The following is a 41628-nucleotide window of genomic DNA, read 5'->3' as shown; positions in this document are numbered from 1 at the left end:
GGTTACATTCCGAACCCGGAAGCTAAGCCTCACAGCGCCGATGGTACTGCAGGGGGGACCCTGTGGGAGAGTAGGACACCGCCGAACAATTCTTGAAGGGCTGGTCCCTGAACTTCGGTTCAGGGACCAGCCCTTTTTTGTTGTGTGTCACTTGAAGTTCACGTTCCGCACCCAGCATCCATGCCATGGGTACTGCTGCAATGCTCAGGGCCGCCGGCGTCGGAGTCGGTGACGAGGTCGTCGTGCCGGCCTTCGGGAACGTGGAGATCGCCGAGGCGGTGACCCTGGCCGGTGCGCTTCCGCTGTTCGCCGACATAGATCCGGCGACGTACTGCCTCGACGCCGAAGCTGTCGAGGCGGCCGTGACTCCGCGTACCGCGGCGATCGTTGTCGTCCATCGCTTCGGACGGCGGGCGGACATCGCCCGGTTGCACGCGGTCGGTCAGCGGCACGGGCTGCTGGTGCTGGAGCAGGGCGAGTCCGAGGCGCCGTACGACGAGGTCGCCCAGCGCCGGGAGCGGGCCGCCTACCTCGACGCCAAGCTCAGGGGCGTGCGTACGCCCGACGGTGGCGACGGGCACACCTACCAGCAGTACGTGGTGCGGGTGCCGGGCAACGGGCGGCCGGACCGCGACGCCTTCGCCCGGGCGATACGCGCCAGGGGAGTCCAGTGCCGGGTGCCCGTGAAGACACCGGTGCACCGGCTGCCGGAGTTCCGGCGCTGCGTGGCACTGCCGGAAACGGAGCGGGCCGCGGACGAGACGCTGGCGCTGCCCGTGGACGCGTCGTTGACGAGGCGGGAGATGCAGCGGATCGTGTCCGCGTGCAATGCCCTCGGAGGACTGCTCCAGCCCGCCTTCTGAACGGATGCTGATCGTGCCCTGAACGAGTTTGGGAACTCGGCTGCGCTCGGGGTATGATCTATTCCGTCGCCGCGAGGGAAACCTCGAAAGCGACAGGCCCCTATAGCTCAGTCGGCAGAGCGTCTCCATGGTAAGGAGAAGGTCAACGGTTCGATTCCGTTTGGGGGCTCCAGCAGTAAGACCCCAAAAGACCCCGCCCCCTCGGGCGGGGTCTTTTCGTGCCCTAATCCGGCTGGATACCCGGAACGCGCATCGCCAGGATCGCCATGTCGTCGGAGGGGGCGTCGGACGCGAAGCGTTCCACCGCGCGCATGACCCGGGCGGCCACGGCCCCCGCGGTGAGTCCCGTGCAGGTGGTGAGAACCTCGGCGAGGCCGTCGTCGCCCAGCATGCGGGTGCCCTCACGGCGTTCCGTGACGCCGTCCGTCACGCACAGCAGGACGTCGCCCGGGTCCAGGACGACCGTCTCCTCGTACAGTTCCAGGTCCTCGATGACTCCGAGGAGCGGCTGGGGCTCGGCCGCCGCCTCCACCGTGCCGTCCTGGCGCAGGCGCAGGGGGAGCGGGTGGCCGGCGCAGACCACCTTGAGCTCGGCGCTGCCGTCCTCACGAGGCCGCAACTCGCCGTACAGGAGCGTCAGGAAACGGCTGCGGGCGCCCTCGTCGAGGATGGCGGAGTTCAGGCGCTCGAGGACCGCGGGACCGCTCAGCCCCTCCCGTGCCAGCAGGCGCAGCGCGTGCCGGGCCAGGCCGGTGACGGCGGCGGCGTTCGGGCCCGTACCGCAGACGTCGCCGATCGCGAAGCCGTACGCGTCGTCGCTGATCGGGAAGACGTCGTAGAAGTCACCGCCGACCTCGTTGCCCTCGCCGGCCGCGCGGTAGATGACCTCGACCTCGACCCCCTCGATCTGCGGCTGCCCCGGCGGCAGCAGGCTGCGCTGGAGGGCCTGGCTGATGGCCGTCCGCTCCGAGTACAGACGGGCGTTGTCCAGGGCCAGGGCGGCCCGTCTGGACAAGTCCTCGGCCAGTTCCAGGATCTCCTGGCGGAAGTGCTCGTCGGTGGGCTTGCCCAGGGTCAGCATGCCGATGACGCGGTTGCGGGCCACCAGCGGCAGGACGACCGTCTCGCCGCCGACCGCGGAGGCCGTGGCGAGCGTGGGGCCGATGCCCGAGGACGTCTGGTAGGTGGGCCCGCCGGTCAGGCCGAGGCTGCGCATCGAAGAGCGCAGCGCCGCCTGGTGGGCCACCGCGCCCGGAGCGGACCAGACGCGGGCGCCCGGCGTCGGCACCGGGTCGGGCGGGGAGATCTTCGACAGCAGGGACTTGATGCCGTCGATGAGCTCCTCGTCCTCGTGCAGGACGTACGACAGGTACGGCTCGGAGGCCTGGTCGGCGATGGTGTAGACGGCACACCAGGTGGCCAGGGTCGGTACCGTCATCTGCGCCATCAGAGCCAGGGTCTGGTCCCGGTCGAGGGTGCCGGCGAGCAGGTCGGAGGCCTCGACGAGGAAGCTGAGCGAACCGCGGCGCAGGCGCTCCAGCTCGCCCAGGCGGGCCGATTCGACGGCCAGGGCGATCCGGTCGGCGGCGAACTGCAGGCGCAGGGCCTCCTCGTTGGAGTATCTGCCCGGCGCCTCCGCCGCCACGCCGAGGGAGCCGGTCAGGCGGCCCTCGACCTTCAGCGGCACGGTGACGACGGAACGCATGCCGGTGTCGTTGAGGAGGGGTACGGCGCCGGGGACCACGGCGAGGTCTTCGTGGACGGCGGGCATGCGGGCCGAGCCGTAGCGGCCGGGGCCGGCCTCGACGGGGACGCGGGCGAAGCGCTGGCGTGCGGAGGGCAGGCCGGTGGACGCGCGGACCTCCAGCTCCGTCTCGTCGTCGGTGGCGAGCAGCAGGAAGGCCGCGTCGCCGTCGAGCATGTCGCGGGCGCGTTCGACGGTGCGCTGCAGGAGGCCGTCGAGGTCGTCCGGTGCCGGCGAGCCGATGAACACCTCGAAGGGATCGGCGCTCTGGCCGTCGGCGGCCGGGGCCTGCTCGGAGGACGGCAGGCGCATCGGCGTCTGGAGGACGGCGCGTTCGTGGTCCCGTACCAGGAGACAGACCGTGGAGGGCTCGCCGCCGGTGTCGCGGACCCTGAGGTGGGAGGCGTACACGGAAGTCACCCGGCCGTCGGCGCAGCGGATGCCGTAGCTGCCCTCCCAGCGGGAGAGCTGGAGCGCCTCGGCGATGCCGGTGCCGGTGCCCGGGGTGTGCGGCCAGGCAGCGACGTCGGTCAGGGGCCTGCCGGTGACCTGGCCGGCGGTGTGGCCGAAGAGCTCCTCGGCGTCCTCGTTCCAGGCGGTGACGGAGCCCTTGCGGTCGATCTGGACGACCGCGACGCGGACCCGGCCGTCGGCCAGCGGGAGGAGATCCGCGGGCAGGGACGGTCCGGCGGCGCGAGTACCGACCGGGCGTTCGGGCAGATCGAGCTGGAACCAGACGTTCTTGTGGGTGGGCGTGTAGTCCACGCCCCAGCGGGCCGCCAGGGCGGCGCACAGCTGGAGTCCGCGGCCGCCCTCGCGGTCGGGGCTGCCCATGGTGGCGGCCGGGCCCTGGAGGGGCACCTCGCGCTCGGGGTAGCGGTCCGCCACCTCGATGCGTACGGCGTCGTCGGCGCGCAGGCACAGCACGTCGGCGGCGGTGCCCGCGTGGACGACCGCGTTGGTCACCAGTTCGCTGGTGAGCACCACCGCGTCGTCCACGATGTCGGCGAACCCCCAGCCCTGGAGGGTGTCACGGACGAAGGATCGGGCGGTCGCGACCGATCGTCCGACGGGCTCGAAGCTGGCGGCCGCGCGCGCGGTGATCACAGAACTCCTCGACCGGTTGTCGACGTGCAGGGATCCGGTGCCGTCCGGCCCGCGCCGCTGGTGCGGCATCGGCGTGCCCGTCGGCCGGGGGTCCGGGGGGTGTCCCCCCGGGATCAGTTCGGTGGTCATGGTCTGCGGCCGCCCCTCCGATGCCCGCTCGTTCTCGTGCCACCGCCCAGGCCGGACGGACCGGTGCGGCTGGACAGCCGCATGCAAGGTTACTTACCTTCGCGGTCCGTAAGGATGCCGGTCGGCGCTGATTACGCCCCCAGGGTGTGCGGGCGGTGTGCGAAGGTGCCGATCTGTCATGGCCTGGTTCGGCCGGGGTGAAACACTGGGCAAGCTTCTGGTGACGGTCCGGTCGGGCTGAGTGCGTTCCGTGCACGGAGGGCAGCAGTCCCTGGTGCGAGCGGATCTCGTCTGGCAGAAATACGCAGCAGTAACCGGAAGCCGAACAGAAGTACCCGAGCACAGCAGAAACGGTCGATCCCTGCGGGAGGGACACAGTGGAGTCTGGCGCAGCGACGCGGAGCACGAACACGCGCGCGAAGGGCGGACCGTCCCAGGGCAGGCGGCGGGGCGGCACGATCCAGGTGGACACCGCCGCCCTGGACCGGCTGCTGGTGGCTCTGGTGGCCATGCGGGACGGGAATTTCCGCAAGCGGCTCACGGTGTCCGGGGACGGCGTGATGTCGGAGATCGCGGCTGTGTTCAACGAGGTGGCCGACCGGAATCTGCACTTGACGGGTGAGCTGTCGCGGGTGCGGCGGGTGGTGGGGCGTGAGGGAAAGCTCACGGAACGGCTGGAGACGGGCGCCTGCGAGGGTTCCTGGGCCGCGGCCATCGACGCCTCGAACGCGCTCGTCGACGATCTCGTGCGACCGGTCTCCGAGGTCGGCCGGGTGCTGTCCGCGGTGGCGGAGGGCGACCTGTCGCCGCGCATGGAGCTCAGGACGCAGGCACCGGACGGGACCGGGCATCCGCTGCGCGGTGAGTTCCTGAAGGTCGGCCGGACCGTCAACAACCTGGTGGACCAGCTGTCGACGTTCACGGACGAGGTCACGCGGGTGGCCAGCGAGGTCGGTACCGAGGGCAAGCTGGGCGGACAGGCGCGGGTGCGCGGCATGTCCGGTTCGTGGAAGGACCTGACGGAGTCCGTCAACACGATGGCCAACCGGCTCACCGCGCAGGTGCGTGACATCGCGCTGGTGACCACGGCGGTCGCGCGGGGTGACCTGTCGCGCAAGGTCACCGTGCACGTGGCCGGCGAGATGCTGGAGCTGAAGAACACCGTCAACACGATGGTGGAGCAGCTGTCCTCGTTCTCCTCCGAGGTGACCCGAGTCGCCCGTGAGGTGGGTACGGAGGGCATCCTGGGCGGGCAGGCGCAGGTGCCGGGGGTCGCGGGGGTGTGGAAGGAGCTCACCGACTCCGTCAACACCATGGCGGGCAATCTCACCGCCCAGGTACGGGGGATCTCCCAGGTCACCACGGCCGTGGCCAGCGGTGACCTGTCGCAGAAGGTGACCGTCCCGGCGCGTGGCGAGGTCGCGCAGCTCGCCGAGACCATCAACCAGATGACGGAGACGCTGCGGATCTTCGCCGACGAGGTCACCCGGGTGGCCAACGAGGTCGGGGCCGAGGGACAGCTCGGCGGGCAGGCGAACGTACCGGGCGCGGCGGGTACCTGGAAGGACCTGACGGACTCCGTCAACACGGTGTTCCGGAACCTGACCACACAGGTGAGGGACATCGCCGCGGTGACGACGGCGGTGGCCAACGGTGACCTCTCGCAGAAGGTCACCGTCGACGTGGCCGGCGAGATGCTGGAGCTGAAGAACACCGTCAACACGATGGTCGACCAGCTGTCGTCGTTCGGTGCTGAGGTCACCCGCGTGGCGCGGGAGGTCGGTGTCGAGGGTGAGCTGGGCGGGCAGGCGCAGGTGCCGGGGGCGGCGGGTACCTGGAAGGACCTGACGGACTCCGTCAACACGGCGTTCCGCAACCTCACCGGCCAGGTGCGCAACATCGCCCAGGTGACGACGGCGGTGGCCAACGGCGACCTCTCGCAGAAGGTCACGGTGGACGTCTCCGGCGAGATGCTCCAGCTGAAGAACACCGTCAACACGATGGTGGACCAGCTGTCGAGCTTCGCCGACCAGGTGACGCGGATGGCACGGGACGTGGGCACGGAGGGCCGCCTGGGCGGTCAGGCGCGTGTGGACGGTGTGTCGGGTACGTGGAAGGAGCTCACCGACTCCGTCAACTCGATGGCCGGGAACCTGACCTCGCAGGTGCGCAACATCGCTCAGGTGACGACGGCCGTGGCCCGGGGTGACCTGTCGCAGAAGATCGACGTCGACGCGCGCGGGGAGATTCTCGAGCTGAAGAACACCATCAACACGATGGTCGACCAGCTCTCCGCCTTCGCCGACCAGGTCACCAAGGTGGCCCGCGAGGTGGGCACGGACGGCCGCCTCGGCGGTCAGGCGCAGGTGCCCGGCGTGGCCGGCGTGTGGCGCGACCTGACCGACTCGGTGAACGGCATGGCCGGCAATCTCACCGCCCAGGTGCGCAACATCGCCCAGGTCGCGACCGCGGTGGCCCGGGGTGACCTGTCGCAGAAGATCACCGTGGACGCGCGCGGGGAGATCCTGGAGCTGAAGAACACCCTGAACACGATGGTCGACCAGTTGTCGTCGTTCGCCCAGGAGGTCACGCGCGTCGCGCGTGAGGTGGGCACCGAGGGCATGCTCGGCGGTCAGGCGGAGGTCCAGGGGGTCGCGGGCACCTGGAAGGACCTCACGCAGTCCGTGAACTTCATGGCGAACAACCTGACCATCCAGGTCCGCAACATCGCCGAGGTCACCACGGCGGTCGCCAAGGGCGACCTGTCGAAGAAGATCACCGTCGACGCCAAGGGCGAGATCCTCGAGCTCGTCACGACGGTCAACACGATGGTCGACCAGTTGTCCAGCTTCGCCGAGCAGGTGACCCGGGTGGCCCGTGAGGTGGGTACGGAGGGCATTCTGGGCGGGCAGGCGCGGGTGCCGGGTGTCACGGGCATCTGGAAGGACCTCAGCGACAACGTCAACCTGATGGCCAACAACCTGACCATGCAGGTGCGCAACATCTCCCAGGTGTCGGCCGCGGTCGCCAACGGTGACCTGACCCGGCAGGTCACGATCGAGGCGAGCGGCGAGGTGGCGCAGCTCGCCGACACGATCAACACGATGGTCAAGACGCTGAGCTCGTTCGCCGACCAGGTCACCAAGGTGGCCCGTGAGGTGGGCACGGACGGCATCCTGGGCGGACAGGCGCGCGTGCCGGGCGTGGCAGGCACGTGGAAGGACCTCACCGAGTCGGTGAACCAGATGGCGTCCAACCTGACCGGCCAGGTGCGCAACATCGCCATGGTCACCACCGCCATCGCCAAGGGTGACCTGACCAAGAAGATCGACATCGACGCCCGCGGTGAGATCCTCGAGCTCAAGACGACGATCAATACCATGGTCGACCAGCTGTCCAGCTTCGCCGAGGAGGTCACCCGGGTGGCCCGCGAGGTGGGCACCGAGGGGCAGCTCGGCGGCCAGGCACGCGTGCGTGACGTCGACGGCACCTGGCGGGACCTGACGGAGTCCGTGAACGAGATGGCCGGGAACCTGACCCGGCAGGTGCGTGCCATCGCGCGCGTGGCGACCGCGGTGACCCGTGGCGACCTGAACCTGAAGATCGACGTCGACGCCTCCGGCGAGATCCAGGAGCTCCAGGACTACATCAACAAGATGATCGCCAACCTGCGCGACACCACGATCGCCAACAAGGAGCAGGACTGGCTCAAGGGCAACCTGGCCCGCATCTCCGCGCTGATGCAGGGCCGCCGCGACCTGGATGACGTGGCCTCGCTGATCATGAGCGAGCTGACGCCGGTGGTCTCCGCGCAGCACGGCGCGTTCTTCCTGGCGATGCCGCTGGTGGACGGCAAGGACCTGAACGCGGAGAGCGAGGAGGCGTACGAGCTGCGGATGCTCGGTTCGTACGGGTACTCGATGGGCTCCATGCCGACGTCGTTCCGGCCGGGTGAGGGGCTCATCGGCACGGCCGCCCAGGAGAAGCGCACGATCCTGGTGGAGAACGCGCCCAGCGGCTACCTGAAGATCTCCTCCGGGCTCGGCGAGGCGCCGCCCGCGCAGGTGATCGTGCTTCCGGTGCTCTTCGAGGGCAAGGTGCTCGGCATCATCGAGCTCGCGTCCTTCACGCCGTTCACGCAGATCCAGAAGGACTTCCTCAACCAGATCGCCGAGATGATCGCGACCAGCGTCAACACCATCTCCGTCAACACCAAGACGGAGGTGCTGCTGAAGCAGTCGCAGGAGCTGACCGAGCAACTCCGGCTCCGGTCGGAGGAACTGGAACAGCGGCAGAAGGCGCTCCAGGCCTCCAACGCCGAGCTGGAGGAGAAGGCCGAGCTGCTGGCCCAGCAGAACCGTGACATCGAGGTGAAGAACACCGAGATCGAGGAGGCGCGGCAGGTCCTGGAGGAGCGCGCCGAGCAGCTCGCGGTCTCCATGCGCTACAAGAGCGAGTTCCTGGCCAACATGTCGCACGAGCTGCGCACGCCGCTGAACTCGCTGCTGATCCTGGCGAAGCTGCTCGCCGACAACGCCGAGGCCAACCTCTCCCCGAAGCAGGTCGAGTTCGCCGAGACCATCCACGGGGCGGGTTCCGACCTGCTCCAGCTGATCAATGACATCCTGGACCTGTCGAAGGTCGAGGCGGGCAAGATGGACGTCTCCCCGACGCGTATCGCGCTGGTCCAGCTCGTGGACTACGTGGAGGCCACCTTCCGGCCGCTGACCGCGGAAAAGGGCCTCGACCTGTCGGTGCGGGTCTCGCCGGAGCTGCCCGCCACGCTGCACACGGACGAGCAGCGGCTGCTCCAGGTGCTGCGGAACCTGCTGTCCAACGCGGTGAAGTTCACCGATTCCGGGTCGGTCGAGCTGGTCATCCGCCCGGCCGGTACGAACGTGCCGGTGGGCATCCGGGAACAGTTGCTGGAGGCCGGGTCGCTGACCGACCCGGACGCGCCGCTGATCGCGTTCTCCGTGACCGACACCGGCATCGGCATCGCCGCCAGCAAGATGCGGGTGATCTTCGAGGCGTTCAAGCAGGCGGACGGCACCACCAGCCGCAAGTACGGCGGTACGGGCCTCGGGCTGTCGATCTCGCGGGAGATCGCTCAGCTGCTCGGCGGTGAGATCCACGCGCAGAGCGAACCGGGGCGCGGCTCGACGTTCACGCTGTATCTGCCGCTGCACCCCAGCGAACTGCCGCCGCAGGGTTACCAGCAGTCGCTGCCCGCGCTGGAGGCGGGCGACCTGGTCGCTTCGGAGGCCCGCTCGAGCGAGCTGTCCCCCGCGGAGATCGAGACGCCGGCCGAGGTGAAGTCGTACCGGGAGACCCAGAACGGCGCCGCCGCGCTCTTCCGGCGCCGTCGCCGCGGCACCCCGCCGAACGAGCAGCGCACCGACCACTGGCCGGCCGCCGAGCAGGAGGCGGCGCCCGCGTCGCACCGGCCGGTGCGGTTCGGCGGGGAGAAGGTGCTGATCGTCGACGACGACATCCGCAACGTCTTCGCGCTCACCAGCGTCCTGGAGCAGCACGGCCTGTCCGTGCTGTACGCGGAGAACGGCCGCGAGGGCATCGAGGTCCTGGAGCAGCACGACGACGTGGCGGTCGTGCTGATGGACATCATGATGCCCGAGATGGACGGGTACGCGACCACCACGGCGATCCGCCGGATGCCCCAGTTCGCCGGGCTGCCGATCGTGGCGCTGACCGCCAAGGCGATGAAGGGCGACCGGGAGAAGGCGATCGAGTCGGGTGCTTCCGACTATGTGACGAAGCCGGTCGATCCCGATCACCTGTTGACGGTGATGGAGCAGTGGATGCGTGCGGAATGAGCGTCGGGTGAGCACGGCCTGATCGCCGAATGAGCGCGGCATGATCGTGGAATGAGCGCGGCATGATCGTGGAATGAGCGCGGCATGATCGTGGAATGAGCGCGGCATGAGCGCTCAGTGACCGTGTGGGCGGGCTCGGGTGAAAGTCGGGTGAAGGTGCCGGGAAGCCGCGAAGTGTGTGCGATGTTGTTGAAGGAGGGGGGTCGCGGAGGTGTGGAAGTGCGGGAATCGGGGAACCTTCTGGTCTCGCGCCGCGTTTCCGCTCTGTGCACAGTGACATCGCGGTGACAGGGTGTGGCGACAGGCGGGGTGCGGCTACCATGACCGGCACAAGGACGGGCGGCGAAAGGGAGTCGTCCCCTGGGGCGGCGCCCGGTGTACCGCCGGGGCGAGGAGGGCGGGCCATGGTGCAGAAGGCCAAGATCCTCCTGGTCGATGACCGGCCGGAGAATCTGCTGGCGCTGGAGGCCATCCTCTCTGCGCTCGATCAGACGCTGGTGCGGGCATCGTCCGGGGAGGAAGCGCTCAAAGCACTGCTCACGGACGATTTCGCGGTCATCCTGCTGGACGTCCAGATGCCGGGAATGGACGGTTTCGAAACCGCCGCGCACATCAAACGGCGGGAACGGACCCGGGACATCCCGATCATCTTCCTCACCGCCATCAACCACGGCCCGCACCACACCTTCCGGGGCTACGCGGCGGGCGCGGTGGACTACATCTCCAAGCCGTTCGACCCCTGGGTGCTGCGCGCGAAGGTCTCCGTTTTCGTCGAGCTGTACATGAAGAACTGCCAGCTGCGGGAGCAGGCCGCGCTGCTGCGGCTGCAGTTGGAGGGCGGCAACGGCAAGGGCGCGGTCGGCGGCGGCAAGGAGTCGGCCGGACTCCTCGCCGAGCTGTCCGCCCGGCTCGCGGCGGTCGAGGAGCAGGCCGAGGCCCTGTCCAAGCAGCTTGACGACGACTCGGCGGACGCGGCCGCGGTGGCCACCGCCGCCCATCTCGAACGCAAACTGACGGGGTTGCGGCGTGCGCTCGACGCCCTGGAGCCGGGCACGGGCGGCGGCGCGCCGATGCCGTCGCAGAACTGACGCCCGCGGCGGCCGCAGTTGCGTATGAGCGGGCGTCAGTCCCGCGCACTCCCAAGGACGACACGAACGGGTGAAGCCGTGGCCACACGTGTCCGCTGTCGTCTCCCCCGGTAACCTCACATCCATGGCCTCACGTCCTTCCGCAGCCAAGAAACAGCCCGCCAAGAGGGCGGCCGCTCCGGCGAAAGCTGCGGCCAAGCAGGCCGCCGCGAGGAAGGCCCCGGCGAAGAAGGTGCCCGCCAAGAAGGCCGCGGCGCGCAAGGCCGTACCCCCGCCCAAGCCCGCCCCCAGTCCCACCGGGGGCGTCTACCGGCTGGTGCGCGCCCTCTGGCTCGGCCTGGCGCACGCCGTGGGCGCCGTCTTCCGCGGCATAGGCCAGGGAGCGAAGAACCTCGACCCGGCCCACCGCAAGGACGGCGTGGCGCTGCTGCTGCTCGGCATCGCGCTGATCGTCGCCGCCGGCACCTGGGCCGATCTGCGCGGCCCCGTGGGCGACCTCGTGGAGATCCTGGTGACCGGCGCCTTCGGCCGACTCGACCTGCTGGTGCCGATACTGCTCGCGGCCGTCGCCGTGCGTTTCATCCGGCACCCCGAGAAGCCGGAGGCCAACGGCCGGATCGTCATCGGTCTGTCCGCGCTCGTCATCGGCGTGCTCGGCCAGGTCCACATCGCCTGCGGCTCGCCCGCCCGCAGCGACGGCATGCAGGCCATAAGGGACGCGGGGGGACTCATCGGCTGGGGGGCGGCGACCCCGCTGACGTACGCCATGACCGAGGTCCTGGCCGTGCCGCTGCTCGTGCTGCTGACGGTCTTCGGGCTGCTCGTGGTCACCGCCACCCCGGTCAACGCCATCCCGCAGCGGCTGCGCGCGCTGGGCGTGCGCCTGGGGCTCCTGCCCGATCCCGCCGACGACGAGTTCGACGAGTTCACCGACGACGACCAGCGGTACGAGGACCAGTGGCGCGAGGCGCTGCCCGCGCGCCCCCGCAGGCGCCGCAGCGCCCCCGAGGCGTACGACCCCGACGACGCGGAGCAGGAGGCACTCGCCAAGCGCCGGAGTCGCCCCAGGCGCTCGGCGGTGCCGCAGCCCGCCATGGACCGGCAGCCGGACGCCGTGGACATCGCCGCCGCCGCCGCGGCCGACCTCGACGGCGCCGTCCTGCACGGCATGCCGCCCTCGCGGGTCGTCGCCGACCTCACCCAGGGCGTCAGCGTCGGCGACCGGGAGGACACCACCCCGACGCCCGTACCGGCCCCCGCGCCGGCTCCGGAGCGGACCACGGCGCCCGTGCCGGCCCCGGCCGCGCGGCCGCGGCAGGACAAGCTCAGGTCCGGCCCGGTCCCCGACCTCACCAAGGCGGCCCCCGACGAGCCCCGGGACCTGCCGCCGCGCGCCGAGCAGCTCCAGCTCTCCGGCGACATCACCTACGCGCTGCCCGCCCTCGACCTGCTCACCCGCGGAGGCCCCGGCAAGGCGCGCAGCGCCGCCAACGACGTGATCGTCGCCGCGCTCACCAACGTCTTCACCGAGTTCAAGGTCGACGCGGCCGTCACCGGCTTCACGCGCGGCCCGACGGTCACCCGCTACGAGGTCGAGCTCGGCCCCGCCGTGAAGGTCGAGCGGATCACCGCGCTGACCAAGAACATCGCCTACGCCGTCGCCAGCCCCGACGTACGGATCATCAGCCCCATCCCCGGCAAGTCCGCGGTCGGCATCGAGATCCCCAACACCGACCGGGAGATGGTCAACCTCGGTGACGTGCTGCGGCTGGCGGAGTCCGCGGAGGACGACGACCCGATGCTGGTGGCCTTCGGCAAGGACGTCGAGGGCGGCTACGTCATGCACTCGCTGGCGAAGATGCCGCACATGCTGGTCGCCGGGGCCACCGGCTCCGGCAAGTCCTCCTGCATCAACTGCCTGATCACCTCGGTCATGATGCGGGCCACCCCGGAGGACGTCCGGATGATCCTCGTCGACCCCAAGCGGGTGGAGCTGACCGCCTACGAGGGCATCCCGCACCTCATCACGCCGATCATCACCAACCCCAAGCGGGCCGCCGAGGCGCTGCAGTGGGTCGTGCGCGAGATGGACCTGCGCTACGACGACCTGGCGGCCTACGGCTACCGGCACATCGACGACTTCAACCGCGCCGTGCGCGAGGGGAAGGCCAAGCCGCCGGAAGGCAGCGAGCGTGAGCTCCAGCCGTACCCGTACCTGCTGGTGATCGTCGACGAGCTGGCCGACCTGATGATGGTCGCGCCGCGCGACGTCGAGGACGCGATCGTGCGCATCACCCAGCTCGCCCGCGCGGCGGGCATCCACCTGGTGCTCGCCACCCAGCGCCCGTCGGTGGACGTCGTCACCGGTCTGATCAAGGCGAACGTGCCCTCCCGGCTCGCCTTCGCCACCTCCTCGCTCGCCGACTCGCGGGTCATCCTCGACCAGCCGGGTGCCGAGAAGCTGATCGGCAAGGGCGACGGGCTGTTCCTGCCGATGGGGGCGAACAAGCCGACCCGTATGCAGGGCGCGTTCGTGACCGAGGCCGAGGTCGCGGCCGTCGTCCAGCACTGCAAGGACCAGATGGCGCCCGTCTTCCGGGACGACGTCACGGTCGGTACCAAACAGAAGAAGGAGATCGACGAGGACATCGGCGACGACCTCGACCTGCTGTGCCAGGCGGCCGAGCTGGTGGTGTCCACGCAGTTCGGGTCCACCTCCATGCTCCAGCGCAAGCTGCGCGTCGGCTTCGCCAAGGCCGGGCGGCTGATGGACCTGATGGAGTCGCGCGGCGTCGTGGGACCGAGCGAGGGGTCCAAGGCTCGTGACGTTCTTGTGAAACCCGATGACCTGGACGGCGTGCTCGCGGTGATACGCGGGGAGTCTGAGGGGTAGGGATTGTTCCAAGGGACGCGGGCCGTCCGGTGGCCGGGACGGGGCCGGGCGGCAGCTCGGTCGTGATCCACCCGTTAGGGAGCGGCGGGCAACCGTTTCCCGTTGTCGCACGTCAAGTTGAGCGAGAGGACAGGCGCGGACTCCGTTCCGGGGTGCGTGCCTGGCCCGTCGTCGGTATGTCGGGCCATACCGATGGCGTACCGAGCCCAACCGCCCGGTTGCCCCACCCTTTTGCACCCCCCCTAGACTGAACTTCCAGCACAGGTGGCTACACGCTCGAAAGGCGCCCCCGTGTCCATCGGCAACTCTCCTGAAGACGAGCGTCCGTTCCACGACGTCTCCGAGGAAGCCCGTACCTCCATCGGCCGTACGCTGCAGCAGGCACGCATCGCCGCCGGGCTCACCGTCGACGACGTCAGCAGCGCCACCCGGGTCCGTATCGCCATCGTGCGCGCCATCGAGGCGGACAACTTCGCACCCTGCGGCGGTGACGTGTACGCCCGCGGGCACATCCGGACCCTGGCCAGGGCCGTACGCCTCGACCCGGCCCCGCTGCTGGCCCAGTTCGACGCCGAGCACGGCGGACGCCCCGCCCCGACCCCGGCCGCCCCGCTGTTCGAGGCGGAACGTATCCGCCCCGAGCGGCGCGGGCCGAACTGGACCGCGGCCATGGTCGCCGCCATCGTCGCGGTGATCGGCTTCGTCGGGTTCACGGTCGTCAAGGGCGGCGACTCGGGCAACGACGAGAAGGGGCAGGTCGCCGGGGGAGCCACACCCGCGAAGAGCAAGGCCGCCTCGCCCACGCCCAAGAAGGACAAGCCCGCCGACCCGAAGGCCGAGCCGTCCGACAGCGCCATCGCCGCCGCGCCCCAGGACAAGGTGACCGTCCGGGTCACCGCCGCGGACGGGCGCAGCTGGATCTCGGCCAAGGACCACAACGGCCGCATGCTGTTCGACGGGCTCCTCAACAAGGGCGAGTCCAAGACCTTCCAGGACAGCTCGAAGATCAACCTCATCCTGGGTGACGCCGGCGCGATCCAGCTCTACGTCAACGGCAAGAAGATCGAGGACGACTTCCAGCCCGGCGCCGTGGAACGGCTGACGTACACCAAGGGCGACCCCGAGGTCGGCTAGGGCCTGTCTGACCCTTCCCGTCGTCGCCCGGAGGGCGGCCGCGCGGCGTCAGGTGCGTGCTCTGGGGGTCCCCCGGCCGAAGGCTGGGGGAGTGCCGGGCATGCACCCACGTACGGGATGTACCTGGGTGTGTGCCCGGTGCGGCGAGAGCACGCACCTGACGCCGCGCGGCATGACGGGAATGGTCAGACATGCCCTAGGACCGCCGGGCACGGGCGGCCGCAGGGGGGTGTCTTCGCACGGGGTCGGCCGCGATCGGCCAACCCCGTCGACGTGGGGTGTCGGTGGGACGAAGTACTCTTGAGCCCATGCCTGAACGCCGTACCGTCGCACTCGTCACTCTCGGCTGCGCCCGTAACGAGGTGGACTCGGAGGAGCTCGCAGGCCGTTTGGAGGCGGACGGCTGGCAGCTCGTCGAGGACGCCGGGGACGCAGACGTCGCCGTGGTCAACACCTGTGGTTTCGTCGAGGCCGCCAAGAAGGACTCCGTGGACGCCCTTCTGGAGGCCAACGACCTCAAGGGGCACGGCAGAACCCAGGCCGTCGTGGCGGTGGGCTGCATGGCCGAGCGGTACGGCAAGGAGCTCGCCGAGGCCCTGCCCGAGGCCGACGGCGTGCTCGGCTTCGACGACTACGCGGACATCTCCGACCGCCTGAGGACGATCCTGTCCGGCGGCGTCCACGCCTCCCACACCCCGCGCGACCGCCGCAAGCTGCTGCCGATCAGCCCGGCCGAGCGGCAGACGGCGACCGAGGTGGCCCTGCCCGGGCACGGTGCCCCGGCCGACCTGCCCGAGGGCCTGGCCCCGCAGTCGGGCCCCCGCGCGCCGCTGCGCCGCCGGCTGGACGGCGCCCCGGTCGCCTCGGTGAAGCTCGCCTCCGGCTGTGACCGGCGCTGCTCCTTCTGCGCCATCCCGTCCTTCCGCGGCTCCTTCATCTCCCGCCGCCCGAGCGACGTGCTGAACGAGACGCGGTGGCTGGCCGAGCAGGGCGTCAAGGAGATCATGCTGGTCTCCGAGAACAACACCTCCTACGGCAAGGACCTGGGCGACATCCGCTTGCTGGAGTCCCTGCTGCCCGAGCTGGCGGAGGTCGACGGAATCGAACGGGTGCGTGTCAGCTACCTCCAGCCGGCCGAGATGCGCCCGGGCCTGATCGACGTGCTGACCTCCACCCCGAAGGTCGCCCCCTACTTCGACCTCTCCTTCCAGCACTCCGCGCCCGGCGTGCTGCGCGCGATGCGGCGCTTCGGTGACACCGACCGCTTCCTGGAGCTGCTCGACACCATCCGGGGCAAGGCCCCGCAGGCCGGCGTGCGGTCGAACTTCATCGTGGGCTTCCCCGGCGAGTCCGAGGCGGACCTGGCCGAGCTGGAGCGCTTCCTGAACGGCGCGCGGCTGGACGCCATCGGCGTCTTCGGCTACTCCGACGAGGAGGGCACGGAGGCGGCGACCTACGACGGCAAGCTCGACGACGACGTCGTCGCCGAGCGGCTGGCGCACATCTCCCGGCTGGCCGAGGAACTCGTCTCGCAGCGGGCCGAGGAGCGCGTGGGCGAGACCGTGCACGTCCTCGTGGAGTCCGTGGACGACGAGGAGGGCGTGTACGGCCGTGCGGCGCACCAGGCCCCGGAGACGGACGGGCAGGTACTGCTCACGAGCGGCGCCGGTCTGAGCGTCGGCCGTATGGTCGAGGCGAAGGTGATCGGTACGGAAGGTGTCGACCTCGTCGCCGAGCCGCTCGAGGGCTCGGTCGGCTGTCATGAGGAGGCAGGCAGATGACCGGAGTCCCGGCGTCCGCCGCGGGCGGTCCCTCCGGCGCGCAGGGCGCCGCGAGCTCCGCCGGTACCTCCGGCGCGGCGGCCGGTTCGGGCTCCGGCGCCACTGCTTCCGGCGGCTCCGCCGACGGTGCGCAGGGCACGGCCAGGGCGCCCCGGGGCGGAAAGCTGGCGGCGGCGGCCGTCAACCAGGCCAGCGTCTGGAACGTGGCCAATCTGCTGACCATGCTCCGGCTGCTCCTGGTGCCCGGCTTCGTGGCGCTGATGCTGGCCGACGGCGGGTACGACCCGGCGTGGCGCTCGCTCGCCTGGGCGGCCTTCGCCATCGCCATGATCACCGACCTGTTCGACGGTCACCTGGCGCGTACGTACAACCTCGTCACCGACTTCGGGAAGATCGCCGACCCGATCGCCGACAAGGCCATCATGGGGGCGGCGCTGGTCTGCCTGTCCGCGCTGGGCGATCTGCCGTGGTGGGTCACGGCCGTCATCCTCGGGCGGGAACTCGGGATCACGCTCCTGCGTTTTCTGGTCATCCGGTACGGCGTCATACCGGCGAGCCGGGGCGGCAAGCTGAAGACGCTCACCCAGGGCGTGGCCGTGGGGATGTATGTGCTGGCGCTGACGGGATGGCTGGCGAGCCTGAGGTTCTGGGTGATGGCGGCGGCGGTCGTTCTGACCGTTGTGACCGGTCTCGACTATGTGAGACAGGCCATTGTGCTGCGTCGGCGGGGAATCGCCGAGCGCCGGGCGGCGTTGGAAGAGACGGAAGCGTGAGTTCCCCGGCCACTGAAGTGGTGCGACTACTGAAGGTGAAGGGCGAGACGGTCGCCGTCGCCGAGTCGCTCACCGGTGGTCTGGTAGCGGCGGACATCACAGCGGTCCCTGGGGCGTCCAAGGTGTTCCGGGGGTCGGTCACCGCGTACGCCACCGATCTGAAGCATGAGTTGCTGGGTGTCGACGACACCCTGCTGGCCCAGCGCGGGGCGGTCGACGCGCAGGTCGCGGCCCAGATGGCGGCCGGGGTGCGCATGGCGCTGGGCGCCGACTGGGGGCTCGCGACGACGGGAGTCGCCGGTCCGGACCCGCAGGACGGGCAGCCCGTCGGGACGGTCTTCGTGGCCGTGGAGGGTCCGTCCGGGACCGGTGCCGGTTCTGCCGGTGGCGGAAAAGTCGTGGCTCTGCGGTTGAACGGCAACCGCGCGGAAATTCGTATGGAGAGTGTACGGAGCGTGCTCGCACTGCTTCTCGAGCAACTTGCGAGCGAACCCAGCGGAAATGAGCGGGCACAGGATACGGAACGGAACGGGGGGTTTTGATGTTTGCAGCCCTGAGTGAACACGACATCGCTCCCCGCACGGCCGCGGCGCAAGGCGGTACGGTGGGGCGAGAAGGATGCGGCTACGCGGTCCGAGGAGGGAGCCACCGATGATTCTGCTCCGTCGCCTGCTGGGTGACGTGCTGCGTCGGCAGCGCCAGCGCCAGGGCCGTACTCTGCGCGAAGTCTCCTCGTCCGCCCGAGTCTCGCTCGGCTATCTCTCCGAGGTGGAGCGGGGGCAGAAGGAGGCTTCCTCCGAGCTGCTCGCCGCCATCTGCGACGCGCTGGACGTACGGATGTCCGAGCTCATGCGGGAAGTGAGCGACGAGCTCGCCCTCGCCGAGCTGGCCCAGTCTGCTGCGGCCACCGAGCCCGTACCCACGCCGGTTCGCCCGATGCTGGGTTCCGTGTCGGTGACCGGTGTGCCACCGGAACGGGTGACCATCAAGGCGCCCGCCGAGGCGGTGGATGTCGTCGCCGCCTGACGCGACACGTGTGAGGCCCCGGCCGGGGCCGGCTCCGGGGAGACCCGGGGAGGCACCGGCCGGGGCCTTCGTGCTGCTGCCTCCGTTTGCCGGTGCCGGGTGGCGCGGTCATCGTGGAGGGACGTGACGGGGGGCGAGGCATCGGAGGATGCGCATGTCCGTCGTGAAGAGCGCGCTGTCCGACGCGGACCTGAAGACCGTGTCGGAGGCGTTGCAGGGTGCCCTGGTGGATCTGGTGGACCTGTCGCTGGTCGCCAAGCAGGTCCACTGGAACATCGTCGGTCCCAGGTTCCGTCCGATCCACCTCCAGCTCGACGAGGTCGTCGCCTCCGCGCGGGCCCACTCCGACACCGTCGCGGAACGGGCGTCGACGCTCGGCGTCCCGCCCGACGGGCGCGCGGCGACCGTGGCGGCCGGCAGCGGCATCGCCACGGCGCCCTCGGGCTGGGTCAAGGACAAGGACGCGGTGCGGGCGCTGGTGGACGCGCTGGGCGTGGTGATCAGGCGGATGCGGGACCGGGTGGCGGCGACCGGGGACCCGGATCCGGTGTCCCAGGACATCTTCATCGCCGTCACCGCGGATCTCGAGAAGCATCACTGGATGTTCCAGGCCGAGAACGCGTGAGCCGGCCGGGGACTCGTCGGCCCGGTGTCAGCCCGGCGTTGACGCTTCGGGCCGACGAGTCCCCCGGCGTTGCATCAGTGAGCCGTTGGTGCGCCTCCCCGGCGGGTTCGGTGGCGTTCTAGCGTCCGGCTGGAGGAGGCGGCCATGGTGGGGCGGACAGTGCGCTGGGGAGTCGTCCTGGGACTCGGGACGGTGTGGTGGTGGGCCGTGGTGCGGATCGCCGTGGGTGACGGGGGCGTGGTGGAGGGGGCGGTCGCCACCGGGGGGTGGGGGCTGAGCCTGCTGCCGGTGCACTGTGTGCCGAAGCGGCGGGTGGCACGGGCGGCGGCGGGGGACCTCACCAGGGCATCGCCACTCCACCGTTCGGACGCAGGATCTGGCCCGTCGTGAAGGAGGACGCGTCGGACGCCAGGTGCAGTACGGCGTGCGCGATGTCGTCGGCCTCGCCGACCCGGCCGAGCGGGGACATGCGGGCCATCAGGGCCTCGGTGTGCGCCTGGGCCTCGTGGTCGTGGCGGTCGGTCATCGGTGTGCGGATCCAGCCGGGGGCGACCGCGTTGACGCGGATGCCGTGCCGGCCGACCTCGGTCGCCAGCGTCTTGGTCAGCTGGACCACGGCCGCCTTCGCCACGCCGTAGCAGAGCAGCCCCGGTCCGCCGGTGTCGATCGCGCCCGACGCCATGGTGATGATGCTGCCCCGGGTGTGCCGGTCGAGCATCAGCCGGGCAGCCTCCTGGCAGGCGTACAGGACGCCCTTGAAGTTGACGTCCATCACTCGGTCGAGGTCCTCGTCCCGGGTCTGGAGGACGGGGCTGCTGTGCATGACGCCGGCGATCGCCGCCATCACGTCGAGCCGCTCGCAGGAGCGGACCGCCGCGCCCAGCCGGGCGCGGTCGGTGACGTCGAGGGAGTGGGTGCGGGCGGTGCCGCCGCGGTCCTCGATGAGGCTCGCCGTCTCGTGCAGGCCCTCCGTGTCGCGGTCGGCGCAGTGCACCGTCGCGCCCGCCTCGGCGAGCAGGACGGCCGAGGCCCGGCCGATGCCACTGGCGGCGCCGGTGACGAATGCGGTGCGTCCGGTGAGGTCGTACGCCTTGACGGGCATGCAGAGACGGTACGAGCGTTCCTGACGGGTCGTCAATTGGCTGTGCGCCGATAGCGGTCCCGCCATTTCTGCGGGGCTCCGGGCACAGGGGCCGGACCTCGCTGGCAGGTGGGGCACCAGTAGGTGGGGCGTTCCTGGCTGCCGTCGCCCTGGTCGGCGACGCGGACCGGCGTGTGGCAGCGCAGGCAGGGACGGGGTGCGCGGCCGTACACGAACAGGTCGTGGTGGCGGACGCCCGTCGTCTGCCTGACCGGGCGGTCACGGTTCGCCTCGAGGAGCCTCTTGGCGAGGCCGGGCAGCCGGTCGGCGCGGTCCGCCGGCAGCGCGCCGACGGGCAGCCACGGGGTCACGCCGAGCACGAAGCAGAGCTCGCACTTGTAGACGTTGCCGATGCCGGCGAGATTGCGCTGGTCGAGCAGGGCCTCACCGACCGGGCGGGCGGGGTCGGCCAGCAGGTTGGCCAGTGCGCGCTGGGGATCCCAGTCCGGGCCGAGCAGATCGGGGCCGAGGTGGCCGACGACGCGCTCCTCCTCCCCGGAGCGCAGGAACTCCAGGACCGGCAGCCGGTAGCCGACGGCGGCGAGGTCGGTGGTGCCGAGGACGGCCCGGATCTGGTGGGCGGGGCCGCCCCGCCAGCGCTCGTCGGGTCCGTAGACCTTCCAGGCACCCTCCATGCGGAGGTGGGTGTGCAGTGTCAGCCCGCCCTCGATCCGTGTGAGCAGGTGCTTGCCGCGCGGGACGGTGCCGAGGACGGTGCGGCCGGCGAGGTCGACCGTGGCGTACTTCGGCACCCGGAAGTCGCTGCGGGTCAGCACCTTGCCCGCGAGCGCGTCGTGCAGCCGCCTCGCGGTCTGCCAGACCGTGTCACCTTCGGGCATGCGTCAAGGGTGACACGACGGGGCCGGCCCGCGACGGACCGCGCGGTCGCCCCGCGGCCCCGGTGCTGATCAGGCCCTGAGCCGCAGACCTCGCGGGGTGGCGATGAATCCCGCTCCTTCCAGGACGGTGCCCACGGGGGAGGTGAGGGCCGCGGCGCCGTTGACGCGCTCCACCGTGACCGTGCCGAGACTGCCCGCTCGGGCGGCGGCCGCCAGGGCGTCCGCGGCCGCGCGGAGGCGGGGGTCGTCGGCCGCCTCCCCGTCCGGAGCGCAGGGCCAGGCCAGCAGTGTCTTGCCGCCCCGCTCCATGTACAGCGTCAGCTCGCCGTCGACCAGCACCACCAGCGAGCCCGCCTTGCGGCCCGGCTTGTGCCCCGCTCCGTCCGGCGGCTCGGGCCAGGGCAGGGCGGCGCCGTAGGCGTTCGCCGGATCGGCGGCGGCCAGGACGACCGCCCGGGAGTCGGGGGCCGAAGGCGTACGGGTGCCCGGGGCGCCGTAGCCGGAGTCGTACGGCAGGACGGTGCCGCCCCGGGGGCCGCCGTAGCCGGGCGAGGCCGGACGGGACGCGGCGTCGCGCGGGGAGACGTAGTCGCCCGGGCCGGTGCGGTGGTCGGCCGGCCAGTCGAAGTCGGCGGAGAAGTCCGCGATGCCGTGTTCGGCGTCGCCCTGGCCGAAGGGGTCCGAACCCACCGGGCTGCCGGTGGCGAAGGGCTGGAGTCCGGCGCCGCCGGAACCCGGGCCGGGCAGCCCCTCGCTCCGCTCGCGCGCGCTGGACACCGCGCGCAGCCGGTCCACGGCTCCGTCCATCGCGAACTGCGCGGCCCCGAGGCCCTCGACCACGTAGCCGCGCCGGGCCTGTCCGGTCTCCTCGAAGGCGGACAGGACGCGGTACACGGCGGAGAAACCGCCCTCGACGCCCTCCGCGGCGACCGCGCCCCGGGTGACCACGCCGTGCCGGTCGAGGAGGGCCCGGGCCAGGGCGTGGGCACGCACGGTCTGCTCCGGCTCGCGCCGGGGGAGCAGGGACCAGCGGCCCGCGACGGTCGGCGGCCCGCTGCGGGAGGCGGTTCGGGCGGTGGCCGTCAGCGAGCCGTAGCGCCCGCGCGGGACCGCGCGCTTGGCGCGGTGGGCGGTGGAGCCCGCGGTGCGGCCGGAACCCAGCAGGGAGCGCATCGGGGCCAGCGTGTCGTTGGTGAGCCGCCCCGACCAGGCCAGGTCCCATACCGCATCGGCGAGTTGGGGATCGGCCGCGTCCGGATGGGTGGTGGCGCGGACCTGGTCGGCTATCTGACGGAAGAACAGGCCGTAGCCCCCCGAGAGGGCGTCCAGGACGGACTGGTGAAGGGCGGTCAGCTCCAGGGGGTGGGGCGGCGGCAGCAACAGCGGTGCGGCGTCGGCCAGATACAGGGCCACCCAGCCGTCCTTGCCGGGCAGCGCGCCCGCGCCCGCCCACACCACCTCACCGGCGGCGGTGAGTTCGTCGAGCATCGACGGGGTGTAGTTCGCCACGCGCGACGGCAGAACCAGCTTCTCCAGGGCGGAAGCAGGCACGGACGCGCCCTGCACCTGCTCCACGGCGCGCACCAGCCCGTCGACGCCGCGCAGACCGTGCCCCCTGCCGATGTGCTGCCACTGCGGCAGGAACTGCGCGAGTGCGGCCGGCGGCACCGGCTCCAGCTCGTGCCGCAGGGCGGCCAGCGACCGACGGCGCAGACGGCGCAGCACGGCCGCGTCGCACCACTCCTGGCCGATGCCCGCCGGATGGAACTCACCCTGGACGACCCGCCCGCCCGCGGCCAGCCGCAGCAACGCGCCCTCGGTGACCGCCACACCCAGGCCGAAACGGGCCGCCGCCGTGGCCGACGTGAACGGGCCGTGGGTGCGGGCGTAGCGGGCGAGCAGGTCGCCCAGCGGGTCCTTGACCGGTTCGGTGAAGGCCTCGGGGACGCCGACCGGCAGCGCCGTGCCGAGGGCGTCGCGCAGGCGGCCCGCGTCCTCGATCGCCGCCCAGTGGTCGGTACCCGCGATGCGGACCCGGATGGCCCGGCGGGCGCCGGCCAGCTCCCGTGCCCAGTCCGGCCGGGCGCCCCGCTCGGCCAGCTCGGCCTCCGTGAGCGGCCCGAGCATCCGCAGCACGTCCGCGACGCCCTCGACGTCCTTGACGCGGCGGTCCTCGGTCAGCCACTGCAGCTCCCGCTCCAGCTCGGTCAGCACCTCCGCGTCCAGCAGCTCCCGCAGTTCCGCCTGGCCCAGCAGCTCGGCCAGCAGCCGGGAGTCCAGCGACAGGGCGGCCGCCCGGCGCTCGGCGAGGGGGGAGTCGCCCTCGTACAGGAACTGGGCGACGTACCCGAAGAGCAGGGAGCGGGCGAAGGGCGAGGGTTCGGGGGTGGTGATCTCGACCAGGCGGACCTTGCGGGACTCGATGTCACCCATCAGCTCGACCAGCCCGGGAACGTCGAAGACGTCCTGGAGGCACTCGCGGACCGCTTCCAGGACGATCGGGAACGAGCCGAACTCGCCGGCGACCTGCAGCAGCTGGGCGGCGCGCTGGCGCTGCTGCCACAGCGGGGTCCGCTTGCCGGGGTTGCGGCGCGGCAGCAGCAGGGCGCGGGCTGCACACTCGCGGAAGCGGGACGCGAACAGCGCCGAGCCGCCGACCTGGTCGGTGACGATCTGGTCGACCTCGCCCTTGTCGAAGGCGACGTCCGCCGCGCCCACGGGTGCCTGGTCGGTGTCGTACTCCGTGCCCCGGGACGCGCCGGCCTTCACCGGTTCCTGGTCGAGCAGGTCCAGGCCCATCAGGTCGGCGTCCGGCAGGCGCAGCACGATGCCGTCGTCGGCGTGCATGACCTGGGCGTCCATGCCGTAGCGCTCGGACAGGCGGGCGCCGAGCGCCAGCGCCCACGGGGCGTGCACCTGGGCGCCGAAGGGGGAGTGCACGACCACGCGCCAGTCGCCGAGCTCGTCGCGGAAGCGCTCCACGACGATCGTGCGGTCGTCCGGGACGTGACCGCAGGCCTCGCGCTGCTCGTCCAGGTACGACAGGACGTTGTCCGCCGCCCAGGCGTCGAGGCCGGCCGCGAGGAGCCGCAGCCGGGCGTCGTCCCTGGGCAGTGAGCCGACCTCGCGCAGGAACGCGCCCACCGCGCGGCCCAGTTCGAGCGGGCGCCCCAGCTGGTCGCCCTTCCAGAAGGGAAGCCTGCCCGGCACGCCCGGGGCGGGCGACACCAGGACGCGGTCGCGCGTGATGTCCTCGATGCGCCAGGAACTGGTGCCGAGCGTGAAGACGTCGCCGACCCGGGACTCGTAGACCATCTCCTCGTCGAGTTCGCCGACCCGGCCGCCGCCCTTCTTGGGGTCGGCACCGGCGAGGAAGACGCCGAAGAGCCCGCGGTCGGGGATCGTGCCCCCGGAGGTGACCGCGAGGCGCTGGGCCCCCGGGCGGCCGGTGACGGTGCCGGTCACGCGGTCCCACACCACGCGCGGGCGCAGTTCGGCGAAGGCGTCGGAAGGGTAGCGGCCGGCGAGCATGTCCAGGACGGCCGTGAACGCGGACTCGGGGAGTGAGGCGAAGGGGGCGGCACGGCGGACCGTGACGAGCAGGTCGTCGAACTGCCAGCTGTCCAGCGCCGTCATCGCGACCAGCTGCTGGGCGAGGACGTCCAACGGGTTGGCGGGCACCTTCAGCGCCTCGATGGAGCCCGAGCGCATCCGCTCGGTGACCACCGCGGCCTGCACCAGGTCTCCCCGGTACTTGGGGAAGACGACACCGGTGGAGACCGCGCCCACCTGGTGTCCCGCGCGGCCGACACGCTGGAGGCCGGAGGCCACGGAGGGCGGGGACTCCACCTGGACGACGAGGTCGACGGCGCCCATGTCGATACCCAGCTCCAGGCTGGAGGTGGCGACCACGGCCGGCAGACGGCCGGCCTTGAGGTCCTCCTCGACCAGGGCGCGCTGCTCCTTGGAGACCGAGCCGTGGTGGGCGCGCGCGATGACCGGGGGCGCGCCGTGGGCCGCGCCGGAGCCGCCCATGAGCTCGGCCGGCGAGTGGTGTTCGTCCAGGGACTCGCCGGTGGTCCGCTCGTACGCGATCTCGTTGAGCCGGTTGCACAGGCGCTCGGCGAGCCGTCGGGAGTTGGCGAAGACGATCGTGGAGCGGTGGGCCTGGACCAGGTCGGTGATCCGCTCCTCGACGTGCGGCCAGATCGACGGCCGCTCCGCGCCCTCGCCGCCGTCGGCGACCGGGGAGCCGCCCAGTTCGCCCAGGTCCTCGACCGGGACGACGACGGAGAGGTCGAACTCCTTGCCGGACTCCGGCTGGACGATCTCCACCTTGCGGCGCGGCGAGAGGTAGCGGGCCACCTCGTCCACCGGGCGGACCGTCGCGGACAGGCCGATGCGGCGGGCCGGCCTCGGCAGCAGCTCGTCGAGGCGCTCCAGGGACAGCGCGAGATGCGCGCCGCGCTTGGTGCCCGCGACCGCGTGCACCTCGTCCAGGATCACCGTCTCGACGCCGGTCAGCGCGTCGCGCGTGGCCGACGTCAGCATCAGGAACAGGGACTCCGGGGTGGTGATCAGGATGTCCGGCGGCCGAGTGGACAGGGCGCGGCGCTCGGCGGCCGGGGTGTCGCCGGAGCGGATGCCGACCCTGACCTCCGGCTCGGGCAGGCCCAGCCGCACGGATTCCTGGCGGATGCCGGTCAGAGGGCTGCGCAGGTTGCGCTCCACGTCGACCGCCAGGGCCTTCAGCGGTGACACGTACAGCACGCGGCAGCGCTTCTTCGGGTCGGCCGGCGGAGGCGTCGAGGCGAGCTGGTCCAGCGCGGCGAGGAACGCGGCCAGCGTCTTGCCCGAACCGGTGGGCGCGACCACCAGCACGTCCGAGCCCGCCCCGATGGCCTGCCACGCCCCCGCCTGGGCCGTGGTGGGCGCGGAGAAGGCCCCCGTGAACCAGCCACGGGTCGCGGGGGAGAAGCCGTCGAGGGCCCGGTGCGCGGAGCTGACCATGCGTCCATCCTGCACCCCGGCTCTGACAATCGCCCTGACCTGGAAGAACGCGTTCCGGTCAGCGGCCGTGGGCGGGTGCGCGGGGCTGCGGAGGGCTCCTGGTCAGCCCACGAACCGCCCGTACGCCCTGAGGGTGAGCAGGGCGCCGATCGTCACCATGGGGCGGGCTTCCAGGGCGGTGCCGGGCGCCCACTGGCGCCACCGGACGGGCCAGCCGCCGTCCTCCTGCTGGGCGGCGGCGAGGAAGTCGAGGGAACGGGCCATCTCGTCATCGGTGAACCACGGGCGCGCGAGGGACTGCGGGGTCCTGGCGAAGTCGTGCGGGAAGTGGTGTTCGCCCGGGGCGTAGCCGGGAGCGACCGGGTACGCCCCGAGGTTCTCCGGGTCGAGCGCGGCGAGCCGGTGCTCGCGCACCAGACGTCCGAGGCGGTCGGCGGCAGCCTCCGCGCGCGGGCGGTCGGGCACCGAGTCCAGGAAGGCCACGGCGGCCTCGATCTCGTAGGGGTGGGACTTCTCCAGGGACTCCACGGCCCGCCAGCAGAAGTCGGTGGCCCGGAACAGCCACGCGTGCCACACCCCGTTGCGGTGCAGCAGGCCCGTCACCGGCCCGGTGGCGAGGAGTTCGCTGGGCGGGTCGTCGACGATCGGGATGAAGGGCGCCGCCGGGTAGCCGCGCTGGCCGGGATGGACGGCGGGCAGCGCGCCGTCCGCAGTGGAGACGGAGGTCAGGTAGCGGCACACGCGTTCCACTCGCTGCCCGCCGCACCGTGCGACGGCGTCCAGCACGCGCAGCGCGTGGCCGGTGTGCAGCGGCTGGCTGACCGGGCCGCGCAGATCGGGTTCCAGCGCGTGTCCGTATCCGCCGTCCTCGTTGCGGTAGGCGTCCAGCGCCGTCTCCACCGCATCGGCGCCGCCGTTCAGGAAGTGGTACGCGAAGAGGCGCTGCTCCAGCACGCGCGCGGTGAGCCAGACGAAGTGCTCGGCACGGAAGAGCGGGGAGTGCGCCGAGGGGGCTTGAGGGGCTTGAGGGGCAGGGGGGACAGCGGGGACAGGGGGGACAGGGGGGCGTGGGGAAGCTCCTGTTTCGGGCATGCGTCAGACCGTAGGACGGAAAGCGGTCTCGGCATGCGGTCCCGGGCGGGGCCACCCCCGGGGGCGGGATACTGGAGTCATGCGGTTGACGGTCTTCTGGCAGCGGATGGCGGATCACTTCGGTGCGGGCTACGCCGACACCTTCGCGCGCGACCACGTGATGGCGGAGCTCGGCGGGCGCACGGTGCACGAGGCGCTCGCGGAGGGCTGGGAGGCCAAGGACGTGTGGCGCGTGGTCTGCGCCGTCATGAACGTTCCGGGGGAGAAGCGCTGATCCGGCACGGAGACCGCAGGGGGGTGCCGGGCTGTCGCCGGCGTGGGCGAGACTTGCTCCGTGGCACCCACTGACGACACAGGGCAGACCGCCCGGCAGGCATCCCCGTCCGCTACGACGCCGTCCCCCCGGCCCCCGGCCGACGGCGCCGCCGCACCGGCCGCCCGCATGCCGCGCTGGCTGCCGCGCGCCATGGTGCTCGCGCTCGGCCTCGTCGCTGCTTTCCAGCTGGGCAGCTGGGCCTTCCACCAGCTGACCGGCCTGCTGATCAACGTACTGATCGCGTTCTTCCTGGCCCTCGCCATAGAACCCGCGGTGAGCCGGATGGCCGCCCGCGGCATGCGGCGCGGGTTCGCCACCTTCCTGGTCTTCCTCGGCCTGATGATCGTGACCGCCGGGTTCGTCACGCTGCTCGGCTCGATGCTCGCGGGCCAGATCATCAAGATGGTCGAGGGATTCCCGCAGTACCTCGACTCGGTCATCCACTGGGTCAACCAGACCTTCCACACCGAGCTCAGACGGGTCGACGTCCAGGAGGGCCTGCTCCACTCCGACTGGCTGCGCAAGTACGCGCAGAACAGCGCCGCCGGGGTGCTCGACGTGTCCGCCCAGGTGCTCGGCGGCCTGTTCCAGCTGCTGACGGTCACGCTGTTCTCGTTCTACTTCGCCGCCGACGGGCCGCGGCTGCGCCGGGCGCTCTGCTCCGTCCTGCCGCCCGCCCGCCAGGCCGAGGTGCTGCGGGCCTGGGAGATCGCCGTCGACAAGACCGGCGGCTACCTGTACTCGCGCGGCCTGATGGCGCTCATCTCGGGGATCGCGCACTACATCCTGCTCCAGGCCCTGGGCGTGCCCTACGCGCCCGTGCTGGGTGTCTGGGTGGGCCTGGTCTCCCAGTTCATCCCCACCATCGGCACCTATCTCGCGGGCGCGCTGCCCATGCTGATCGCGTTCACCGTCGACCCCTGGTACGCGGTGTGGGTGCTGGTGTTCGTCGTCGTCTACCAGCAGTTCGAGAACTACATGCTGCAGCCTAAGCTGACCTCCAAGACCGTCGACATCCATCCTGCGGTCGCCTTCGGCTCGGTCATCGCGGGCACCGCCCTCCTCGGCGCCGTCGGCGCGCTGATCGCCATCCCCGCCGTCGCCACGCTCCAGGCGTTCCTGGGCGCGTACGTGAAGCGGTACGCCGTCACGGACGATCCCCGGGTCCACGGGCACCGCGGACGGGGTTCGGGCGGGACGGGCTTGCTCACGCGTGCGCGGCGGCTGTGGGCGCGTCCGCCTGAGACGCGGGCCGCCGAGGAGGGCGGCGGCTCCTGAGCGCCTCCCCCCGTCCGCGATGACCTCGGCACCGCCCCCATGTTTTCCGGGACAGCGGCCAGGCCGGCGCCGGCAGCACCAGGACGGCGTGCAGGCTCACTCCCAGCAGCGGCTTGAGCGGGGCCGTCGAGTGGCAGGCCGCCTCCTGGTGTCCGGTCCGGGCGAGCGCCACACCCCGCGCGATCTTCATGGCCCAAAGCTCCCGGGAGCGACCTCCCGCGGTCGTCGTCCGGCCGGAGGCACCTCTCGTACGCCCCGGGGAGCAGGGGGACGCCCGGGCCGGGAGGTGCTCCATGAGACGCTTGACACGAAAATCGAACATCTATTCTTATAGAGGCTCAGGCGAGGCTCCGGGCGGGGATTTCGACATGGTTTGCGTGGAGAAGTGCCCGAGTTGTCCACAGGCCGGGCCGGCGTCGGGGCGCATTGTCAGTGGCAGGCGTTAGCGTCTTTGACGTGAAGCGATCGACTCAAGCAAATCGGGTGGAACCCATGGCAGGAACCGACCGCGAGAAGGCGCTCGACGCCGCGCTCGCGCAGATTGAACGGCAATTCGGCAAGGGCGCGGTCATGCGCATGGGCGAGCGGTCCAAGGAGCCCATCGAGGTCATCCCGACCGGGTCGACCGCCCTCGACGTCGCCCTCGGCGTCGGCGGCCTGCCGCGCGGCCGTGTGGTGGAGATCTACGGGCCGGAGTCCTCCGGCAAGACCACCCTGACCCTGCACGCGGTGGCGAACGCGCAGAAGGCCGGCGGCCAGGTCGCCTTCGTGGACGCGGAGCACGCCCTCGACCCCGAGTACGCGCGCAAGCTCGGCGTGGACATCGACAACCTGATCCTCTCCCAGCCGGACAACGGCGAGCAGGCCCTGGAGATCGTGGACATGCTGGTCCGCTCCGGTGCCCTCGACCTCATCGTCATCGACTCCGTCGCCGCGCTCGTGCCGCGCGCGGAGATCGAGGGTGAGATGGGCGACAGCCACGTCGGTCTGCAGGCCCGTCTGATGAGCCAGGCCCTGCGGAAGATCACCAGCGCGCTCAACCAGTCCAAGACCACGGCGATCTTCATCAACCAGCTCCGCGAGAAGATCGGCGTGATGTTCGGCTCCCCGGAGACCACGACCGGTGGCCGGGCCCTGAAGTTCTACGCCTCGGTGCGCATCGACATCCGCCGCATCGAGACCCTGAAGGACGGCACGGAGGCGGTCGGCAACCGCACCCGCTGCAAGGTCGTCAAGAACAAGGTCGCGCCGCCCTTCAAGCAGGCCGAGTTCGACATCCTCTACGGCCAGGGCATCAGCCGCGAGGGCGGCCTGATCGACATGGGCGTCGAGCACGGCTTCGTCCGCAAGGCCGGCGCCTGGTACACCTACGAGGGCGACCAGCTCGGCCAGGGCAAGGAGAACGCGCGCAACTTCCTGAAGGACAACCCCGACCTGGCCAACGAGATCGAGAAGAAGATCAAGGAGAAGCTGGGCGTGGGCGTGCGCCCGCAGGAGCCCGCCGCGGAGCCGGGCGCGGACGCGGCGGCCGGTGCCGGCCCGGAGGACGCCGCCAAGGCGGTGCCCGCCCCGGCGGCAGCCAAGGCCACCAAGCCCAAGGCCGCCGCTGCCAAGAGCTGACCCGTGACACGACGAACCGACTGGGCCGAGTACGAGTACGCCTCCCCCGGTGCCCCACGGGGGAGGGGCACCGGGGGCGACACGGGCTCCGCCCCGGACGGTGACGGCGGGTACGGGGACGACCGGGCCCCGGCCCACGACGGCCCGCCCGGCGCCGGGCCTCGTGGTGGGCGCGGGCGTCGCCGGCGCGGCTTCGGGGAGCCGTCCGCGCCCGGGAGAGACGAAGACGCCCTTCCCTCGTCGAGGGCCGAGCGGGGGGAGTCTTCGGGGGACCCGGTCGAGCGGGCGCGGGCGATCTGTCTGCGCCTGCTCACCGGGACCCCGCGTACGCGCAAGCAGCTCGCGGACGCCCTGCGCAAGCGGGAGATCCCCGAGGACGTGGCGGAGGAGGTGCTGTCGCGGTTCGAGGAGGTCGGTCTGATCGACGACGGGGCCTTCGCGGACGCCTGGGTGGAGTCCCGGCACCACGGCCGGGGGCTGGCCCGGCGCGCGCTCGCCCGGGAGCTGAGGACCAAGGGCGTCGACTCGGCGCTGATCGACGACGCGGTCGCCCGGCTGGACTCCGAACAGGAGGAGGCGACGGCCCGCGACCTCGTCGCCCGCAAGCTGCGGGCCACCCGCGGCCTCGACCGCGACAAGCGCGTCCGCCGCCTCGCCGGCATGCTGGCCCGCAAGGGCTACCCCGAGGGCACGGCCCTCCGGGTCGTCCGGCAGGCGCTGGAGGATGAGGGCGAGGACACGGAATTCCTCGAGGACGAGGGCCACTGACCGGCGTCCGGCGGGCGGCGCCGGCCCCCGCCCCGCACCTGCCCGCGCCACGCGGGTCTCACGCGGCCACCGGCAGCCCGGCCGCCTTCCACGCCTGGAACCCGCCGACCAGGTCGGTCGCCCGGTGCAGCCCCAGTTGGTGCAGGGAGACGGCGGCCAGACTGGAGGCGTAGCCCTCGTTGCAGATCACCACGATGTGCAGGTCGTGGCCGGTCGCCTCGGGAACCCGGTGGCTGCCCCGGGGATCGAGGCGCCACTCGAGTTCGTTGCGCTCGATGACCAGGGCGCCGGGGATCAGGCCGTCCCGGTCGCGCAGGGCGGCGTACCGGATGTCCACCAGCAGCGCGTCGCCCGCCCGTGCCGCCTCGTACGCCTGCTGCGCCTCGATACGCCGGTAGCCCGTGCGTACCCGCTCCAGCAGTTCGTCGATACCGGGCCGCTCATCCGCGTCGCTCACCGTCGTGCTCACTGCCAGTCCTCCGGACGCTCGACCTGCTCCAGCCGGAGCACCTGTCCGGTGCGACTGTAGCGGCGGATCCGCGGCAGCGGCGGATAGTAGGCGTGCACCGAGACCGCGTGCCGCTCGGTGGACTCGTTGAGCACCTCGTGGACGTGGTGGCGGCCGAAGGAGCGGCCCTTCCCGGCCGGCAACCGCCGCTCGCGGTCCACGCCGTCGCTGAGCTCCAGGGTCTTCCAGCCGTCGGTGGGCAGCCGGGCGGCGAGCGAGTTCTCCTTCAGCTCGCCGGCCGCGGTGAGGAACGCGCCGACCGAGTCGGCGTGGTCGTGCCAGCCGGTGCCGGTGCCCGGCGGCCAGCCGATCAGCCAGGCCTCGCTGCCGCCGGGACCCTCGAGCCGCACCCAGGTGCGGCCCTCCGGGTCGAGCGGGAGCGAAGCGATGAGCTCGGCGTCGGCCGCCGTGCGCCGTACGAAGTCGAGGAGGTCCGCCTGCGTGGGTGCCGAAACGGCCGCGGACACGGAGGGAGAGACAGACACGTGCACCGTCCTGAAGAGCGTTCGCCGAAGGGGCGCCCGACGGGGCGCCCGGAGAGAAATCCGGAGAGAAACGCGGAGAGCAACCCGGAGAAAAAGGGCATGCGAATTCAGCAGGACGGACGACACACGCAGCCCGCATAGCGGACGAGGTCCATATGGACCCTCCGCCACAGGCGCACATCGGTGTCGGTCATGGTCCGGAGTACACCATTGGCGGCGCCCACCGGTCAACTCACAGTCACTATGTGGACCACAGTGTGACTGTATGTGCGCTCACCGCGCGCCGGAGCCCGCCCCGGCCTGCGCTTCCGCGCCGGTCTCCGCCTCCGCCTCCGCATCGGCCTGCGCCCTCAGCGGGCCGCCCACCGCCGCTTCCGCCGCCGCGTACAGATCGGCCGGGCGGACCCCGCTCAGCGCGGTCACCAGGTGGCCGTCGGGGCGCACGAGCAGCACGCTGTGCGCGGGCGCGCCCGGATAGCCCTCGGCGACCAGGAGCTCGGCGGGGTGCGGCAGCGCGGTCACCGCGCCCGCGAGCCGGGGCATGACTCCGGCGGTCCTCCAGTGCTTGCGGTCCCACACACCCGTGCCCGGCGCGATCAGGACGACCAGCAGCGTGCCACGGCCCAGCCGGTCCCGCAGCCGGACGAAGGCGCCGTCCTCCGCCGTGACCCGTACGTCGCTCACCTGCGCGCCGGGCGCGGTACCGACGGTGATCCCGCCCTCGAGGTGTGCGGGCGCGAGCGGCGAGTCGGCGTAGGTCCCCGGCCCACCGAGCGCCCCACGCCCCAGATGGCCGTCCATGAGCAGCACGTCGTGCCCGCGGGCGGTGCCGGGGACGTACGCGCGCAGCCCGCCGCCGCCGCGCAGTACCGGCAGTGCCTGGTCGGCGGCGCGCAGCCTGGCGGCGATCACCGCGCGCCGCTCGGCCTGGTAGCTGTCGAGCAGCGGGTCGTGCGGGCCGTGGTGCCAGACGCGCGCCAGTTTCCAGGCGAGGTTGTCGGCGTCCCGGAGCCCCTCGTCCAGTCCCTGCGTACCCAGCGCACCCAGCAGGTGCGCCGCGTCCCCGGCGAGCAGGACCCGTCCGACGCGCCACCGGCGGGCCAGCCGGTGGTGCACCGTGTGGACCCCGGTGTCGAGGAGCTCGTACGGCGGTGTGGTGCCGTCCGTCCAGCCGGCGAGGGTCTCGCGGACGCGGGTCACCAGCAGTTCGGGCGTGACCAGGTCCTTGCCCGGTGGCAGCAGCCAGTCCAGGCGCCACACGCCGTCCGGGAGGGGGCGGGCGGTCACCTCGCCGGCCGAGGGCCCGGACGTCCGCCACGGCGGCACCCGATGGAGCAACGCCCGGCCGGGCCACGGAAGTTCCGTACGCAGTGCGGCGACGGCGTGTCGTTCCACCGCGGTGCGGCCGGGGAACCGGATGTCCTGCAGTTTGCGCACGGTCGAGCGCGGGCCGTCGCAGCCGACCAGATAACTGCCGCGCCACCAGGTGCCGCCGGGGCCGCGGGTGTGTGCGGCGATGCCGGAACGCTCCTGCTCGATCGCGTCGACGCGGCTGTCCACGGTGACCTTCACGAGCGGCTCGCGGGCGAGGGCGGCGCGCAGCGCGCCGGTGAGGACGTGCTGGGCGATGTGCAGCGGTGCGGGGCCGGCACCATCGTCACCGGCGGCGGCCCCCTCCTCCGTACCCCCTCCGGCCTCGGCGTCCCCGGCCGGAGGACCGAAGGTGACCTCACGCATCACCTGCTTGCGCCGCAACGACCGCCATCCGGCCCAACGGACACCCCGCTCACCGAGCGGCACCCCGGTCAGCCGTTCCATCAGCGCGGCGGTGTCCTCGCGCAGGACGACCGTGCGGGCGAGCCGTGGTTCGTCCGTGCCCGGTCCCTCGTCGAGGACGACGCACGGCACCTCCTGGCGGGCCAGCGCCAGGGCGAGCGTGAGCCCGACGGGCCCCGCTCCGACGATGATCACCGGGTCCACGGCGCGTCGCCCCCTGCTCGCAGCGGTGCCCTGACGGGCGTAGGTGAACAGGAAGGTGGAGCGGGGTGCACGATCACAGAACGTATGCAACCCATTGGCGGTGTTTGCGTCAAGCGCCCGGAGGCAGTGGCGATCATGCCACTGCCTCCGATGGACCAGCCAGTTGACCTGTGGTCAGCTCGCGGACCCGCCGCCGGCGCCGGTCGGGGCCGTCCCCGCGACGTCCGCCACCGCGGTCGGCGCGAGCACCGCGCCCGTGGACTTCTTGCCGCGCCGCAACCGGCTCTCCAGCCAGGTCGCGAAGGTGGTCAGCGAGAAGTTGAGGGCCAGGAAGATCAGGGCCACGACGGTGAAGGAGGCGATGGTGTTGGCGCCGTAGTAGGCGCTCATCGTGCTGGCCGCGGACATGAGCTCGGGGAAGGTGAGGACCGCGCCGCCCAGAGCCGTGTCCTTCACGATCACCACGAGCTGGCTGACGATCGCCGGGAGCATGACGGTGACCGCCTGCGGCAGCAGGACGAGCCGCATGACCTGGTTCTTGCGCAGTCCGATCGCCATCGCGGCCTCGGACTGGCCCTTGGGCAGCGAGAGGATGCCGGCCCGGACGACCTCGGCGAGCACCGAGGCGTTGTACAGCACGAGACCCGTGACGACCGCGTACAGCGGACGGTCGTCCGAACCGATGTCGGTGTAGTCGGCGTACAGGGCGTTCCCGAAGATCATCAGGATCAGCACGGGGATGGCCCGGAAGAACTCGACCACGGCCGAGGCCGGCACACGGATCCAGGCGTGGTCCGAGAGCCGGGCTATGCCGAAGACGGCACCCAGCGGCAGCGCGATGACCATGGCCAGCGCCGCGGCCTTCAGCGTGTTCTGCAGACCCGGCCAGACGTACGTGGAATAGGCCTCGCCGTGGAAGAACGGCTTCCACAGCGCCCACTCCAGCTGCCCCTTGTCGTCGAGCGTGCTGACGACCCACCACAGGACGGCCGCGAGGGCGAGCAGGAAGCCCACCGTGTACAGGACGTTGCGCCGCCTGGCGCCAGGGCCCTGGGCGTCGTACAGGACCGAGCTCATCGCTTCACCGCCACCTTCTTGCCCACCCAGCCGAGGATCAGACCCGTCGGTAGCGTCAGGCAGCAGAAGCCGAAGGCGATGACCGCGGAGATCGCCATCAGCTGCGCCTCTTTGTCGAGCATTTCCTTCATCACGTACGCCGCCTCCGCCACGCCGATCGCGGCAGCCACCGTCGTGTTCTTCGTCAGCGCGATCAGGACGTTGGTCAGCGGGCCGACCGCGGCCCGGAAGGCCTGCGGCAGGACGACCAGTCCCAGCACCTGGGTGAAGCTCAGGCCGAGGGCCCGGGCCGCCTCCGCCTGCCCGACCGGGACGGTGTTGATGCCGGAGCGCAGCGCCTCGCACACGAAGGCCGAGGTGTAGACGATCAGGCCGAGGACAGCCAGTCGGAAGTTGGTCGTTTTGAAGTCGCCCCCGCTACCGAGGGTGACGTTCAGCGTCTGGAAGAGGCCGAGTGAGGTGAAGAGAATGATCACCGTGAGCGGGATGTTCCGCACGGTGTTCACGTAGGCGGTCCCGAAACCGCGCATCAGTGGCACCGGGCTCACCCGCATGGCGGCCAGCAGGGTGCCCCAGACCAGGGAGCCCACGGCGGACAGCAGGGCCAGCTGCACCGTCGTCCAGAAGGCTCCCAGCACGTCGTAACTGTCAACGAAGTCGAACACGATCTCCCGCGCTTCCGCGTGTAGGGATGCCCCCGGTGCGCCGCGCCGGACGGCGCACCGGCGGGCACTGCCTCAGCTCTTGACGTCGCCGATCTTCGGGGCGGGCTCGTTCTTGTAGTCGGCCGGACCGAAGTTCTTGTCCACGGCCTTCTGCCAGGAACCGTCGGCGACCATCGCCTCCAGCGCCTTGTTGATCTTGGCCTTGAGGGCGCTGCCCTTCTTGACGCCGATGCCGTAGTTCTCGTTGGTCATCTTGAGGCCGCCGAGCTTGAACTTGCCCTTGAACTGCGCCTGGGAGGCGTAACCGGCGAGGATCGAGTCGTCGGTGGTCAGGGCGTCGATGGCCTTGTTCTGCAGACCGGTGAGGCACGCGGAGTAGGTCGGGTACTCCTGGAGCTGCGCCTTGGGGGCGAGCTTGTCGTGGACGTTCTGCGCCGACGTGGAGCCGGTCACCGAACACAGCTTCTTCTTGTTCAGGTCGGAAGGCGACTTGATGCTGTCGTCGTCCGCGCGGACCAGCACGTCCTGGTGGGCGAGCAGGTACGGGCCGGCGAAGTCGACCTTCTGCTGACGCTCCGGCGTGATCGAGTAGGAGGCGGCGATGAAGTCGACGTCACCGCGCTGGAGCATGGTCTCGCGGTCGGCGCTCTTCGACTCCTTCCACTCGATCTGGTCCGCGCCGTAGCCGAGCTTCTTGGCCACGTACGTCGCCACGTCCACGTCGAAGCCCGTGTAGCCCTGGGGGGTCTTCTGGCCGATGCCGGGCTGGTCGAACTTGATGCCGATGGTGATCTTGTCACCGCCGCTGCCGGAGGAACCGCCCTCCTTGTCCTTCTTGTTGGAGCCGCACGCCGTGGCGGCCACGGCGAGGGCGAGCACGGCGGCCGAGGCGGCGGTGACCTTGCGGAGCTTCATGGTGAACATCCTTCGTGTGGTGAACAGACGCGGGCCCTCGGCCCGGGCGGTACGGAGCGTGGGGCGCGGCGGGCGCCGTCAGTGGTGCAGGATCTTCGACAGGAAGTCCTTGGCGCGGTCGCTGCGCGGGTTGCTGAAGAACTGGTCGGGCGCAGCCTGTTCGACGATGCGGCCGTCCGCCATGAAGACCACCCGGTTTGCAGCCGATCGTGCGAATCCCATCTCATGGGTGACGACGACCATCGTCATGCCCTCCCGGGCGAGTTGCTGCATGACCTCGAGGACCTCGTTGATCATCTCGGGGTCGAGGGCCGAGGTCGGCTCGTCGAAGAGCATGACCTTGGGGCCCATCGCCAGCGCCCGGGCGATCGCGACGCGCTGCTGCTGGCCGCCGGAGAGCTGCGCGGGGTACTTGTCGGCCTGGGTGCCCACACCGACCCGGTCGAGCAGGGCGCGGGCCTTGTCCTCGGCCTGCTTCCTGTCGGTCCTGCGGACCTTGATCTGACCCAGCATCACGTTCTCGAGCACGGTCTTGTGCGCGAAGAGGTTGAAGGACTGGAAGACCATCCCGACGTCCGCCCGCAGCCGGGCCAGTTCCCTGCCCTCCTGGGGCAGGGGCTTGCCGTCGATCGTGATGGTGCCCCCGTCGATGGTCTCCAGCCGGTTGATGGTGCGGCAGAGGGTGGACTTGCCGGACCCGGAGGGCCCGATGACCACGACCACCTCGCCGCGAGTGATCGTCAGATCGATGTCCTGGAGCACGTGCAACGCGCCGAAGTGCTTGTTGACGCTCTTCAGGACGACCAGTTCGCCGGTCGTGGCCGGTTCTTCCTTGGCCACCGATACTTCGGTCATCGCTTTCGGGCTCCGTCCTCCTCGGTTTCGGAGGACAGTAGTGAGGCCGAATGACCTGCGTCATTACATCTGAGGGGAATCTGAGCATCACGATCCGATAGCAATCGGACACGTGTCGTAGCAGTGGTGACGGGTGTGCGTATCGGCCGGGTAACGGAAGCCGCGGGCAACCGGAACCCTCTTGACGCCGCTGTCGTCCATCAGCGTGACTGCCATGGTGCACGCGCGCGTGCCCGTGGTTTTCCGCAAAGTTCTCCGACAGGGACCACGACCACGACCGTTCGAACCGGAGGGGGCCGGATGAGACTGCTGCTCGTCGAGGACGACAACCATGTCGCCGCCGCTCTGTCAGCGGTCCTCAAGCGGCACGGGTTCGACGTCACCCACGCGCGCAACGGCGAGGAGGCACTGCAGGCGCTCGTCCCGGAAGGCGCCGGATTCGGCGTCGTCCTGCTCGACCTGGGCCTGCCCGACCAGGACGGCTACGAGGTCTGCGGCAAGATCCGCAAGCGCACCAGCACCCCGGTGATCATGGTCACCGCCCGCTCCGACGTCCGCTCCCGCATCCACGGCCTCAACCTCGGCGCCGACGACTACGTGGTGAAGCCGTACGACACCGGGGAACTGCTCGCCCGCATCCATGCCGTCAGCCGGCGTACCGCCCACGAGGAGGCAGGACCGGCCGGCGAGAGCGCGCTGCGGCTCGGTTCCGTGCACATCGAGTTGCCCACCCGTCAGGTCAGCGTGGACGGTTCGGTCGTCCAGCTGACCCGCAAGGAGTTCGACCTCCTGGCCCTGCTCGCCCAGCGTCCCGGAGTGGTGTTCCGCCGGGAGCAGATCATCAGCGAGGTGTGGCAGACGAGCTGGGAGGGCACGGGGCGCACCCTGGAAGTGCACGTCGCCTCCCTGCGTGCCAAGCTGCGCATGCCCGCGCTGATCGAGACCGTACGCGGCGTCGGCTACCGCCTCGTCGCCCCGGCCGGGTAGCGGGTACGGGTGCGCACCAGGCTCCTCCCGCTGCTCATCGTCCTGATGGCGGCCGTCCTGCTCGCCCTCGGACTCCCGCTCGCCGTCAGTGTGGCGGCGGCCGAGCAGCAACGCCTGGTCGTCGACCGGATCGACGACACGGCCCGCTTCGCGGCTCTCGCCCAGTTCGTCACCGACGGGGCCGCCGGCTCGAGCCGTACGGGCGCCGACGAGCGCACCGAGACCCTGCGCCGCGAACTCGACAGCTACTTCGACGTCTACGGCATCCGTGCGGGCGTCTACTACCGCAACCGCTCGGCGATGGCCAACGCGCCCGACGACTGGATCCTGCCCGAACGGGGCGTGATGCGGGAGGCGTTCCAGGAGGCGCTGCTCAGCCGCCGCAGCCACGACCCGAAGCAGGTGTGGCCCTGGCAGCGCACGCATGTCGTCGTCGCCTCGCCGGTGATCCGGGACGGCGACGTCGTCGCGGTGGTGGTCACCGACTCGCCCACCGACGCGATGCGCTCGCGGATCCTGGACGGCTGGCTGCTCATCGGCGCGGGCGAGATCGCCGCGATGCTGCTGGCCGTCGGCGCCGCGCTGCGGCTGACCGGCTGGGTGCTCAGGCCCGTACGGGTGCTCGACGCCACCACCCACGACATCGCCACCGGACGCCTGAAGTCCCGGGTCGCGGTGGCCGGCGGCCCGCCGGAACTCAGACGGCTGGCCCGGTCGTTCAACGAGATGGCAGACAACGTCGAGGACGTGCTGGAGCAGCAGCGCGCCTTCGTCGCCGATGCCTCGCACCAGTTGCGCAACCCGCTCGCGGCGCTGCTGCTGCGCATCGAGCTGCTCGCCCTCGAACTGCCCGAGGACAACAAGGAGATCGCCTCGGTCCGGACCGAGGGCAAGCGCCTCGCGCAGGTCCTCGACGACCTGCTCGACCTGGCGCTGGCCGAGCACGCCGAGGCGGACGTCCGGCTGACCGACATCGGCCAGCTGGCCGCCGAGCGCGTGGCCGCCTGGGCACCGGCCGCCGCGGCCAAGGCCGTCCGGCTGGCCGGCGACTGTCCGCCCGCCACCGGCTGGGCCGATCCGATCACGCTGTCCAGCGCGCTGGACGCGGTGATCGACAACGCGGTCAAGTTCAGTCCCGAGGGGGGCACGGTCGAGGTGACCGTCTCCTGCGACGGCGAGGCCGCGAGGGTCGTCGTCACGGACACCGGTCCCGGCCTCACCGACGAGGAACTCGCCCGGGTCGGCGACCGCTTCTGGCGCAGCGGCCGTCACCAGAACGTCAAGGGCTCGGGTCTGGGCCTGTCCATCACCCGCGCCCTGCTCACGGCGTCCGGCGGCTCGATCGCGTACGCCCACCACGAGCCGCGGGGGCTGCGGGTGACGGTCAAGGTGCCGAGGAACGGGCCCGCGCGCCGGGGCTGATCCGGACGTGGGCCGTCACGGCTTGACCGACCGGTAGTAGCGCCGCGCGCCCTCGTGCAGGTCGAGCGGATCGGTGTAGATCGCCGTCCGCAGGTCGACGAGCTGGGCGGAGTGGACGTGGGCGCCTATGCGGTCACGGCTCTTGATCACGATGCGGGTGATCCACTCGGTGAGCCGGGGATCCATGTCTGCGCGGGTCATCAGCAGGTTGGACACCGCGATGGTCGCCACGGTCGAGTTGCGTCGCAGGGACGGGTAGGCCGACTCCGGCATGTTGGTCGTCCGGTAGTAGCGGCCGGCGTTCCCCTGGGCGTGCAGCCTGGTGACCACCTCGCCGTCGATCGGAACGAACCGGAAGGGAAACTTCTCGGCCAGCTCGACCAGGCCGTTGGTGGGCAGGCCGCCCGACCAGAAGAACGCGTCGATACCGTCGTGCCGCAGCCGGTCGGGTCCGGTGTCTATGCCGTCGGACATCGGGGTGATGTCCTTGCCCGGGTCGATTCCCGCGGCCTGGAGGACCCGGTCGGCGATCAGCCGGACACCCGAGTTGTCCGGGCCGATCGCCACCCGCTTGTGCCGCAGGTCGGCCACGGTCGTGATGTCCGAGTCGCGCGGCACGATCAGCTGTACGTAGTCGTCGTAGAGCCGCGCCACACCGCGCAACCGGCCCGCGCCGCGGGGGTGTTCCAGCCGGTACGTCTCCACCGCGTCGGCCGCCGCGATGGTGAAGTCGGCCTCCCCCGTGGCCACGCGCTGTACGTTCTGCTGCGAACCGTCGCTCTCCTTCAGCGTCACCTTCAGACCCGGCATGTCCTTGCGGAACTCCTTGCGCAGCCGGTCGCCGTACTCCTGGTAGACGCCCCGCTGCGCCCCGGTGCTGAAGGTGATCGTCCCGCTGGGCGGGTCCTCGCCCAGGGGCAGCAGCCACCACAGCAGCAGCCCGAGGACCACGAAGCCGGCGGCCGTGCCCTGCAGGGCCCGGCGCCTGCCGATTCGGGGGAACACCTTGGACATGCGCGCGATCCTGCCAGCCGGCCGCGGTCCTGACCAGCGTGGGGCGAACGGAGGGGACTGTCGGTGACGGCCGCTACAGTCGCCGTATGAGCTCTTCGCCCGCCGATCTGGTCCATGAGTTCCACCGCGCCTTCGGCCTCGACGCCCGCACCGTGCCGACGGAGGTGGCCCCCGAACTGGCCGCGCACCGCGGGGAACTGCTCGCCGAGGAGGCCGCCGAGGTCGCCGAGGTCTCGGTCACCGGCCCGCTCGACCGGCTCGCGCACGAACTGGCCGACGTGGTCTACGTGGCGTACGGCACCGCCCTGGTGCACGGGATCGACCTCGACCAGGTGATCGCCGAGATCCACCGCGCCAACATGAGCAAGCTGGGCCCTGACGGTCAGACAGCCCGCCGCGCCGACGGCAAGGTCCTCAAGGGCGAGCACTACCGGGCGCCGGACGTGGCGGCCGTCCTGCGCCGCCAGGGATGGGCACCCGGCGGCGCCCAGGCGTGACCTGACGGTCCGCCGGTGCCCGGGACGGCGTCGCGCACCCTCCCCTCCGTCACAGCGTCTGCCACGTCGGTTTGCCCGCGTAGGTGTACCGGAAGTAGTCCGCGTGCTTGAGCTTGGCCGCGGCGGGTTCGTCGGCGATGAGGGTGGCGTGGGGGTGCAGTT

The 41628-nt window shown here is 71.3% G+C and carries 31 protein-coding genes, 1 tRNA gene, 1 rRNA gene and 1 pseudogene; 19 read left to right on the top strand and 15 right to left on the bottom strand.

The genetic code is table 11. The features are described 5' to 3' along the window. From rrf to ABZX30_RS27995, 3 genes are all read left to right on the top strand, one after another. Positions 1 to 87, top strand: a 5S ribosomal RNA gene (gene rrf, locus ABZX30_RS28005); the annotation flags it as partial. 113 nt (positions 88 to 200) lie between these two features. Beyond that, entirely contained in the window at positions 201 to 863 is a 663-nt protein-coding gene (locus ABZX30_RS28000; protein ID WP_355938214.1) for a DegT/DnrJ/EryC1/StrS family aminotransferase, read from the top strand. A 96-nt stretch (positions 864 to 959) separates the two neighbouring features. Then, a tRNA-Thr gene (locus ABZX30_RS27995) sits at positions 960 to 1035 on the top strand. A 51-nt stretch (positions 1036 to 1086) separates the two neighbouring features. On the opposite strand, the gene ABZX30_RS27990 is transcribed toward ABZX30_RS27995, so the two are convergent. After that, positions 1087 to 3843 carry a SpoIIE family protein phosphatase gene (locus tag ABZX30_RS27990; protein ID WP_355938212.1) on the bottom strand — a complete coding sequence of 919 codons (2757 nt, stop codon included), beginning with the start codon at positions 3841 to 3843 and terminating at the stop codon, positions 1087 to 1089. A 377-nt stretch (positions 3844 to 4220) separates the two neighbouring features. Here ABZX30_RS27990 and ABZX30_RS27985 point away from each other — a divergent pair, with 377 nt between their 5' ends. The 9 genes from ABZX30_RS27985 to ABZX30_RS27945 all read left to right on the top strand — a co-directional run bounded on the left by ABZX30_RS27985 (position 4221) and on the right by ABZX30_RS27945 (position 18997). Next, positions 4221 to 9677, top strand: a complete 5457-nt coding sequence (locus ABZX30_RS27985) for a HAMP domain-containing protein (RefSeq protein WP_355938210.1) — start codon at positions 4221 to 4223, stop codon at positions 9675 to 9677. 404 nt (positions 9678 to 10081) lie between these two features. Continuing rightward, positions 10082 to 10765, top strand: coding sequence for a response regulator (locus tag ABZX30_RS27980; RefSeq protein WP_355938208.1), 684 nt, complete (start codon positions 10082 to 10084; stop codon positions 10763 to 10765). A gap of 124 nt (positions 10766 to 10889) precedes the next feature. After that, positions 10890 to 13658 carry a DNA translocase FtsK gene (locus ABZX30_RS27975; protein WP_355938206.1) on the top strand — a complete coding sequence of 923 codons (2769 nt, stop codon included), beginning with the start codon at positions 10890 to 10892 and terminating at the stop codon, positions 13656 to 13658. A gap of 291 nt (positions 13659 to 13949) precedes the next feature. Further along, a complete protein-coding gene (locus tag ABZX30_RS27970) occupies positions 13950 to 14792 on the top strand; it encodes a RodZ domain-containing protein (protein ID WP_355938204.1) in 843 nt (280 codons plus the stop codon). A 308-nt stretch (positions 14793 to 15100) separates the two neighbouring features. Beyond that, positions 15101 to 16573: a 30S ribosomal protein S12 methylthiotransferase RimO gene (gene rimO / locus ABZX30_RS27965; RefSeq protein ID WP_355938202.1), complete on the top strand. Its 1473-nt coding sequence runs from the start codon at positions 15101 to 15103 to the stop codon at positions 16571 to 16573. Further along, a complete protein-coding gene (gene pgsA, locus ABZX30_RS27960; RefSeq protein WP_355938200.1) occupies positions 16570 to 17346 on the top strand; it encodes a CDP-diacylglycerol--glycerol-3-phosphate 3-phosphatidyltransferase in 777 nt (258 codons plus the stop codon). The genes rimO and pgsA overlap by 4 nt, the downstream gene beginning before the upstream one ends. Beyond that, the gene (locus ABZX30_RS27955; RefSeq protein WP_355938198.1) at positions 17343 to 17888 is read left to right on the top strand and encodes a CinA family protein; all 546 of its coding nucleotides are present in this window, start codon (positions 17343 to 17345) and stop codon (positions 17886 to 17888) included. The genes pgsA and ABZX30_RS27955 overlap by 4 nt, the downstream gene beginning before the upstream one ends. Before the next feature lie 109 nt (positions 17889 to 17997). Beyond that, positions 17998 to 18372 carry a helix-turn-helix transcriptional regulator gene (locus ABZX30_RS27950; RefSeq protein WP_053666341.1) on the top strand — a complete coding sequence of 125 codons (375 nt, stop codon included), beginning with the start codon at positions 17998 to 18000 and terminating at the stop codon, positions 18370 to 18372. A gap of 154 nt (positions 18373 to 18526) precedes the next feature. Further along, on the top strand, positions 18527 to 18997 hold the full coding sequence (locus tag ABZX30_RS27945) for a DNA starvation/stationary phase protection protein (protein ID WP_355938196.1): 471 nt from the start codon (positions 18527 to 18529) through the stop codon (positions 18995 to 18997). Between the two features lie 337 nt (positions 18998 to 19334). On the opposite strand, the gene ABZX30_RS27940 is transcribed toward ABZX30_RS27945, so the two are convergent. From ABZX30_RS27940 to ABZX30_RS27925, 4 genes are all read right to left on the bottom strand, one after another. Continuing rightward, on the bottom strand, positions 19335 to 20099 hold the full coding sequence (locus ABZX30_RS27940; protein ID WP_355938194.1) for an SDR family NAD(P)-dependent oxidoreductase: 765 nt from the start codon (positions 20097 to 20099) through the stop codon (positions 19335 to 19337). 32 nt (positions 20100 to 20131) lie between these two features. Beyond that, positions 20132 to 20977, bottom strand: coding sequence for a DNA-formamidopyrimidine glycosylase family protein (locus tag ABZX30_RS27935; RefSeq protein ID WP_355938192.1), 846 nt, complete (start codon positions 20975 to 20977; stop codon positions 20132 to 20134). Positions 20978 to 21046: 69 nt separating this feature from the next. Further along, a complete protein-coding gene (locus tag ABZX30_RS27930; protein ID WP_355938190.1) occupies positions 21047 to 25987 on the bottom strand; it encodes a DEAD/DEAH box helicase in 4941 nt (1646 codons plus the stop codon). A 102-nt stretch (positions 25988 to 26089) separates the two neighbouring features. Continuing rightward, on the bottom strand, positions 26090 to 27079 hold the full coding sequence (locus ABZX30_RS27925; RefSeq protein WP_355938188.1) for a hypothetical protein: 990 nt from the start codon (positions 27077 to 27079) through the stop codon (positions 26090 to 26092). A gap of 79 nt (positions 27080 to 27158) precedes the next feature. Here ABZX30_RS27925 and ABZX30_RS27920 point away from each other — a divergent pair, with 79 nt between their 5' ends. The 4 genes from ABZX30_RS27920 (at position 27159) to recX (ending at position 31061) form a co-directional block, all read left to right on the top strand. Continuing rightward, a complete protein-coding gene (locus ABZX30_RS27920; RefSeq protein ID WP_355938186.1) occupies positions 27159 to 27353 on the top strand; it encodes a DUF3046 domain-containing protein in 195 nt (64 codons plus the stop codon). A gap of 60 nt (positions 27354 to 27413) precedes the next feature. After that, positions 27414 to 28673, top strand: a complete 1260-nt coding sequence (locus ABZX30_RS27915) for an AI-2E family transporter (protein WP_355938184.1) — start codon at positions 27414 to 27416, stop codon at positions 28671 to 28673. A gap of 492 nt (positions 28674 to 29165) precedes the next feature. Next, positions 29166 to 30293 (top strand): recombinase RecA, encoded by a 1128-nt coding sequence (gene recA / locus ABZX30_RS27910; protein WP_355938182.1) that lies wholly within the window; start codon positions 29166 to 29168, stop codon positions 30291 to 30293. A 3-nt stretch (positions 30294 to 30296) separates the two neighbouring features. Further along, a complete protein-coding gene (gene recX, locus ABZX30_RS27905; protein ID WP_355938180.1) occupies positions 30297 to 31061 on the top strand; it encodes a recombination regulator RecX in 765 nt (254 codons plus the stop codon). A gap of 58 nt (positions 31062 to 31119) precedes the next feature. Here the strand turns inward: recX and ABZX30_RS27900 are convergent, their stop codons facing one another. The 8 genes from ABZX30_RS27900 to ABZX30_RS27865 form a co-directional block, all read right to left on the bottom strand. Then, positions 31120 to 31530 carry a rhodanese-like domain-containing protein gene (locus ABZX30_RS27900; RefSeq protein ID WP_355938178.1) on the bottom strand — a complete coding sequence of 137 codons (411 nt, stop codon included), beginning with the start codon at positions 31528 to 31530 and terminating at the stop codon, positions 31120 to 31122. Continuing rightward, a complete protein-coding gene (locus ABZX30_RS27895; RefSeq protein WP_355938176.1) occupies positions 31527 to 32054 on the bottom strand; it encodes a cysteine dioxygenase in 528 nt (175 codons plus the stop codon). The genes ABZX30_RS27900 and ABZX30_RS27895 overlap by 4 nt, the downstream gene beginning before the upstream one ends. A gap of 107 nt (positions 32055 to 32161) precedes the next feature. Then, positions 32162 to 32209, bottom strand: a complete 48-nt coding sequence (locus ABZX30_RS27890; protein ID WP_309506048.1) for a hypothetical protein — start codon at positions 32207 to 32209, stop codon at positions 32162 to 32164. A gap of 118 nt (positions 32210 to 32327) precedes the next feature. Beyond that, positions 32328 to 34034: an FAD-dependent monooxygenase gene (locus ABZX30_RS27885; protein WP_355938174.1), complete on the bottom strand. Its 1707-nt coding sequence runs from the start codon at positions 34032 to 34034 to the stop codon at positions 32328 to 32330. Between the two features lie 174 nt (positions 34035 to 34208). Then, positions 34209 to 35111, bottom strand: a complete 903-nt coding sequence (locus tag ABZX30_RS27880) for an amino acid ABC transporter permease (protein WP_355938172.1) — start codon at positions 35109 to 35111, stop codon at positions 34209 to 34211. Next, positions 35108 to 35776 carry an amino acid ABC transporter permease gene (locus ABZX30_RS27875; RefSeq protein ID WP_355938170.1) on the bottom strand — a complete coding sequence of 223 codons (669 nt, stop codon included), beginning with the start codon at positions 35774 to 35776 and terminating at the stop codon, positions 35108 to 35110. Before ABZX30_RS27875 ends, ABZX30_RS27880 begins: the two co-directional genes overlap by 4 nt. Before the next feature lie 72 nt (positions 35777 to 35848). Continuing rightward, complete coding sequence (locus tag ABZX30_RS27870; RefSeq protein ID WP_355938168.1) at positions 35849 to 36691, bottom strand: glutamate ABC transporter substrate-binding protein; 843 nt, start codon at positions 36689 to 36691, stop codon at positions 35849 to 35851. Positions 36692 to 36769: 78 nt separating this feature from the next. Beyond that, the gene (locus ABZX30_RS27865) at positions 36770 to 37546 is read right to left on the bottom strand and encodes an amino acid ABC transporter ATP-binding protein (RefSeq protein ID WP_355938166.1); all 777 of its coding nucleotides are present in this window, start codon (positions 37544 to 37546) and stop codon (positions 36770 to 36772) included. A gap of 300 nt (positions 37547 to 37846) precedes the next feature. On the opposite strand from ABZX30_RS27865, the gene ABZX30_RS27860 reads away from it, so the two are divergent. Beyond that, positions 37847 to 38533: a response regulator transcription factor gene (locus tag ABZX30_RS27860; protein WP_355938164.1), complete on the top strand. Its 687-nt coding sequence runs from the start codon at positions 37847 to 37849 to the stop codon at positions 38531 to 38533. A gap of 9 nt (positions 38534 to 38542) precedes the next feature. Beyond that, a complete protein-coding gene (locus ABZX30_RS27855) occupies positions 38543 to 39955 on the top strand; it encodes a HAMP domain-containing sensor histidine kinase (RefSeq protein WP_355938162.1) in 1413 nt (470 codons plus the stop codon). 15 nt (positions 39956 to 39970) lie between these two features. Here the strand turns inward: ABZX30_RS27855 and ABZX30_RS27850 are convergent, their stop codons facing one another. Beyond that, positions 39971 to 40969, bottom strand: a complete 999-nt coding sequence (locus ABZX30_RS27850; protein ID WP_355938160.1) for a TAXI family TRAP transporter solute-binding subunit — start codon at positions 40967 to 40969, stop codon at positions 39971 to 39973. An 86-nt stretch (positions 40970 to 41055) separates the two neighbouring features. On the opposite strand from ABZX30_RS27850, the gene ABZX30_RS27845 reads away from it, so the two are divergent. Next, a complete protein-coding gene (locus ABZX30_RS27845) occupies positions 41056 to 41466 on the top strand; it encodes a MazG nucleotide pyrophosphohydrolase domain-containing protein (RefSeq protein ID WP_355938158.1) in 411 nt (136 codons plus the stop codon). A 49-nt stretch (positions 41467 to 41515) separates the two neighbouring features. Here the strand turns inward: ABZX30_RS27845 and ABZX30_RS27840 are convergent. Further along, positions 41516 to 41628 (bottom strand): annotated as a pseudogene (locus ABZX30_RS27840) (glucosamine-6-phosphate deaminase); the annotation flags it as partial.

It is taken from the genome of Streptomyces sp. NPDC004542 (assembly GCF_040610035.1).
GTDB lineage: Bacteria > Actinomycetota > Actinomycetes > Streptomycetales > Streptomycetaceae > Streptomyces.
This window is presented reverse-complemented; position numbering and strand designations above follow the sequence as displayed.

What these genes read in the sequence shown, in the direction of transcription:
- ABZX30_RS27975 (WP_355938206.1), top strand. Translation starts at nt 10,890, where the DNA reads ATGGCCTCACGTCCTTCCGCAGCCAAGAAACAGCCCGCCAAGAGGGCG.
- ABZX30_RS28000 (WP_355938214.1), top strand. Translation starts at nt 201, where the DNA reads ATGCTCAGGGCCGCCGGCGTCGGAGTCGGTGACGAGGTCGTCGTGCCG.
- ABZX30_RS27930 (WP_355938190.1), bottom strand. Translation starts at nt 25,987, where the DNA reads ATGGTCAGCTCCGCGCACCGGGCCCTCGACGGCTTCTCCCCCGCGACC.
- rimO (WP_355938202.1), top strand. Translation starts at nt 15,101, where the DNA reads ATGCCTGAACGCCGTACCGTCGCACTCGTCACTCTCGGCTGCGCCCGT.
- ABZX30_RS27845 (WP_355938158.1), top strand. Translation starts at nt 41,056, where the DNA reads ATGAGCTCTTCGCCCGCCGATCTGGTCCATGAGTTCCACCGCGCCTTC.
- pgsA (WP_355938200.1), top strand. Translation starts at nt 16,570, where the DNA reads ATGACCGGAGTCCCGGCGTCCGCCGCGGGCGGTCCCTCCGGCGCGCAG.
- ABZX30_RS27920 (WP_355938186.1), top strand. Translation starts at nt 27,159, where the DNA reads ATGCGGTTGACGGTCTTCTGGCAGCGGATGGCGGATCACTTCGGTGCG.
- ABZX30_RS27940 (WP_355938194.1), bottom strand. Translation starts at nt 20,099, where the DNA reads ATGCCCGTCAAGGCGTACGACCTCACCGGACGCACCGCATTCGTCACC.
- ABZX30_RS27860 (WP_355938164.1), top strand. Translation starts at nt 37,847, where the DNA reads ATGAGACTGCTGCTCGTCGAGGACGACAACCATGTCGCCGCCGCTCTG.
- ABZX30_RS27850 (WP_355938160.1), bottom strand. Translation starts at nt 40,969, where the DNA reads ATGTCCAAGGTGTTCCCCCGAATCGGCAGGCGCCGGGCCCTGCAGGGC.
- ABZX30_RS27980 (WP_355938208.1), top strand. Translation starts at nt 10,082, where the DNA reads ATGGTGCAGAAGGCCAAGATCCTCCTGGTCGATGACCGGCCGGAGAAT.
- ABZX30_RS27870 (WP_355938168.1), bottom strand. Translation starts at nt 36,691, where the DNA reads ATGAAGCTCCGCAAGGTCACCGCCGCCTCGGCCGCCGTGCTCGCCCTC.
- ABZX30_RS27945 (WP_355938196.1), top strand. Translation starts at nt 18,527, where the DNA reads ATGTCCGTCGTGAAGAGCGCGCTGTCCGACGCGGACCTGAAGACCGTG.
- ABZX30_RS27935 (WP_355938192.1), bottom strand. Translation starts at nt 20,977, where the DNA reads ATGCCCGAAGGTGACACGGTCTGGCAGACCGCGAGGCGGCTGCACGAC.
- ABZX30_RS27990 (WP_355938212.1), bottom strand. Translation starts at nt 3,843, where the DNA reads ATGACCACCGAACTGATCCCGGGGGGACACCCCCCGGACCCCCGGCCG.
- recA (WP_355938182.1), top strand. Translation starts at nt 29,166, where the DNA reads ATGGCAGGAACCGACCGCGAGAAGGCGCTCGACGCCGCGCTCGCGCAG.
- ABZX30_RS27865 (WP_355938166.1), bottom strand. Translation starts at nt 37,546, where the DNA reads ATGACCGAAGTATCGGTGGCCAAGGAAGAACCGGCCACGACCGGCGAA.
- ABZX30_RS27880 (WP_355938172.1), bottom strand. Translation starts at nt 35,111, where the DNA reads ATGAGCTCGGTCCTGTACGACGCCCAGGGCCCTGGCGCCAGGCGGCGC.
- ABZX30_RS27925 (WP_355938188.1), bottom strand. Translation starts at nt 27,079, where the DNA reads ATGCCCGAAACAGGAGCTTCCCCACGCCCCCCTGTCCCCCCTGTCCCC.
- ABZX30_RS27950 (WP_053666341.1), top strand. Translation starts at nt 17,998, where the DNA reads ATGATTCTGCTCCGTCGCCTGCTGGGTGACGTGCTGCGTCGGCAGCGC.